This window comes from Nocardia pseudobrasiliensis NBRC 108224, assembly GCF_001613105.1.
Taxonomy (GTDB): Bacteria; Actinomycetota; Actinomycetes; order Mycobacteriales; family Mycobacteriaceae; genus Nocardia; species Nocardia pseudobrasiliensis.
Genome location: NZ_BDBS01000030.1, coordinates 1 through 57,671 on the forward strand (window position 1 = coordinate 1; position 57,671 = coordinate 57,671).

Annotated in this window: 51 protein-coding genes, 1 pseudogene and 1 riboswitch (1 of these 53 running past the window's edge); of the genes and pseudogenes, 27 read left to right on the forward strand and 25 right to left on the reverse strand. The window is 68.5% G+C overall.

From position 1 onward, the window contains the following. The 6 genes from NP4_RS22715 to NP4_RS22740 form a co-directional block, all read right to left on the reverse strand. A partial coding sequence (locus NP4_RS22715; protein WP_082876136.1) for a non-ribosomal peptide synthetase occupies window positions 1-9,584 on the reverse strand: 9,584 nt, incomplete at its 3' end. 362 nt (window positions 9,585-9,946) lie between these two features. Further along, complete coding sequence (gene lnt, locus NP4_RS22720; protein ID WP_068001296.1) at window positions 9,947-11,554, reverse strand: apolipoprotein N-acyltransferase; 1,608 nt, start codon at window positions 11,552-11,554, stop codon at window positions 9,947-9,949. A gap of 60 nt (window positions 11,555-11,614) precedes the next feature. Beyond that, window positions 11,615-13,231 (reverse strand): amidohydrolase, encoded by a 1,617-nt coding sequence (locus NP4_RS22725; protein WP_068001300.1) that lies wholly within the window; start codon window positions 13,229-13,231, stop codon window positions 11,615-11,617. A gap of 102 nt (window positions 13,232-13,333) precedes the next feature. Beyond that, window positions 13,334-13,816 carry an FxsA family protein gene (locus tag NP4_RS22730; protein WP_068001302.1) on the reverse strand — a complete coding sequence of 161 codons (483 nt, stop codon included), beginning with the start codon at window positions 13,814-13,816 and terminating at the stop codon, window positions 13,334-13,336. Between the two features lie 85 nt (window positions 13,817-13,901). Further along, window positions 13,902-14,561 carry a response regulator gene (locus tag NP4_RS22735; protein ID WP_062512132.1) on the reverse strand — a complete coding sequence of 220 codons (660 nt, stop codon included), beginning with the start codon at window positions 14,559-14,561 and terminating at the stop codon, window positions 13,902-13,904. Between the two features lie 46 nt (window positions 14,562-14,607). Beyond that, window positions 14,608-15,789, reverse strand: coding sequence for a sensor histidine kinase (locus NP4_RS22740; protein WP_068001304.1), 1,182 nt, complete (start codon window positions 15,787-15,789; stop codon window positions 14,608-14,610). An 82-nt stretch (window positions 15,790-15,871) separates the two neighbouring features. Here NP4_RS22740 and NP4_RS22745 point away from each other — a divergent pair, with 82 nt between their 5' ends. After that, the gene (locus NP4_RS22745) at window positions 15,872-16,639 is read left to right on the forward strand and encodes a TSUP family transporter (RefSeq protein ID WP_068001307.1); all 768 of its coding nucleotides are present in this window, start codon (window positions 15,872-15,874) and stop codon (window positions 16,637-16,639) included. Here the strand turns inward: NP4_RS22745 and NP4_RS22750 are convergent, their stop codons facing one another. Next, entirely contained in the window at window positions 16,640-17,314 is a 675-nt protein-coding gene (locus tag NP4_RS22750; RefSeq protein ID WP_245997412.1) for a TetR/AcrR family transcriptional regulator, read from the reverse strand. A gap of 209 nt (window positions 17,315-17,523) precedes the next feature. Between NP4_RS22750 and NP4_RS22755 the strand changes: the two genes are divergently transcribed. The 3 genes from NP4_RS22755 to NP4_RS22765 all read left to right on the forward strand — a co-directional run bounded on the left by NP4_RS22755 (window position 17,524) and on the right by NP4_RS22765 (window position 20,874). Further along, a complete protein-coding gene (locus tag NP4_RS22755; protein WP_373863859.1) occupies window positions 17,524-19,047 on the forward strand; it encodes a TldD/PmbA family protein in 1,524 nt (507 codons plus the stop codon). A gap of 76 nt (window positions 19,048-19,123) precedes the next feature. Continuing rightward, window positions 19,124-20,506 (forward strand): TldD/PmbA family protein, encoded by a 1,383-nt coding sequence (locus tag NP4_RS22760; RefSeq protein WP_068001615.1) that lies wholly within the window; start codon window positions 19,124-19,126, stop codon window positions 20,504-20,506. A 134-nt stretch (window positions 20,507-20,640) separates the two neighbouring features. After that, the gene (locus NP4_RS22765) at window positions 20,641-20,874 is read left to right on the forward strand and encodes a hypothetical protein (protein WP_068001312.1); all 234 of its coding nucleotides are present in this window, start codon (window positions 20,641-20,643) and stop codon (window positions 20,872-20,874) included. On the opposite strand, the gene NP4_RS22770 is transcribed toward NP4_RS22765, so the two are convergent. Next, window positions 20,871-21,956: an IS630 family transposase gene (locus tag NP4_RS22770; RefSeq protein WP_068001618.1), complete on the reverse strand. Its 1,086-nt coding sequence runs from the start codon at window positions 21,954-21,956 to the stop codon at window positions 20,871-20,873. The genes NP4_RS22765 and NP4_RS22770 overlap by 4 nt on opposite strands. Window positions 21,957-21,998: 42 nt before the next feature. Next, complete coding sequence (locus tag NP4_RS22775) at window positions 21,999-22,469, reverse strand: nitroreductase/quinone reductase family protein (protein ID WP_082876138.1); 471 nt, start codon at window positions 22,467-22,469, stop codon at window positions 21,999-22,001. Between the two features lie 92 nt (window positions 22,470-22,561). Between NP4_RS22775 and NP4_RS22780 the strand changes: the two genes are divergently transcribed. Both NP4_RS22780 and NP4_RS22785 read left to right on the forward strand, forming a co-directional pair. Then, a complete protein-coding gene (locus tag NP4_RS22780; RefSeq protein WP_211335833.1) occupies window positions 22,562-23,161 on the forward strand; it encodes a TetR/AcrR family transcriptional regulator in 600 nt (199 codons plus the stop codon). A gap of 233 nt (window positions 23,162-23,394) precedes the next feature. Then, entirely contained in the window at window positions 23,395-23,805 is a 411-nt protein-coding gene (locus NP4_RS22785; protein WP_068001318.1) for a hypothetical protein, read from the forward strand. Window positions 23,806-23,963: 158 nt separating this feature from the next. On the opposite strand, the gene NP4_RS22790 is transcribed toward NP4_RS22785, so the two are convergent. Next, complete coding sequence (locus tag NP4_RS22790) at window positions 23,964-24,251, reverse strand: hypothetical protein (RefSeq protein ID WP_068001322.1); 288 nt, start codon at window positions 24,249-24,251, stop codon at window positions 23,964-23,966. A gap of 1,848 nt (window positions 24,252-26,099) precedes the next feature. Between NP4_RS22790 and NP4_RS22805 the strand changes: the two genes are divergently transcribed. Both NP4_RS22805 and NP4_RS22810 read left to right on the forward strand, forming a co-directional pair. Further along, entirely contained in the window at window positions 26,100-26,393 is a 294-nt protein-coding gene (locus NP4_RS22805) for a hypothetical protein (protein ID WP_147287897.1), read from the forward strand. A gap of 3 nt (window positions 26,394-26,396) precedes the next feature. Continuing rightward, window positions 26,397-27,206, forward strand: a complete 810-nt coding sequence (locus tag NP4_RS22810) for an ESX secretion-associated protein EspG (protein ID WP_068001332.1) — start codon at window positions 26,397-26,399, stop codon at window positions 27,204-27,206. Window positions 27,207-27,220: 14 nt separating this feature from the next. On the opposite strand, the gene NP4_RS22815 is transcribed toward NP4_RS22810, so the two are convergent. After that, a complete protein-coding gene (locus tag NP4_RS22815; protein ID WP_068001334.1) occupies window positions 27,221-27,757 on the reverse strand; it encodes a hypothetical protein in 537 nt (178 codons plus the stop codon). Window positions 27,758-27,809: 52 nt separating this feature from the next. Next, window positions 27,810-28,508 carry an FCD domain-containing protein gene (locus tag NP4_RS22820; RefSeq protein WP_114755563.1) on the reverse strand — a complete coding sequence of 233 codons (699 nt, stop codon included), beginning with the start codon at window positions 28,506-28,508 and terminating at the stop codon, window positions 27,810-27,812. A gap of 140 nt (window positions 28,509-28,648) precedes the next feature. On the opposite strand from NP4_RS22820, the gene NP4_RS22825 reads away from it, so the two are divergent. From NP4_RS22825 to NP4_RS22840, 4 genes are all read left to right on the forward strand, one after another. Further along, the gene (locus tag NP4_RS22825) at window positions 28,649-29,764 is read left to right on the forward strand and encodes a mandelate racemase/muconate lactonizing enzyme family protein (protein ID WP_068001339.1); all 1,116 of its coding nucleotides are present in this window, start codon (window positions 28,649-28,651) and stop codon (window positions 29,762-29,764) included. A gap of 12 nt (window positions 29,765-29,776) precedes the next feature. Continuing rightward, on the forward strand, window positions 29,777-31,138 hold the full coding sequence (locus NP4_RS22830) for a cation:dicarboxylate symporter family transporter (protein ID WP_082876140.1): 1,362 nt from the start codon (window positions 29,777-29,779) through the stop codon (window positions 31,136-31,138). An 11-nt stretch (window positions 31,139-31,149) separates the two neighbouring features. After that, a complete protein-coding gene (locus NP4_RS22835; RefSeq protein ID WP_281277652.1) occupies window positions 31,150-32,322 on the forward strand; it encodes a mandelate racemase/muconate lactonizing enzyme family protein in 1,173 nt (390 codons plus the stop codon). A gap of 161 nt (window positions 32,323-32,483) precedes the next feature. Then, window positions 32,484-33,416, forward strand: coding sequence for a S1C family serine protease (locus NP4_RS22840; protein ID WP_068001633.1), 933 nt, complete (start codon window positions 32,484-32,486; stop codon window positions 33,414-33,416). Between the two features lie 2 nt (window positions 33,417-33,418). On the opposite strand, the gene NP4_RS22845 is transcribed toward NP4_RS22840, so the two are convergent. Next, window positions 33,419-33,682 carry a helix-turn-helix transcriptional regulator gene (locus NP4_RS22845; RefSeq protein ID WP_068001342.1) on the reverse strand — a complete coding sequence of 88 codons (264 nt, stop codon included), beginning with the start codon at window positions 33,680-33,682 and terminating at the stop codon, window positions 33,419-33,421. A gap of 77 nt (window positions 33,683-33,759) precedes the next feature. Between NP4_RS22845 and map the strand changes: the two genes are divergently transcribed. Beyond that, the gene (gene map, locus NP4_RS22850; RefSeq protein WP_068001636.1) at window positions 33,760-34,527 is read left to right on the forward strand and encodes a type I methionyl aminopeptidase; all 768 of its coding nucleotides are present in this window, start codon (window positions 33,760-33,762) and stop codon (window positions 34,525-34,527) included. Window positions 34,528-34,647: 120 nt separating this feature from the next. On the opposite strand, the gene NP4_RS22855 is transcribed toward map, so the two are convergent. Further along, the gene (locus NP4_RS22855; protein ID WP_245997414.1) at window positions 34,648-35,514 is read right to left on the reverse strand and encodes an alpha/beta fold hydrolase; all 867 of its coding nucleotides are present in this window, start codon (window positions 35,512-35,514) and stop codon (window positions 34,648-34,650) included. 75 nt (window positions 35,515-35,589) lie between these two features. Between NP4_RS22855 and NP4_RS22860 the strand changes: the two genes are divergently transcribed. Next, window positions 35,590-35,955 carry a winged helix-turn-helix transcriptional regulator gene (locus tag NP4_RS22860; RefSeq protein WP_068001344.1) on the forward strand — a complete coding sequence of 122 codons (366 nt, stop codon included), beginning with the start codon at window positions 35,590-35,592 and terminating at the stop codon, window positions 35,953-35,955. Between the two features lie 34 nt (window positions 35,956-35,989). Here NP4_RS22860 and NP4_RS22865 read toward each other — a convergent pair whose 3' ends face one another. Then, window positions 35,990-36,703, reverse strand: coding sequence for a DUF8817 family protein (locus NP4_RS22865; RefSeq protein ID WP_068001348.1), 714 nt, complete (start codon window positions 36,701-36,703; stop codon window positions 35,990-35,992). A 106-nt stretch (window positions 36,704-36,809) separates the two neighbouring features. Between NP4_RS22865 and NP4_RS22870 the strand changes: the two genes are divergently transcribed. Both NP4_RS22870 and NP4_RS22875 read left to right on the forward strand, forming a co-directional pair. Further along, on the forward strand, window positions 36,810-37,379 hold the full coding sequence (locus NP4_RS22870; RefSeq protein ID WP_068001352.1) for a PadR family transcriptional regulator: 570 nt from the start codon (window positions 36,810-36,812) through the stop codon (window positions 37,377-37,379). A gap of 9 nt (window positions 37,380-37,388) precedes the next feature. Further along, a complete protein-coding gene (locus NP4_RS22875; RefSeq protein ID WP_068001355.1) occupies window positions 37,389-37,769 on the forward strand; it encodes a PPOX class F420-dependent oxidoreductase in 381 nt (126 codons plus the stop codon). A gap of 15 nt (window positions 37,770-37,784) precedes the next feature. On the opposite strand, the gene NP4_RS42720 is transcribed toward NP4_RS22875, so the two are convergent. The 5 genes and pseudogenes from NP4_RS42720 to cobN all read right to left on the reverse strand — a co-directional run bounded on the left by NP4_RS42720 (window position 37,785) and on the right by cobN (window position 45,563). Then, window positions 37,785-38,603, reverse strand: a complete 819-nt coding sequence (locus tag NP4_RS42720; protein WP_245997622.1) for an MSCRAMM family protein — start codon at window positions 38,601-38,603, stop codon at window positions 37,785-37,787. 126 nt (window positions 38,604-38,729) lie between these two features. Beyond that, a pseudogene (locus tag NP4_RS42725) lies at window positions 38,730-40,433 on the reverse strand (MFS transporter); the annotation flags it as partial. Continuing rightward, on the reverse strand, window positions 40,399-40,890 hold the full coding sequence (locus tag NP4_RS22885) for a MarR family winged helix-turn-helix transcriptional regulator (RefSeq protein WP_068001358.1): 492 nt from the start codon (window positions 40,888-40,890) through the stop codon (window positions 40,399-40,401). The pseudogene NP4_RS42725 and the gene NP4_RS22885, both read right to left, overlap by 35 nt. 245 nt (window positions 40,891-41,135) lie before the next feature. Further along, window positions 41,136-41,666 (reverse strand): DUF8020 domain-containing protein, encoded by a 531-nt coding sequence (locus NP4_RS22890; RefSeq protein ID WP_068001360.1) that lies wholly within the window; start codon window positions 41,664-41,666, stop codon window positions 41,136-41,138. 216 nt (window positions 41,667-41,882) lie between these two features. After that, window positions 41,883-45,563: a cobaltochelatase subunit CobN gene (gene cobN, locus NP4_RS22895; protein WP_068001364.1), complete on the reverse strand. Its 3,681-nt coding sequence runs from the start codon at window positions 45,561-45,563 to the stop codon at window positions 41,883-41,885. 45 nt (window positions 45,564-45,608) lie between these two features. Further along, window positions 45,609-45,681: riboswitch (adenosylcobalamin-variant (AdoCbl-variant) riboswitch) on the reverse strand. A 269-nt stretch (window positions 45,682-45,950) separates the two neighbouring features. Between cobN and NP4_RS22900 the strand changes: the two genes are divergently transcribed. The 5 genes from NP4_RS22900 to NP4_RS22920 all read left to right on the forward strand — a co-directional run bounded on the left by NP4_RS22900 (window position 45,951) and on the right by NP4_RS22920 (window position 48,932). Beyond that, entirely contained in the window at window positions 45,951-46,217 is a 267-nt protein-coding gene (locus NP4_RS22900; RefSeq protein WP_068001368.1) for a hypothetical protein, read from the forward strand. Between the two features lie 40 nt (window positions 46,218-46,257). Then, on the forward strand, window positions 46,258-46,539 hold the full coding sequence (locus NP4_RS22905; protein ID WP_147287898.1) for a hypothetical protein: 282 nt from the start codon (window positions 46,258-46,260) through the stop codon (window positions 46,537-46,539). Between the two features lie 31 nt (window positions 46,540-46,570). Next, window positions 46,571-47,758 carry a precorrin-3B synthase gene (gene cobG / locus NP4_RS22910; protein ID WP_068001372.1) on the forward strand — a complete coding sequence of 396 codons (1,188 nt, stop codon included), beginning with the start codon at window positions 46,571-46,573 and terminating at the stop codon, window positions 47,756-47,758. A 174-nt stretch (window positions 47,759-47,932) separates the two neighbouring features. Beyond that, window positions 47,933-48,337: a GNAT family N-acetyltransferase gene (locus NP4_RS22915; protein ID WP_068001375.1), complete on the forward strand. Its 405-nt coding sequence runs from the start codon at window positions 47,933-47,935 to the stop codon at window positions 48,335-48,337. A gap of 4 nt (window positions 48,338-48,341) precedes the next feature. Beyond that, window positions 48,342-48,932 carry a hypothetical protein gene (locus NP4_RS22920; protein ID WP_068001642.1) on the forward strand — a complete coding sequence of 197 codons (591 nt, stop codon included), beginning with the start codon at window positions 48,342-48,344 and terminating at the stop codon, window positions 48,930-48,932. Here the strand turns inward: NP4_RS22920 and ddaH are convergent. Continuing rightward, window positions 48,901-49,782 carry a dimethylargininase gene (gene ddaH / locus NP4_RS22925; protein ID WP_245997419.1) on the reverse strand — a complete coding sequence of 294 codons (882 nt, stop codon included), beginning with the start codon at window positions 49,780-49,782 and terminating at the stop codon, window positions 48,901-48,903. The genes NP4_RS22920 and ddaH overlap by 32 nt on opposite strands. A gap of 154 nt (window positions 49,783-49,936) precedes the next feature. Here ddaH and NP4_RS22930 point away from each other — a divergent pair, with 154 nt between their 5' ends. The 4 genes from NP4_RS22930 (at window position 49,937) to NP4_RS22945 (ending at window position 53,271) form a co-directional block, all read left to right on the forward strand. Then, window positions 49,937-50,374: an Lrp/AsnC family transcriptional regulator gene (locus tag NP4_RS22930; protein ID WP_068001381.1), complete on the forward strand. Its 438-nt coding sequence runs from the start codon at window positions 49,937-49,939 to the stop codon at window positions 50,372-50,374. A 50-nt stretch (window positions 50,375-50,424) separates the two neighbouring features. Continuing rightward, on the forward strand, window positions 50,425-51,060 hold the full coding sequence (locus NP4_RS22935; protein ID WP_068001384.1) for a precorrin-8X methylmutase: 636 nt from the start codon (window positions 50,425-50,427) through the stop codon (window positions 51,058-51,060). Then, entirely contained in the window at window positions 51,057-52,619 is a 1,563-nt protein-coding gene (gene cobJ / locus NP4_RS22940; RefSeq protein ID WP_068001386.1) for a precorrin-3B C(17)-methyltransferase, read from the forward strand. The genes NP4_RS22935 and cobJ overlap by 4 nt, the downstream gene beginning before the upstream one ends. A gap of 106 nt (window positions 52,620-52,725) precedes the next feature. After that, on the forward strand, window positions 52,726-53,271 hold the full coding sequence (locus NP4_RS22945) for a PadR family transcriptional regulator (protein ID WP_068001389.1): 546 nt from the start codon (window positions 52,726-52,728) through the stop codon (window positions 53,269-53,271). Between the two features lie 8 nt (window positions 53,272-53,279). Here the strand turns inward: NP4_RS22945 and NP4_RS22950 are convergent, their stop codons facing one another. The 4 genes from NP4_RS22950 to dprE2 all read right to left on the reverse strand — a co-directional run bounded on the left by NP4_RS22950 (window position 53,280) and on the right by dprE2 (window position 56,707). After that, the gene (locus tag NP4_RS22950) at window positions 53,280-54,014 is read right to left on the reverse strand and encodes a cobalt-precorrin-6A reductase (protein ID WP_068001645.1); all 735 of its coding nucleotides are present in this window, start codon (window positions 54,012-54,014) and stop codon (window positions 53,280-53,282) included. Next, window positions 54,011-54,613 (reverse strand): DUF8020 domain-containing protein, encoded by a 603-nt coding sequence (locus NP4_RS22955; RefSeq protein ID WP_068001391.1) that lies wholly within the window; start codon window positions 54,611-54,613, stop codon window positions 54,011-54,013. The genes NP4_RS22950 and NP4_RS22955 overlap by 4 nt, the downstream gene beginning before the upstream one ends. A 103-nt stretch (window positions 54,614-54,716) precedes the next feature. Beyond that, the gene (locus tag NP4_RS22960) at window positions 54,717-55,949 is read right to left on the reverse strand and encodes a bifunctional cobalt-precorrin-7 (C(5))-methyltransferase/cobalt-precorrin-6B (C(15))-methyltransferase (RefSeq protein ID WP_068001393.1); all 1,233 of its coding nucleotides are present in this window, start codon (window positions 55,947-55,949) and stop codon (window positions 54,717-54,719) included. Beyond that, window positions 55,946-56,707, reverse strand: a complete 762-nt coding sequence (dprE2, locus tag NP4_RS22965; RefSeq protein WP_068001396.1) for a decaprenylphospho-beta-D-erythro-pentofuranosid-2-ulose 2-reductase — start codon at window positions 56,705-56,707, stop codon at window positions 55,946-55,948. The genes NP4_RS22960 and dprE2 overlap by 4 nt, the downstream gene beginning before the upstream one ends. A 38-nt stretch (window positions 56,708-56,745) precedes the next feature. On the opposite strand from dprE2, the gene NP4_RS22970 reads away from it, so the two are divergent. Then, complete coding sequence (locus NP4_RS22970) at window positions 56,746-57,150, forward strand: PPOX class F420-dependent oxidoreductase (RefSeq protein WP_068001398.1); 405 nt, start codon at window positions 56,746-56,748, stop codon at window positions 57,148-57,150. Between the two features lie 69 nt (window positions 57,151-57,219). Next, window positions 57,220-57,671, forward strand: the 5' portion of a protein-coding gene (locus tag NP4_RS22975) for a hypothetical protein (protein ID WP_068001648.1). Its footprint extends 226 nt past the window's final position; 452 of the gene's 678 nt are visible here — the first part of the coding sequence; the start codon lies at window positions 57,220-57,222; its stop codon lies off the right edge, out of view.

Here is a 57,671-nt window from a genome sequence, read left to right on the forward strand (position 1 = left end):
CGCAGCCGCGGCGTGGTGTCGGCCCCGCCACCCGCCTCGAGCAGGGTGGCCAGTTCGGCGACCGTCGGCGCGGCGAAGACCGTCCGCACCTCGAGCCGCACCCCGGTCGCACCCGCCAGCCGGGCCACCAATTGCGTTGCCAGCAGCGAATTTCCGCCGACATCGAAGAAGCTGTCGTCCGCGCCGACGGCCTCGGCGCCGACCAGCTCGCCCATCACCCGCGCCACCAGCCGCTCGGCCTCGGACTCGGGTTCGCGGGCGGCCGGCGTGGTCAGCTGCGGTTGGGGCAGGGCCGCGCGGTCGAGTTTGCCTACCGGGGTCAGCGGAATGCGTTCCAGCGTCGTGATACTCGCGGGCACCATATGCGCGGGCAGTTGCTGCGCGACATGGGCGCGGATCTGCTCGACGTCGATTCCGGCGCGAGCGTCGGCGGGCAGCACATAGGACACCAGCCGCTTCGCCCCGGCGATCTCACGAACCTCGGTGTGCGCGAAGCGGATCGCGGGATGGGTGGCCAGCACCTCGGTGATCTCGCCCAGCTCGATCCGGAACCCGCGCACCTTCACCTGATGGTCACTGCGGCCCAGGTACACGATTTCGCGGTGCTCGTTCCAGCGCACCACATCGCCGGTGCGATACATCCGGGTGCCCTCGGGCCCGTACGGATCGGCGACGAAACGCGTCGCGCTGAGTCCGGGCCGATGCAGATAGCCGCGCGCCAGCGCCTGCCCGCCCAGATACAGCTCACCCGGAACCCCGACCGGCACCGGCCGCAGCCGCTCGTCGAGGACCAGCGCACGCGCGCCGCGGGCCAGGGTGCCGATGGTGACCGGTTCGCCCGCGACCAGCGGGGCCGACAGCGTGATCACCACGGTCGCCTCGGTCGGGCCGTAGGCGTTGAGCATCAACCGGTTCGGCGCCCAGCGTGCCACCAGCTCCGCGCCCAGCGCCTCGCCGCCGACCGCGAGCGATTTCAGATGCGGCAGCGGCCAGCGGTCGTGATCAATGGTCGCCAGCGCGGCCGGGGTCATGAAGGTGTGGCTGACCCGTTCGCGATCCATGAGCGCGGCCAGTTCGTCGCCGCCGTAGACATCGGTCGGGCAGATCACCATGGTCGCGCCCGCGCCGACGGCCAGCAGCAGATCGAAGATCGCCGCGTCGAAACTCGGCGTCGCGAAGTGCAGCGTGCGCGCCTCCCGGTCGACCCGCATGCGGTCGCGGATCTCGTCGGCGAAATTGGACAGGCCGCCGTGGGTCACGGCCACGCCCTTGGGTTTTCCGGTCGAACCGGAGGTGTAGATGACATACGCCAGATCCGAGGTCCACATGGTGCACACCCGGTCGGCGTCGGTGACCGTCGCCTCGTCGAGCCCCTCGATCTCGGCCATGAGCTCCGGATCGTCGAGCAGCAGCCATTCGGTATCGCGGCCGCCGACCGCGGCCTCACGCAGCGCGACCACATGCGCCGACAGCGTGACACCGGCCTGACAGCCGGAATCGGTGAGCATATGGCGCACCCGGTCGGTCGGATAGTTCGGATCGACCGGTACGAACGCCGCGCCCGCCTTGGCGATCGCGAGCATGGTGACGACCGATTCGACCGAGCGGGTCAACCCCATTGCCACCCGGTCGCCCGGGCCCAGTCCGCGCCGAATCAGCGCCCGCGCCAAGCGATTCGAATAGCCGTCGATCTCGCCGTAGCTCAATTCGACATCGCCGGACCGGATGGCGGTGCGTTCGGCGTGCAGATGCGCGGTGACGGTGAAGTAGTTCGCCAGGCTGCACTGCGGGGTCGGCACCGGACCGTAGGCCGGGGCGAGCAGACCGCGCTCGACCTCGGTGCGCGCGTCGATATCGCGCACCCTGATCTGCGGATCGGCGGTCACCGTCTCGAGCACGGTGTGCAGCCGATCGGCCAGCGTGCACACCGTCTCGTGGTCGAAAAGCTCACCGGCGTAGACGAATTCGAAGCAGCCGCCCGCGGCCGGGACGCGCAGTTCGAGATCGAATTTGGCGGCGGCGATATCGAGTTCGTCGGCGGTCAGCCGCAATCCGGGCAGTTCGAGCACCGGAGCCGGGCCGTCCTGCACGGTCAGGGCCACCTGCACCAGCGGATCGCCGCTGGATCGGCCGAGTTCCTCCACGATCCGGTCGAACGGCAGATCGGCGTGCGCCATGGCGGCCAGCTCACTGTCGCGATCGACCTGCAGCTGTTCGGCGAAGCTGCGATCCGGATCGACCAGCGAACGCAACACCAGGGTGTTGACGAACATGCCGACCAGCTCGTCCAAGCGGGTGTCGGTACGTCCGGCGATCGGGGTGCCGATCACCACGTCGTGGCCGCCGGTCACGATGCGCAACAACACCGCCAGCGCCGACCGCAGCACCATGAACCGGCTCACGCCCTGGGCGCGGGCCAATTCCTCGAGGCGATGCTCGAGCGCTTCGGACACCGCCACCGAGACCGTGCCCGCCCGTTGGGTCGGTTCGGTCGGGCGGGCACGGTCGTAGGGCAGCGGCATGCGCTGCGGCAGCTCGGCCAGCGTCTCGCGCCAGAATTCGAGCTGGGTCGCGGCCGGGCTGGCCGCATCGCCGGTATCGCCGAGGCAATCACGTTGCCACAGCGCGTAATCGGCGTACTGCACCGGCAGCGGCGCCCAGGCTGGGGCGACTCCGCCGCGGCGGGCGGTGTAGGCCAGGGCCAGATCGTGGGTCAGCGGGCCCAGCGACCAGCCGTCGGCGGCGATGTGATGGATCACGACCGCCAACCGGTAGGACCCGGAGTCGGTGCGCAGCAACAACGTTCGCAGCGGAGCCTGCTCCGACAGATCGAAGCCGCGGCGCGCGAACTCGCCGACCAGCCGATCGGCCTCGTCCTCCTCGACGAGCACCGGTTCCAGCGCGGGCACGCACGCCTCGAGGTCGAGTACGTGCTGATAGGCCCCGCCGACCTCGATGTCCTCGGGGAATACCGTGCGCAGTACCTCGTGCCGATGGATGACATCGGTCAGCGCGGCCCGCAACGCCGCCACATCCAACTCGCCGTCGATGCCGATCACGAAAGCGATGTTGTAGTTGCTGGATTCGGGGGTGTAGCGGTTGAGGAACCACAGCCGCTGCTGCGGCAGCGACAGCGGCACCCGCACCGGACGCGGATCGTGACGGCCCAGCGCCAGCCGCGGCGCGCGCGGCGCGTCGGCCAGCCGGGCGGCAACACCGGCCACCGTCGGCGCCTCGAAGATCACCCGCACCGGCAGGTCCACCCCGACCTCGTCGTGCAGGGCCGAGGTGAGCCGGGTGGCCAGCAGGGAATTGCCGCCGATATCGAAGAAGCTGTCCTCCGCGCCCGGCACCGGATGCCCGAGTACGGTTTCGAAGACCCGCGCGACCCGCTGTTCGAGGTCGGTCTCCGGCGGCCGCGACGGGCCGCTCGCGCCGAACTGCGGCTGCGGCAACGCCTTTCGGTCCAGTTTGCCCGACGGGGTGACCGGCACCTGGTCCAGGACGGCGATCGCCGCGGGCACCATGTAGCCGGGCAGCTGTTTGCGGGCGGTGGCCAGCACCGCGGCGGGATCGATATCGTCGTCGGCGGTGATGTAGGAGGCCAGCCGGGTGCTGCCGTAATCGCCGGTGTGCACGACGGTCACCGCGAACCGCACACCCGGATGGGCGCGCAGCACATGGTCTATCTCACGCAGTTCTATGCGGAAGCCGCGGATCTTCACCTGATCGTCGGCGCGGCCGAGGAAGCGCAGCTGTCCGGTCGTGTCGGCGACCACGAGATCGCCGGTGCGGTACATGCGTTCGCCGCGACGGCCGTGCGGATTGGCCGGGAAGCGTGAGGCGGTCAGGCCGCGCCGACCCAGATAGCCGCGCGCCAGACCGGGCCCGGACAGATACAGCTCACCCGGCACACCCGGCGGCACCGGGTGCAGGCGGGAGTCGAGGACGAACAGCCGCATCCCGCGCACCGGCAAGCCGATCGGCACGGGCCGGCCCGCGACCATCGGACCGGTCGCGGTCGCGGCGACCGTCGCCTCGGACGGGCCGTACATATTGTGCATGCGATGTCCGGCGGTCCAGGTCTGCACCAATTCCTCGGGGCAGGCGTCACCGCCGACGATCACGGCCTCGAGTGCGTCCAGCCCCTCGTGTGGCACGGTGGCCAGCGCGGCGGGGGTGATGAAGGCGTGGGTGACCCGCTCCTCGGCGAGCAGCGCCGCCAGTTCCGCGCCGCCGTACAGACCCGCCGGGGCGACCACGATGGTGGCCCCGGCCGCGAAGCCCAGCAGCAGCTCGAGCACCGACGCGTCGAACGACGGCGACGAGAAGTGCAGTGTGCGTGCCGAATCGGTGACGCCGAACAGATGCATCTGCTCGTGCGCCAGCGAGGCCAGCCCGGCGTGGGTGACCACGACGGCCTTGGGCATACCGGTGGAACCGGAGGTGTAGATCAGATACGCCGGATGCGCGATGCGCAGCGGGTGGTGACGTTCGGTCTCGGCGATCGGGTTGGTGGAATACCGCGACAGCTCGGCCGCCAGCTGCGCCGAACCCATGATCATCCAGTCCACATAGGACTTGCGGTGCCGCCCGCGCCGACCCGGCCAATCCGGCATGGCCGCATGGCATTTCGCGTTCGTCAGGCCGAGCAGCGCACCGGAGTCGGTCAGCATGTGCTCGATCCGCTCGCTCGGATAGTCCGGGTCGACGGGCACATAGGCCGCACCGGTCTTGGCGACGGCCCAGACCGCGAGGATGGACTCCAGGCTGCGCGGCAGCGCGATCGCCACCACCACCTCCGGCCCGGCCCCGTGCTCGATCAGCACGCGCGCCAACCGGTTCGAGCGTTCGTCGAGTTCGCGGTAGGTGGTGTCGCGGCCCAGATGCCGCACCGCGACCGCGTCGGGCAGGCGTTCGGCGGTCTCGCTGAGCAGCCGGGCCAGGGTGAGCTGCGGTTCACCGGGCGCGCCGGTGATGGGCACCAGTTTGCCGGTCTCACGGGCGTCGAGAATGCTCAGATCGCCTACCGGCACGCTCGGCGCGGCGACGGCGGCGGCGAGCAGCTGGACGAACCGCCGCGCGATCGCCTCCACCGAGGCGGCATCGAAAACATCGGTCGCATAACCGAATTCGGCCGTGAGCGGACCGTCCTCGGCGGTGGAGATCTCCGCGGCGGCGCTGTCGTGCACGGTGAGCTGCAGATCGAATTTGGTGACTCCGACCTCCATCGGCAGCACGCGCGCGGCCACCTCGGGCAGATCGATCCGCAGATCCGGAGTGCTCTCGTAGGACAGCATCACCTGAAACAGCGGATGACGGCCCGCGTCGCGCGCCGGGTTCACGACCTCCACCAGCCGCTCGAACGGCACATCGGAATTGGCGAAGGCGTCCAGATCGGTTTCGCGGACCCGATCGAGCATGCGATCGAATCCGGCGGCCGGATCGACCCGGGTTCGCAGCACCAGGGTGTTGACGAACATGCCGACCAGATCGTCGAGCGCGGGATCGGAGCGACCCGCGATCGGGGTGCCGATCGCGATATCGGACGTATTGCACAGGCGCGCAAGCAGTGTCGCCAGGGCGGCGTGCAGCACCATGAAGGTGGACACGCCGCGGTCGGCGGCCAACGCGGCGACCGCGCGGCGGGTGGCCGCGGGAATGGTGAACCGCACCCGTGCGCCCTCGCCGGTGCGCCGCAGCGGGCGCGGCCGGTCCAGCGGCAGGTCGAGCTGATCGGGCAGATCGGCCAGCGCGGCCCGCCAGTAGGCGAGCTGCCGCGACAGCGCGCTCGCGGGATCGGTTTCGTCGCCGAGCAGTTCGCGCTGCCACAGCGCGAAATCGGCGTACTGCACCGGCAGCGGCGTCCATTCGGGAACCTGTCCGCCCGCACGGGCCGCGACCGCGGTCATCAGATCACGGGCCAGCGGAGCCACCGACCAGCCGTCGCCGCAGATGTGATGCAGCACAACGAGGAAGACGTAGCTGTCCGGTCCGGTCGCGTACAGCGCCACCCGGATCGGGGCCTGACTGCGCAGATCGAAGCCGTACCCGGCGTATTCGGTGGCCAGGGCCAGCGCGTCGGCGCCGGTGGCATCGATCGGCTCGAGGGTGAGCGGAATCTCCGCGGCCGGATGCACGACCTGCACCGGCCCGTCCGGGGAGTCGGGGAAGGTGGTGCGCAGGCTCTCGTGCCGCTCGAGCACATCGATCAGCCCGGCGCGCAGGGCTTCCGGATCCAGCGGCCCGGTCAGCTCCACCGCCAGCGGCATGTTGTAGGCCGAGGCGTGTTCGGCGAAGCGATTGAGAATCCACAGCCGCTGCTGAGCCAGCGACAGCGGAACCTGTTCCGGCCGTGGGCGAGCCGCCAGCATCGGCGAGGAGGTGTCGGGGTTGTGGCTGTCCAGGCGGGCGGCCAGGCCCGCGATGGTATTGGATTCGAACAGGTCCCGAATGGTCAGCCCGGCGCTCAGCGCGGCATTGATCCGGGCCACGGCCCGCGCCGCGGACAGCGAATTGCCGCCGAGGTCGAAGAAGCTGTCGGCGACATCGATGTCATCGATACCGAGCACCTCGGCGAAGACCGCGGCCAGCCGCCGCTCCACCTCGGTGCGCGGTCCGGCCGCGGCGCGCGCCACGCGGCGCGGCCCGAGTTCCGGTGCGGGCAGGGCCTTGCGGTCGACCTTGCCGTTGGGATTGAGCGGTAGTTCGTCGAGCGCCAGCAGATGGGCGGGCACCATGTAGCCGGGCAAGCGCCGCCGCAGATCCCCGGTCAGCTCGGTGGTGTCGAGTGTCGCGCCGGGCGTGGCGACGATATAGGCGACGAGTTCCTCGCCACCCGGGGCCGTATGCGCGACGCAGACCGCGCGCGCGATCCGCGCATCGGCCAGCAGCGCCGCCTCCACCTCCCCCAACTCGATCCGCAGTCCGCGAATCTTGACCTGGAAGTCACTGCGCCCCAAATACTCCAGCGCCCCGGCGGAGCCGTCGTCGACCCGCCACCGCACCAGGTCGCCGGTCCGATACAGACGGGTGCCGTGACGGTCCTCGAAGGGGTTGGCCACGAAGCGTTCCGCGCTCAGGCCCGGCCGCCCCAGATAGCCGCGGGCCAATTGGATTCCCGCGAGGTACAGCTCACCCACGACACCCGGCGGCACCGGGCGCAGGCGCTCGTCGAGCACGTACACCTGGGTGTTCCAGACCGGCGCGCCGATCGGCACGCTGTCCTGACCCGGCTCGCACGGCCAGTAGGTGACGTCCACGGCCGCCTCGGTCGGGCCGTAGAGGTTGTGCAGTTCGACGGCGCAATCGCCCAGCGCCGCATAGAAATCCCGCACGGTCGCGGCGGGCAGGGCCTCGCCGCTGCAGAACACCCGGCGCAACCCGGTGCAGCCGCGCACATCGGTATCGGTGACGAAGACCGACAGCATCGACGGTACGAAATGCGCCGTGGTCACACCCTTGTCGGCGATGAGCGTGGCCAGATACGCCGGATCGCGATGTCCGTCGGGGGCCGCGATCACCAGTCGCGCGCCGATCTGCAGGGGCCAGAAGAACTCCCATACCGACACGTCGAAGGTCGCGGGCGTCTTCTGCAGCACCACATCGCTGCCGTCCAGCGGATATTCGTGCTGCATCCAGCGCAGCCTGTTCACGATCGCGGCATGGGACACCCCCACGCCCTTGGGCTTTCCGGTGGAACCGGAGGTGAAGATCACGTAGGCCAGGTGTTCGGGCCGCAGCGCGGCCCGGCGGTCCCGATCGCTGATCGGATCGGCGGCGAAGGCCGACAGGTCGGCGGTGTCGACGTCCAGCCGCGGGATCGACGCCGGGACGGTGAACCCGTCCCGCGCCGCGGTCAGCAGGCACAGCGGCCGCGCGGCATCGAGAATATGCCCGATGCGCTCGGCGGGATGGTCCGGATCGATCGGCAGATACGCCGCGCCCGCCTGGGTGATGGCGTACATGCCGACCACCAGGTCCAGACTGCGCCGAATCGCCAGGCCCACCACCGAATCCGGCCGCGCGCCCCGCGCGATCAGCGCCCGCGCCAATCGGTTGGCGCGCTCGGCGAGCTGTCCGTAGGTGAGGGTCCGCTCGCCGAATTCCAGCGCGACGGCGTCCGGGCAGGCCGCCACGCGCTCGGCGAACAGTCCGGCCAGGGTGCCCTCCTGGCGCGGCACGGCCGTCGAATTCCACTGCCGCAGGACCAGATCGCGTTCCTCGGCGGTGATGACCGGGATGGAGACGACCGCGGTATCGGGGTCCGCGGCCAGGATCCGATCCAGGAAGTCCAGGAAACGCCCGTGGTGGGCGGCCAATTCGGCGGCGCCGTAGAGCTGCGGATTGGCCTCGAAGTCGACGTGGATGCGGTTGCCCGCGCCGTTGTAGAGGTTGATCGACAGATCCTCGACCGGCCCGGTGGCCAGCACATTGAGGGATCCGAGCAGGCTGCCGAAGCGCAATTCGCTGTGGAACAGCATGATGTTGACCATCGGCCCGAAGAAGCCGCGGGCGTCGCGGGAGTAGCCGCAGTCGCGTCTGATGTCGTCATGGCGATACCGCTGATGCCGCAGCGCGCCGGTGATCTGCAGTTCCGCGGCCCGAAGCACCTCGCGCAGGGTGGTCGTCTCGTCGAAGCGCAGCCGGATCGGCACCACATTGGACACCACACCCGCCGAGCGGCGCAGCGCGACGGTCGTGCGCGCGGAGACCGGCAGGCTCAACACCACATCCGGACTGCCGGTGGCCGCGCGGACGTAGCAGGCCAGTGCCGCCACGAACAGCGCCGAGTTCTGGGTGCCGAACGCGGTTGCGGCCGTCTCCAGTTCGGCCTCCACCCGCCGGTCCAGGACCGCGGCGGCCAGGCGACGGCCCGCGTCGGGCGCGGCGGTCGCGACACCGGATCCGGACAGGCTCATCGGCGCGCCGACCCCGGCCAGTTGCTCGAGCCAGTATTCGCGGTCGGAGCGGAAGCGGCTGGTGTCGCGGTAATTCGACTCCTCGGCGTAGATCTCGGCCAGCGGGGTCGCGCGCGAGGCGACCGGCTCGGTGCGATTCTCCAGGGCCGTATATATCTCGGCCGTGCGCAGCGAGGCGTTCATCGCCCCATAGCCGTCGATGACGATGTGATGGGCCTTGGAGTACCAGATGTAGTCGCGGTCGCCGACGCGCAGCACCACATTGGCGGTGAGCGGGTCGCGTTCCAGGTCCATGGGCGCGCTGGCATGATCGTTCATCCAGCGCAGCGCCGCCCCGCGCGGATCGGCCTCGTGCCGCAGATCGATGCGCGCCCAGCCGGGCCGGCGCGCCGGATCTATGACCTGATGCGGGATTCCGTCGATCTCGAGCAGCCGCACCTGTCCCACTTGGGATTCTGCACCAAACCGCTCGATCGCGTACAGCAACCTGCCCACATCGAGATCACCATGGATCTCCACGTATTGGGCGATGGTGAGCGGAACGTCGGGCCGGATCCGCTGGGCGTACCAGAGGGCGGTCTGTGCGGGCGACAGGGCGAAGGGCTGCGCTGAGAATTCGCCGGAGGAACATTGGTCGACACGATCGGTGGCCAATGAACTCATCAATCACTCCGTTCTGCCGCTGTTGACGCAACTCCCCGAGTACCGCCGCGGTCGCCACGCACGCGCCGACCGTAGGACGCGATTCACGCCCTATGATTCGGAGCATCGACACGGCCGGATCGGTAACGTGCTCGAGTTGTTTCATTTCGAACGACGTTGGCGGAGAGCAGATTTAGCTCGCTACCTCACCGCAAACGTTGTGACTCACACAAAATACCTGAGCAATGAGCTTCGGCAGGGAGTCTGGCAGAAGACTTTAACGATTCAGCAATGTTGTGGCGAACAGCACATGACGACAGCGACCGACACGCGTGCGCCGCGCCGATCCGGGGTGTCCGAAATGTGTGCTTGCCGGGGAGTTTTCACGCGCGCGGCTGGACGCGCACCCGGCCACCGATGGTGCCCTCATTCGCCGGATGGGTCGGAGGCGAGGTTCGCCGCCGAATAGCCGCACCTACAACAACGATCGCGGCCACGATACACAACAACCTCTCAGGGAGCGGTCCGAATCGCGTGGCGAGTGTCGTGTTGTGGCGTAGCGGCAGCGAGGCCTCCAGCGCGGCGGGAACGAACTGCGAGGTCTGATTCACGACACGGCCGTCGGCGGTGATGATCGCGCTCACTCCGGTTGTAGCCGAAACCACCAGCGCCCGCCCGTGTTCGACGGCCCGCACGCGCGACATGGCCAGCTGCTGATAGGTCATCTCGCTGCGGCCGAAGGTGGCGTTGTTGGTGGGTACGGTCAGCAGCTGAGCCCCCGCGCGCAGCGAGTCCTCGAAGGCGCGATCGAAGGCGACCTCGTAACAGGTGGCCACGCCGATCGCGACCGGTGCGCCGCCCCGCGCGGGCCGGACGTGTACGACGCCGTCACCGTGTCCCGGGACGAAATAACCCGCCCGATCGGCGTATTGGGAGAAATGCCGGAAGAATCCGCGCAGCGGCAGATACTCGCCGAACGGCTGGATGATCTTCTTGTCGTGCCGCTCCCCCACCCGATCGCCGTCCCACACGAGGACGGAATTGGTGGTGGTGTCGTCGGCGTTGACCAAGACCGCGCCGACCAGGATGGGCGCGTGGACGAGCTGGGAGGTCCGGGTGATCTCGGACGAGGCGTCCGAATTGCGCAAAGGGTCGATATCGGACGAATTCTCCGGCCAGATCACCACATCCGGCTGCGGGGCCTGTCCGGCGGCGATGGCGCGGGCCAGTTCCTCGGTGCGGCGCACATGGTTGTCCAGGACCGCGCGGCGTTGTGCGTTGAAGTCCAGGCCCAGGCGCGGCACGCTGCCCTGGATGGCGGCGACCGTGATCGACCGGTCACCGGCGTCCGGGGCGGGCAGCGCGGCCCGGAGGATCACTCCGGTACCAAGAATGATAGCCACAAGTGTTGCGAGAGAGGTAATTCCGATCCACTGTCCAGGCACGTCACGATGACGAAGACGAATAGCCAAGGCCGCCAACAGGGTTCCGGTCAGCGCGACGGCGAAGCTCACGCCGGGCGCGCCCGCGACCATCGCCATCGGCAGATACCACCCGTCGGCCTGGCCGAATGCCAGCCTGCCCCACGGGAATCCGCCGAAGGGGAAGACCGAACGAAACCATTCGGTCAACGTCCACACCATGGCCACCCACAGCGGCCAGCCCGGCAGTGCGCTCACCGAGCGCGCCAGCAGACCGAACAGTCCCACGAATACCGCGCACGCGGTCGACAACCCCAGCCACGGCACCGGCCCGACGTAGATCCCCGTCCACGGCAGCAGCGGCACGAAGAACGCCAGACCCGCGAGCATGCCGTATCCGAACCCGCCGCGCGGCTTGCCGTTTCCCCGTACCGCGAGGGTCAGCAGCGCGATCCCGAGCGGCGCGAGGTACCAGCAGGTGCGTGGCGGGAAGCTGGCGAAGATCAGCAATCCGGCCACCACGGCGGTCAGGGAACGTCCGATCACCAGCGGCGGGATCTGCCTCAGCACAGCTAGATGCTACGGTCCGCCGGGACGGCTGTCCCACTCGGGTGGTATGTCCCGTGCGGATCAGACCTGGTGGATCACCGTGCCGCGATGGACCGTGCGCAGGCAGGCCGGAGCGGGCGTACCGGGATCCAGACGCGGCAGTCCGGGGACGCGCGAGCGCGGATCGGTGGACCAGCGCTGCACCGAATCCGAGGCGGCGGCCACCACCAATTCGGTTGCGTCCCAGATGGCGTAGGACGCGGGCGCGCCGGGGACCAGGGTGCCCGCGATGCCGTCGCGGACCCCACCCGCGCGCCACGCGCCGCGGGTGGCGGCGGAGAAGGCCGCGCGCGGGGAGATCTGATGGCCGGGGGTGCGATGGTGCGCGGCCGCGCGCACGGCCTCCCACGGATTCAGCGCGGTGACAGGGGCGTCCGAGCCGATGGCCAGGGCCACGCCCGCGGCGGCCATGGCGGCGAAGGGATTCAGCGCGGCGGCGCGTTCGACGCCCAGACGCCGGGCGTACATGCCGTCGGATCCGCCCCACGCGGCATCGAAGCCGGGCTGCACGCTGGCGATGACGCCGTATTCGGCGAGTTTGGCGATATGGGTGGCGTCGAGCAGTTCGGCGTGTTCGAGGCGGTGGCCGCGGGCGGCCAGGGCGGGCGCGCCGACCTCGGCGGCCACGCGGGAAAAGCCTTGGACCACAGCGTCGATCGCACCGTCGCCGATGGCGTGGAAACCGGCCTGCACGCCCGCCTCGGTGCAGGCGCGCACATGGGCTGCGATCGCGTCGGCGTCGAGGTAGCTCACGCCGGTGGTGCCGCGACCCTCGTAGGGCGCGCGCAGCCAGGCGGTGTGCGAACCGATCGAGCCGTCGACGAACAGATCTCCGGCCAGGCCGTGCGCGCCGAGCTCCTTCATCAGCGCCGTGGCCTCCTCGGCGCTGCGCACGGCCTCACCCCAGTAGGCACGCACCTCGACGCCGTGCTCGAATTCGAGCAGTTCGGTGATATCGGTGCGTCCGGAGATCTCCGGCCCGGCGCATTCGTGCACCGACACCACGCCGTGCGCGGCAGCGTGATCGAGGGCCGCGCGGCGGGCGCGATCGCGCTGGGTGCGATCGAGGCGCTCGATCATGGCCTGGCGCACCAGATGGTGGGCCGCCGCGCGCAGCGGCTCCCCCGCGGTGTAACCGGCGGCGTCTCGCGCCCGCGGCACTGCCGCCAGCATCGGGGTCGACACGACCGCCGAATGTGCGTCCACTCGAACCAGATACGCCATCCGTCCCGGTCCGACCGCCGCGTCGACCTCCGCGAGCGTCGGCGGCCGCTGCTCGGGCCAGCCGGTCTCGTCCCAGCCCTGTCCGGTCAGCACCACATCGTCATGGGCGGCCGCGTACTCGCGAATCAATTCCAGGCAGTGCGCGAGGGATCGGGCCCGCGCCAGATCCAGCCCGATCAACTGCAACCCGAGCCCCGTCACGTGCACATGCGGATCGACGAATCCGGGGGCCACGAACGCCCCGTCCAATTCGACGACCTCGGCGTCGGGATACAACGCCCGCCCCGGCCGATCGGCCCCGACCCACACCACCATCCCGTCGGTGACCGCCATCGCGGTCGCGTCCAGAGAACTGGAACTGTAGATCCGACCACCGATCAGCAACTGGGTACTCACGGCTGTCGAGTGTGCCATGTCCGCGCGAGCGGGCGTCGCGGGCGGCTATTCCTATATATATGTCGCCATCGTGCGATCCGCCACGTGAGTACGCACTTCTCGCACTCGCGCGGGCCGCGGTCAGCGCTGGTCGAGGATGCGGTGGGCGCCGCCCTGGCCGTCGTCGTAGTACTGCTGGACCACGACACCGTCGACGACGTCGCCCGAGGGGTCGACCACGACGCCCTGATAGCGGGCGGCGGTGGCCAGGCGACCGACGCGACGGGCGGCGAAGGCGGTGAGGACCGGGCGCAGCAGCGCTCGGGTGGGCAGCAGGAACAGCAGGCCCACCACCGAGGTCAGTAGGCCGGGGACGAACATCAGGACCGCGCCCGCGGCGACCAGCGCGCCGTCGGCGACGGCCGTACCCGGGGCGATCTCGCCGCGGCTCGCGCGACGGAACTGGTCGAAGACCTTGCGGCCTTGGGCCCGGACCAGGATCAAACCGAGCGCGGAACCGGCGATGAGCAGCAGAATCGTCGGCACGACGCCCAGGAAATGGCCGACCACGACCAGGGTGGCGACCTCGGCGACCAGATAGAGGGCGAACAGCAGGGCGGGCATGACGGTCCTTTCGGCGACTCTCTACCCCGTCCAACGCCCGAGTGTCCGATTTTTCTCCCGACCCGGCTGAGGCGTCGCTGAGAATTCAGGCGCCGGGCCGCACCAGCCCGGTTTCGTAGGCCAGCACCACGGCCTGCACCCGGTCGCGCAGGCCCAGTTTGGTGAGCACCCGGCCCACATGGGTCTTCACCGTGGCCTCGGACAGATACAGCTCTGCGGCGATCTCGGCATTGGACCGCCCCGCGGCGATCTGCTCGAGCACCTCCCGCTCGCGAGCGGTCAGCACATCGAGCACCGATGGATCGCGCATACCCGCCGGATCGTCGACGATCAGCCGATCCAGCAGCCGCTTGGTCACCTTCGGCGACACCACCGCGTCCCCGGCGGCCACGCTGCGAATGGCCGAGATCAGATCCTCCGGCGGGGTGTCCTTGAGCAGGAATCCGCTGGCCCCGGCGCGCAGCGCGCCCAGCGCGTGCTCGTCGAGATCGAAGGTGGTCATCACCAGAACGCGGCTGCCACAGCCGGATTCGAGGATCTGCGCGGTCGCGGTCACCCCGTCCACCACGGGCATCCGCACATCCATGAGTACGACATCGGGCACCAACTCGCGCGCCCGCTGCACCGCCGCGGCCCCGGTGTCGGCCTCACCGACGACCTCCACATCGGGATGCGCGCCGAGGACCATCTTCAGCCCGGCCCGCATCAGCTCCTGGTCGTCGACAACGAGAACGGTGATCGGCACGCTCATCAATCTAACGGGGCCGCCGACTCGCTCGCGCGCCCCGGGTTCACTCGGCCCCGTCGCGGGCCAGCGGTATGGTCGCGCACACCCGCCAGCCGCCCTCCGGCCGCCGGCCCGCCTCCATCGTGCCGCCGAGTACCGCGACGCGTTCGCGCATACCCACCAATCCCAGTCCGCTGCCGGTGATTCCGCTGCGCGTGCCCACCTCGGGGCCCCCACCCGGCGGCCCGGAATCGACGACCTCGATCAGCACATCGTCCTCGCGGCGGCGCACCTTCACCCACGCCTTCGGATCGGATCCGGCGTGACGGAAGGTGTTGGTCAACGATTCCTGCACGATCCGGTGCACGCCGAGGCTGACTTCCGGTGTCACCTCATCGAGTTCACCGGTCAGCTCGAGTTCCACGACCAGCCCGGCATTGCGCATCATCTCCACGACCTTGGCGAGTCCGGCCGTTCCGTGCTGCGGCAGCTGTTCGGGCGCGTGTTCGGTGCGCAGCAGCGCGACCGTGCGGCGCAGTTCACGCAGCGCCTCGCGGCCCGTGCTCGCGATGGTGCCCAACGCCTGTTCGGCGGTGTCCGGATCCCGGCGCAGCGCGTATTTGGCGCCGTCGGCCTGGACGATGATCACGCTCACCGCGTGCGCGATCACATCGTGCAGTTCGCGCGCGATGCGGGTGCGCTCGGCCGAAACCGCCTCGTGCGCACTGCGTTCGCGGTCGTAGTCGGCGACGGCCAGGCGGGCGGCGACCTCCTGGTCGTAGGCGTGGCGCGCGCCGAGGAATTCGGCGAGCGTCCAGCACAGCGCGTAGTAGAGGGTCAGCAGCGCCGCGGTGGAGGCGAACGGCTGATGCACCAGCGTCACCGACAGCATCGCGTCGCCGACCAGACCGGCCAGATAGACCAGCCCGTCGCGGCGTCCGACGTAGGCCACCAGCGTGTACAGCATGATGCCCAGGGCCAGCAGCGCTGGATAGTCCGGCTCGCGCCCGACCGCGTAGCTCACCACGGTCGCGGTCAGCGACAGCGCCAGCAGCGCCGCCGCGGCCGCGCGGGTGTACATCCGCCGGAACACCAGCGGCAGCGGAATCACCGCGGCCATCACCACATCGGCGATCATCTGGTCGCTGTTCCGCACCGACAGCACGTCGAGCACCAGCAGCGCGAAGGCCAGGATCGAGTCGGAGACTACGGGTTTGCCGCGGAGCCAGAGACTGAATCGACGCACCCGACCAGCCTAAACGGCCCGCGCGCCGACGGGTGTCACCCCCGATTTGCCGGATTCATCCGATGTCTGATTGTCTCGGCCCGTGGATATCGCTGATTGGGCCGCGCTGATCTCGGCGGCGACCGCGGCCGGCTGGGTCGACGCGGTCGTCGGTGGCGGTGGGCTGATCATCCTGCCCACCCTGTTCCTGGTCGCGCCGACCATCGCGCCGCAGACGGCGTTGGGCACCAACAAGATCGCCGCGTTCTGCGGCACCAGCGCCGCGACGATCACCTTCGCCCGCAAGGTTCCGATGAACTGGCGACTGCTGCTGCCCGGCGCCGCGCTCTCGGCGATCACCGCGGCCGCCGGATCGGCCGCGGTCGGCTTGATCGATCGCCGCTTCTTCATCCCCATCGTGATGGTGGTGCTGGTCGGCGTCGCGATCTTCGTGACGCTGCGGCCCTCGATCGGCGTCACCATGGCCACCCATCGGCCGACGCGACGCAAGACGATCCTGGTGGTGGCGCTCGCGGCCGGTTTGATCGGCACCTACGACGGATTGCTCGGGCCCGGCACCGGCACCTTCCTCATCATCACCTTCGCGACCCTGCTCGGCACGGAATTCGTGCGCGCGGCCGCGATGGCCAAGGCGATCAACTGCGGATCCAATCTCGGTTCGCTGATCTTCCTCGGCGCCACCGGTCACGTGCTCTGGGGCCTGGGTCTGGCCATGGCCGTGGGCAATATCGCCGGTGCGATCGTCGGCTCGCGCATGGCGCTGGCCCGCGGCGCGGGTTTCGTGCGGGTGGTGCTGCTGGTTGTGGTGGTGGCCATGGTGATTCGGCTGGGCTGGCAGCAGTTCGGCTGATCAGTAGCGGACGTCGGCGGGCTGCCGGACGGGACGATTGTCCTTGGCGGGCGGCTCGGCGAGCCAGGGGGCGAGCACGCGCGAGGTGGTCTCGCGAATCTTGTGGTGCAGCCGGTCACCGTCCTCGAGGGCGTGGCGGCCGGAGAACAGCACCGTGAGAGCGCCCGACACCGCCCCGACGACCGCGCCGACCAGTGCGGCCGCGCCGACGTCGTCGAGCTCGTCGGGAAAGGCGACCCGCAGTTGCCGGGCGATCTCCTGCTGGGCGGCCAGCTGCGCGTGCGCGGCCCGGCCGCTCACCGCGGGCACCGTGCGCGAAACCTGGCCGCGCAATACGGCGATGCGGGCGGCCAGATCGTCGCCGATATGATCGCCGGGATTGTCACCGGCCGCGCGCAGCGCGCGCAACAGCACCTCGACCGGGCGTTCGTCCGGCCTGCGGGTGGCGATGGCGTGCACAGCGGCCCGGACCCGATCGTCGGGTTCGGGAAAGAGCAACTCCTCTTTGCTCTCGAAGTAGTTGAAGAACGTCCGCGTGCCCACCTCGGCCGTCGCGGCGATGTCGGCGACGGTGGTCGCCTCGTAGCCACGAGTTTCGAACAGTTCTACGGCGGCCTCGAGGATGGCTCGGCGGGTGCGTTCTCGCTTGCGATCACGAAGTGCGGATGGCGGCACGCGGGCAGACAGTACGGCATTGATCAACAAACACGCGGTAGGCAGCGTGTCCCGCGCGCGTTTCATGCTGTGCCGATCCGCATTTCGTGCATGTTTGCACCCGATGCAGGTTTGCACGGCGTGTCGCGAACGAGGTTTTCCAAATCTTGTTCCGGCCGGAATCTCCACCCTGTTGATCTAAGTATTCACCAGCAATTAGCGTGTTCGAGGTGAGCCTCGCTACCCGGGACGTGGACGAACAGTTCCGCGCGCTTCCGCTGGCCGAACTGGCCGACGCCGCGCTCACCGCGGCGCGCGCCGCCGGCGCCCAGTATGCCGATCTGCGCGTGCACCGGCTGGTCACCCAGTCGATCCGGCTGCGCGACGGGCGTGTCGAATCCGTCCGCGACGCCACCGATCTCGGCTTCGCGGTCCGCGTGATCGTGGACGGCACCTGGGGTTTCGCCTCCCACGCCGATCTGTCCCCCGCCACCGCCGCCGAGGTGGCCCGGCGCGCTGTGACGGTCGCGACCACGCTGCGCGCGCTCAATCGGGAGCGAGTGGAACTGGCCGACGAGCCGGTCTACGCCGACGCGCACTGGGTCTCGGCCTACGCGGTCGATCCGTTCACCGTGCCCACGCCGGAGAAAGTGGCGCTGCTGCAGGACTATTCGGAGCGTCTGTCGGCCGCGGACGGCGTCGACCACGTCACCGCCTCGGTGCTGCAGGTCAAGGAGCAGGTCTACTACGCCGACACCGCGGGTTCGGCGATCACCCAGCAGCGGGTGCGGCTGCATCCGCAGCTCGAGGCCGTCACCGTCGACCCGTCGGCCGGCGCCTTCGAGACCATGCGCACCCTGGCCGCCCCGGCCGGTCGCGGATGGGAGTACGTCACCGGCGCCGACGGAATCTGGGATTGGGCGGGCGAACTCGCGCGGATTCCGGAATGGCTGGCCGAGAAGGTCAAGGCCCCCACGGTCGCCCCCGGCCCCGCCGATCTGGTCATCGACCCGAGCAATCTGTGGCTGACCATTCACGAATCCATCGGCCACGCCACCGAATACGACCGGGCCATCGGCTACGAATCCGCCTACGCCGGAACCTCCTTCGCCACCCCCGACCAACTCGGCACGCTGCGCTACGGCACGCCGATCATGCACGTCACCGGCGACCGCACCCAGGAATTCGGCCTGGCCACCGTCGGCTACGACGACGAGGGCGTGGCCGGGCAGCGCTGGGATCTGATCCGCGACGGCGTCCTGGTCGGCTATCAGCTCGATCGCGCGTTCGCGCCGCGGCTGGGGCTGGATCGTTCCAACGGCTGCTCCTACGCCGACTCCGCCCACCACGTGCCCATCCAGCGCATGGCCAATGTCTCGCTGCAGCCGGATCCGCACGTCGATACCAGCACCGCCGAACTCATCTCCCGGGTCGAGGACGGCATCTACATCGTCGGCGACAAGTCCTGGTCGATTGATATGCAGCGCTACAACTTCCAGTTCACCGGACAGCGCTTCTTCCGCATCCGCCATGGCGAACTGGCCGGGCAGTTGCGCGACGTCGCCTATCAGGCCACCACCACCGATTTCTGGGGTTCGATGGAGGCCGTGGGCGGCCCGTCGACCTGGGTGCTCGGTGGTGCGTTCAATTGCGGTAAGGCGCAACCGGGCCAGGTCGCCGCGGTCAGCCACGGCTGTCCGTCGGTGCTGGTGCGCGGGGTCAACATTCTCAACACCCGTTTGGAGGCACGGTGAGCTACCGAAGCGCGGCGTCTCGCGGGGCTGACCAGGTGCGGGTGTCCCGCGGAACACAGGAGGCGGGACGGTGACGGTGCTGCACGGCGGCGAGGTCGTGGAACGGGCGCTGGCCGCCTCGCGGGCGGACGAGGCGATCGTGATCGTCACCGACGCGCACGAGGCGTCGCTGCGCTGGGCCGGAAACTCCATGACCACCAACGGATCCTCGATTTCTCGGGACTGGGCGGTCGTCTCGGTGTTCCGCGAGGGGCCGGACAAGGCCCGGATCGGCAGCGTGAGTTCGACGAGTGTGGAATCCGGCGAGATCGAGGCCGTGGTGCGCGCCAGCGAACGGGCCGCCGGTGACGCCGCGCCCGCGCGCGACGCGATGCCGCTGCTGGACGCCTCGTCGAGCCCGGCCGCGTCCGACTGGTCCGATGAGCCCGCCGCGACGGGCATCGAGGTCTTCACCGATCTCGCCCGCGATCTGGCCGTGGGATTCGACAGCGCGGATCGGCTCTACGGCTTCGCCCATCACCAACTGCACACCACGTGGCTGGGCACCTCGACCGGTATCCGCCGCCGCTGGACCCAGCCGACCGGTTCGATCGAAATCAACGGCAAGCGTGGCGAATCCGCTTCCGCGGCCAGCGCCTGGGTCGGCGCGGGCACGGTCGATTTCGGCGATGTCGATGTGCCGGGACTGCTGAGCGAACTGAATCGCCGCCTGGATTGGTGCAAGCGGCGTGTCGAACTGCCCGCCGGGCGGTACGAGACGCTGCTGCCGCCGTCGGCCGTCGCGGATCTGATGATCTACATGGCCTGGGAGATGGAGGGACGCGGCGCACAGGAGGGGCATAACGCGTTCTCCCGCGCGGGCGGCACGCGAATCGGCGAGCGGCTCACCGATATTCCGCTCACCCTGTACTCCGATCCGACCGCGCCCGGCCTCGAATACCGCCCGTTCGTCGCGACCTCGGCCTCCTCCGAACAGCTGTCGGTCTTCGACAACGGGCTGTCCGCGCGGCGGGTCGACTGGATTCGCGAGGGCGTGATCGAATCGCTGGTCTATCCGCGCGCCACCGCCGCCGAATACGACGCTCCGGTGACCCCGCCGGGCGGCAATCTGCTCATGTCGGGCGGATCGGACGCCTCGCTCGACGAACTGGTCGCCCGCACCGAACGTGGTCTGCTGCTGACCTGTCTGTGGTACATCCGCGAGGTCGATCCGGCCACGCTGCTGCTCACCGGACTCACCCGCGACGGGGTGTATCTGGTCGAGGACGGTCGGGTGACCGCGGCGGTCAACAACTTCCGCTTCAACGAGAGTCCGGTCGATCTGCTGCGCCGGGTCACCGAGGCGGGCGCGACCGAGGTGACCCTACCGAGGGAGTGGAAGGACTGGTTCACGCGAACGGCCATGCCGCCGTTGCGCATTCCCGACTTCCACATGTCCTCGGTCAGCCGAGCCACCTAGGTGACCGAAAGTGCGCTGACCGGTAACTCCCCTGGCGTATCCGGGCCAAACGGCACCGGGGCCGCGGGCCGCGCAGATAGGATTCCCATCGTGTGCCCGACCGCAGGCCAGGCCCGCTCCGGGACGGGCCCGCGGTGACTTCGCCACCGCCACCGGAACCGGATCACTCCCACGAACCCGAGTCGATCCGGCAGTGGTTGTGCGCCATCGAATCCGAGGCGGGGCCCGGATGGCGGGTCCGGCGCGAATCGCGTCCGCCCTACGGCTGGAATCTGTTGGACGATACCGACGCGGTGGTGTGCAGCGGAAGTCTGGACAAGATCGAGCTGTGGCTGCGGGCCCGTAAGGAGCGCGCCGAGGATCACTAGTGTCGTGAGTCGTTAATTCGCTGGCAGTAGCGGGCGATGGATTCGAGGATCTGGTCGGCGGTCTTGGTCCAGACGTAGGGGCGGGGGTCCTCGTTCCAGGTTTCGATCCATGCGCGGATGTCGGCGTTGAGCTGGCGGACGCTGGTGTGGGTGGAGCGGCGCAGTTTTTTGGTGGTGAGCTCAGCGAACCAGCGTTCGACCAGGTTCAGCCACGAGCTGCTGGTCGGGGTGAAGTGCAGCACGAACCTGGGATGTGCTGCGAGCCAGCGCTTCACCGCCGGGGTCTTGTGAGTGGAGGCGTTGTCCAGGACCAGGTGCACCTCCAGCTCGGCGGGGACCCGATCCTCGATCGTGCGCAGAAAGGCCAGGAACTCGGCGGCACGGTGGCGGGAGTGCAGTGCGCCGATGACCTTGCCGCTGGTCAGGTCCAGTGCGGCGTAGAGGCTGGAGGTGCCGTGGCGGACGTAGTCGTGGCTGGCGCGCGCCGGGACGCCGGGCAGCATCGGGAACACCGGCTGGGTACGGTCGAGGGCCTGGATCTGGGTTTTCTCGTCCACGCACAGCACCAGCGCCCGCTCGGGCGGGTTCAGATACAACCCGACCACGTCGCGGACCTTGTCGACGAACAACGGGTCTTTGGACAGTTTCCACGAATCCTGTTTGTGCGGAGCCAGTCCGAACGCGCGCCAGATCCGCGACACCGCACTCTGGGTCAGGCCCACCTCGGCGGCCATCGATCGCGTCGACCAGTGCGTCGCGTCCTTGGGTGCGGTTTCCAGCGTCCGGGTGATCACTTCTTCGACCCGGGTGTCGGCGATGGTGCGCGGCCGCCCCGGCCGCGGTTCGTCGAGCAGCCCGTCGAGCCGATCGGTGGCGAACCGGTTACGCCAGCGCGTCACCGACGCCCGAGATACCCCCAGCTCCCGCGCAATCGCCGTATTACTCGAATCCCCTTCACACGCAAGGACAATCCGCGCGCGTAGTGCCAACGCCTGTGCGGTGGTGCGACGGCGCGCCCACGCCTGCAACTGGGCACGCTCGTCATCGGTCAACGTCACATCCACCGCAACCGGGCTCGGCACCGCCACAGCCTACAACTGACTGCGAATTAACGACTCAGAACACTAGATCCGCGGACGCAGGCGCACCACGACCGTTCCACGCTCGACCGCGCGACGCAACTGCTCGCGAATCACCCGGCCGTCGGAGTCCAATGCGATGCCCGCGAACCGGCCGTGGGTCGGGTTGTGGCTCAAGATGATCCGATACGGCTCGACCAGCCGCTCCTCCCCGGAGATCACCTCCCAGTCCGCGTCCACGCTGCGCCCGCGCCAGATGATGCGCACCGGTTCGCCGTCGCGCAGATTGCGCCGCCATCCGGCGGCCGTGCCGATCAGTAGCTGTCCGTCGTGTTCGGCGTAGCCGACCGGATTGACGTACTCCCGCCCGGATTTGCGGCCGATCACGGTGATGATCAGCAGTTTGGCGCTCAACAGCCGATGCAGCAGCGGGGTCCGCAACAGCGTCCGCATCACCGCGTCCACGAGGGATTGTGCCCGCAGCCGCGAGGGCGGTGCGGTGATCGAATCAGTCATGGGAGGCACCCTTCTTAATTACTGAGTTGGTACTCAGAAAATACGACCCGGTGCGGCATACTGCAAGGATCCGTTGAATATCAGGAGGCGATGTGGCGGCCGAGGGACGCGCACGGGGCAGGCCGCGCACGGGTGTGCGCGAGGCGGTGATCGAGAGTGCTCAGCGGTTGCTGACCGAATCGGGCGTGGCGCGATTGTCGACCAGGGAGGTCGCGGCGCGCGCGGGCGTCGCCGAATCGAGCATCTTCTATCACTTCGGCGATCGAATGGGACTGCTGGACGCGGTGATTCAGCATCATCTGCGGCCGCTGAAGGATATGCTCGCCGATCGGCCCGGCCGAGCGGCGGAGTTGCGCGATGATCTGCTGGCACTGATCGCGACGCTGGAGGAGTTCTTCCTCGTCGCGATTCCGGTGATGGCGGCCATCCTGTCCGATGCGGAACTGCGCGCGACCTATTCCGCACGCAGTCGCGATCTGGATCTGGGCCCGCATCGGGCGGTCGAGGCGGTGCTGACGCAGTTGGGCCCGGACCGCGAGACGTTGCGTCCGGCGGCATTGCTGCTGGTCGGGGCCGCGCATCAACGCGCGCTGCAGCGGCATCTCAGCCCGCCCGCGGCGCTGTCGGCGCTGCCGTCCGCCGAGGCGATCGCCGAGGCCGCGCTGCCGCTGTTCACGACCGAACCGCGCTGACCGCCGCGCCGGGCGATCGATGCCCGCATCGGCTGTCGCGACCGCCGCCCGTATGACAGAATCGCCCCACCGGTTCGAACACGACGCCGTCCGCGCCGCCGATACCCTCCGGATGCTGTGCGTGAATACATTGGCGCACAAGAGGTTTCAAGTCATTCGGGATCGACGGGAACCGTGTGCGCCGCGGACGCGTCCAAGCGATCACACGAACATACAGTCGAGGCGGGGACAGCATGGAACAGAATGGCGGATTCGGTCCATTGATCGAACAGGCCAGGGCGGGGGCGGTTTCGCTGCAGGTGGATCCGCAGACGTTCCTGGCTCTCGACCAGGCCATGCGCAAACGCAAAGCCGATATCGAGGCCATCGTGCGACTCACCGGCACGGTATCGGGCCACGAATCGTGGGGCCTGGGTGAACAGGCCGCCATTCTCACCTCGGCTCAGACGATGGTGCGGCGTTTCCGGGAGAAGGCCGCGGGCGACCAGGCCAGCGCCGAGGCGATTCTGCGGCAGCATTGGCAGGTAGCCGACGATTTGCAGACCCTATTCCGCACGATCGGTGAACGCCTACGCGAAACCGACAGCGAATTCGCCGCCCGCCTGCGCGATGTGCAGGCCCAACAGCCCGGAGAAGCGGTATGACCGGCTACGACCAGCCCGCGATCACCGATCCGGAGAATGTCGACGCGCTGACCCATCGCCAGATCTACGACGCGTTCCAGACTGTCGGCGATCTCAGTTCCGATGTGGTCACCGCGTGGGGTCAGGCCCATACGCAATGGCGCGATTCCACCGACGAGCTACTGCGCGCGGTGCGCACCGCCGTCGACGGTCACTGGACCGGCGCCGCCGCCGACACGGCGGTCAGTACCCTCACCGCCTACACCGACCACGCCGCCGAACTCGGTGAATTGTTCCAGCAGACCGGCCAGGCCGTCGCCGACACCGCTCAGGCCGCGCTCACCACCAAGTCCTACATCCCGGAACCGGTCAGCCCCACCGCCGATCCCAAACAGGACCCCACCGGCTACGACACCCAATCCCGGGCAGCCCGACAGGCCCAGGACGACGCCCGCCAGATCATGCACCAGCGCTACGTGATTCCCTTCACCAACCAGTCGGCCAAACTCCCCACCTTCCCCCCGCCGCTGTCCGCCGCCGAATCCGGTTCCGCCACAACACCGGTTGCCCGCAACGGATCAACCGACGCCCCCCGGATCGAGCCGGTGGCAACCACACGACCGAACCACCCCGGCGACCTCATCAGCACCCTGTTCCGTCCCAACGACGACCAGCTTCTCAGCGACGACCCGGCCGCCCCCCAACCGGACCGCCCCGCTCCCCAGCACCCGATCTTCGCTCCGGTCTCCGACCTGCACCCCACAGTGCCCCAAGGCGATCCGACCACCCCCACCCTCCGCACCGACACTCCTCTCACCGGTGCACCGCCCCACAGCGGCCCCACCCCACCGCAGCACAGCGACAACCTCTGGTCACCCCCATCACCCGATACCCAGATCCCCCTTCCGGACGACACCACCCCCAAACCCACACTCCCCACCTCAACCCACCCCACGGACCCCACCCTCCCCCAGCCCATCCCGGGCTCCACCTCCCAAATCCCCCACCCTCAGCTCGAAACACCCAGCAGCACGGACTATCTCGCATCACACTCCGAAATCCCCGCGACCATCCCAACCTCCGCCTCCACCCCCATCTTCACCACCCCCGAACACGCCCTCCCCCCAACCCACACCCCCGACCTCTCCCAGCCCCAACTCAACACGCCCCTCTCGAACTCAACCCCACCCTCTCCAACACCCCCACACACCGGCACCCCAGGAACCACCACACCAACCCCCAACCCCAGCACGCAGCCCCCACAACCGATCCCAGCCACCCCACACACCGGCACCCCCATCCCATCCACCACCACACCAACCCCCAACCCCAGCGCGCAGCCCCCACAACCCATTCCGGCCACCCCACACACCGGCGCACCAAACCCACCCATCGCAGCGACACCGGGCACCACCACACCAACTCCTTACCCGGGCACGTACACCCCACAACCGATTCCGGGCACCACCACGCCGGGCCCATACCCGAGCGCCCAGTCCCCCCAGCCGATTCCGGGCACACCGGTGAATCCTCATACCGGCACGCCGAACCTCCCGGCCGCCGGGACAGCCCCGAATGTCGGCGGACCCGCATCGTCCGGTCCGATTTCTCCGCAACCTGTTCCAGGTAGCCCGAATCTGCCGCCCACCTCGTCCGGCAGCACTCCGTCGATGCCCAATGCGCCTCAGCCGCAGTCGAATACACCGCTGCCGTCCGGCTCGACGCCCGGAGCGAGCGCACCCGTCGTCTCGGGCGGTACCGGAGCCGATGCGACAGTCGGCGGTCAGTCGCCCGGGGCGACGTCGAGCTCCGGTGGGGCGCAGTCCAGTTCGTCGTTGGGCGGGGCTCCCGCGCCGACGAATGCGCCCACCGAGGGGGGCGGTTCGGGATCCGGGCAGGTGGTGGATTCGCCTCGGGCTCAGACGAACAGCCCGCAAGCACCCAGTTCAGCGGGAACCGATGCGGGTCGGCCGTCCGCGCCCGCGCCGAGTGCTCCGAATTTCCAATCGACGAGTGGTGTTGTGCCGCATGTCCCGCCGGCGCCCCCGGCACCCGGGCCGTCCGCCCCCATACCCGCCGCGCCCCCGGCATCGGCCGCGCCGTCCGTGCCCGCACCGCCACCCGCGTCTGCTGGGACCGCAGTGCCAGCCGCACCATCCGAGCCCGCGGCGCCAGCCGCACCGCCAGCGGTCGCGGCACCGGGATCCACTCCGCCTCCCGCGACATCGAATCCTCCAACACCACAGCCACATTCACCATCGGTCACCGCACCCCCCAGCGCGGGCCCAGGACAACCCGGCACCCCACAATCCCCGATGCCGAAACCCGGCATGCCGCCAGCACCACTCCACCCGCAAACCGACACCGACGTCCCCGACATCATGCCCGAGGCGGGCCCCGCCGCCGCGGGCGTGGTCGGCGCGGCCGCCGCGCATCTGTCCCACGACGGATCCATCCCCCAACATCCCGATCAGCACCGACTGCCGCGAATCAGATTGCGGTTCCAGGGCGATCGGGATCGACGCGGTAAGAAGGTGCGGATGCAGAACGAGTCGCAGGGGGCGGAGACGGGTAAGGAACCGATCGTCCCGCCCACGATCGGCGAGTAGCCGATGGCGACCTGGTCGTTCGATTCGGAGGAGTTCGCGGCGCTCTGGTACGGACCGGCGAACGATCGGATGCTCTATCCGCTCGACTATCTGTCCAGGTTCAGCCATATCAACGAACGCGACCGGTTCTGGGCCGAGGTCCGTCACCAGTACTCCGAACACGGCCGGTTGAGTTGGAACGAGGCGGATCTGCTGCGGCGAGCCTTCACGGTGCTCACCGAACCGGAGGTGTGGGCCGAAATCCACGGCGTCTCCGACGATTCCGGGCCGGTGCGGGTGGCCGCCGCCCGGCACGATCGACATGCCGCGCTGGCCGTGCAGTTCATCCGACAGACCCGCATCGAACTGAGCATCCTCCCCACCGACCAACTACCCACCCGCCTGCTCGCCCTGCTCCCGGAATGCCCGCCGGGCGACCAGCCCGCCGAGGCCTTCGGCGCGGCCGACCTCTACCTCGAGAACCAACCCGCCCTCCGCTACACCGGCGAATCGACTCCCCTGCAACGCTATCGCCGCCTCGTGCGCCGCCCGGCCACCGGCGCGGGCGTCCTCACCGTCTTCCGCGGCCCCCGCAACCTCGGCAATCGCCGACCACGCAAGGTCGGCACGATCCGCTGGTACGACATCGAATCCGACGGCCGCTACCTGGAAACCGGCACACGCACCCTCACCGTCCGCCCCGCCGAGCCCCGCGCTCTGCAAGCGGCCCTCACCCGCCTACTCGACCACGCCTTGGTCGAATACCGCGAATACCTCGAAGACGCCGCCGATTTCCCACAGACCGCCCCCGCTCCCGTCATCCGCCGGAACTAGCACCCGCGCACGAATCAGGCCGAGCCCGATTCGCCGAGATATGCCGTCTCGGCGTCGAATCCGAGGTCCACGCGCATGAGCGCGCGAAGCCGCCGGTAATTGTCCTGGCAGACGCGCCAGTCGAGGCGCGACTGCTCGGCATCGACGGCATCGTCGAGTGGCGCGGCGGCGAAACGCATGCGCGGAACCGTGACGTCGGCGATCAGTGCGCGGAACCGTTCCGGGGCGACCAGAACCACCAGTCCCAGCGTCCGGGTCGTCGCTTCGGCGGCCTCTCGAAGCCGTGTCTGCGCCGCCGCACCGACCCCCGCATTCGCGATCCGCGCCTGCCAGATCGGATGCAACGTGGCGTCCCAATATTCGACAGCGCCCAGACGCTGGGCGTGTGCGTCCTGCCGTGCCTGATAGCGCCGATCGTCGTCATGGCGCTCGCGATCTCGCCGCCGACGCCGATCCTCACGCCACGATCCGACGAACTGCGCACCCAGTACCCCGGCAAAGCCCATGCCCGCCACCACGATCGGAACCCACACCGACACCTCGCCCGCCATGGCCACAGCCTACGAGCATTCCCGGCGGCCGCGTGCGTCGTTCGAACCGGCCCTACTCTCCGGCCGCGGCGAGCATGCGCTGCTTGCCGGACAGAATGTGTTCCTCCATCAACCGGGCCGTCGCCGCGATATCGCCCGCCGCCAGCGCCTCGATGATCGCGGCGTGCTGACCGTTCGAAACCTCCCGCGCCGCCGTCGTTTCCAGACCGTGCCGCCGGAACAGATGCAGTTCCTTGGAGACACTGTCGTACAGCTCGGCCAGCCTCGGATTTTCGGCGAGGGCCACCAGCGCGCGATGCAGATCGACATTGCCCGGGTAGTAGTCGTCCACATCGGGGACGGCCGCCGCCAGTTGTGCGACGCGAGAACGTAATTCGTCGATTCGATCGGCGCTCGCCCGCTCGGCCGCGAGGCGACCGGCCGTGCGGAACAGCCCGGCCCGCACGTCGTAGAGCGCCGCGGCCTCCGATAGCGAGATCTCCCGCACGAACATGCCGCGATTGGTGCGGAATTCGACCAGCCGATCCCGCTCGAGCTGACGGCAGGCCTCCCGAATAGGACCCCGGCTGACCCCGAGCCGCAGCGCGAGCGCCGATTCGTTGATGCGGTCCCCGCCGCTCAGCGCACCCGTGATGATCATGCGTTCGAGTTCACCCACGATCAGCTGCGGCAGCGAGGTCGCCTGTCGCTCGGCGACCTTGCGCTGCAGCGCGTTGATCACCGCGTCGTCGCGCTCATCCGACAGCGTCATGACCCCTCTTCACATCGACGGCACGGGCGATTCGCGCAGTGAACCACAGCGGCAGGCAAATTGCAAATCGTTGACAGTTGACGATTGGTGCGCGCACACTCGGAGCCCTGATGAAGGCCCGAGCCGGTGGAGGCTGTCGGATGAGGATCAAAGACATTCGCGCGAGTGTGCACACCATGTCGATCGAGGTGCCACTACTGGACGAACGGGTCAGCGGCTACGGCCGCGAGGAACAGAAGGAGTTCGTGTTCTGCGAGGTGGAGACCGATGAGGGACTCACCGGCGTCGCGGTCACCGGGCATTTCCTGGCCCGCGCCGTCGTGGCCGCCCTCGAACAACATTTCCTCCCCGCCGTACTCGACCTCGACCCCCTCGAACTCGAGGCGATCCATCAGCGAATCTGGCGTCGCCTGAACCCGCGCGCGATGACCGGTGTGGTCTCGAGCGCGCTGTCGCTGCTCGATATCGCGCTGTGGGACATCATCGGCAAGCAGGCGGGCCGGTCGGTCGCGAGCCTGCTCGGCGGGGCGCGCGCGAGCGTGCCGGTATACGTGACGTTCGGCTTCCCGCAGTACGACCGCGAGCTGCTCGCGGCCGCGGCCCGGTTGCAAGTCGAACACGGCTTCACCGCATTGAAAATGGTTGTGGCCGTGGATGATCGAGGCTGGCGCGAGGACGCCGTGCGAATTCGCGCGGTCCGCGCGGAGGTCGGCGACGACATCGACCTGATGATCGATGCGAACTACCTGTTCACCCCCACCGAGGCGGCCTTGCTCGCCCGCGCGGTCGAGGATGTGAACCTCACCTGGTTCGAGGAACCGTTGCAGCAGAACGACGCTCGCGCACTGGCCGATCTGCGCGCGAACACCCGCGTCCCGATCGCGGCCGGGCAGATGGAAGGGCATCGCTGGCGGCTCCGCGAATTGGTCGACCACCGAGGCGTCGACATCCTGCAGCCCAATGTCTGCTACTGCGGCGGTTTCACCGAGGCGCGCAAGGCCGCGCATCTGGCCCAGATCTACAACCTGCCGCTGGCACACGGCGGCGGCTGGCCGCTGTTCAACCTGCACACCCTGGCCGGTCTGATGAACGGCTGGCTGCTGGAGTGGCATGTGGGCATGGCCCAGGTCGGCCAACTGCTGTTTCCCGACTCGCCCCGACCGGCCGCCGGTCGCATCACGGTTCCCGACCGGCCCGGCCTCGGCCTCACCGTCGACCGCGACGCCCTGCGCGCGACGCTGGTCCCGGAGCGGTGAACGAGGTGCGTCATGTCGCTCACGCAATCCAAATCCCTTGCCGAGGAAGATGATTCGACTGTACCGCCGCGTTGGCGACGGCTGGTCGGCAGTACCAGTCTGCAGGTCCTCGTCGCGGTGATCGCCGCCGCGATATTCGGGTCGACGGCCCCGCGCCAGGCCACCGCGACGCAGCCGCTCGCGACGGTATTCATCGATCTGATCCAGATCGCCATCGCGCCGATCGTCTTCCTGGTCACGGTCACCGGCATCGTCACCACCGGCGGTTTGAAGGCGGTCGGCCGCATCGCGGTGAAGGCGCTGATCTACTTCGAGATCGTCAGCACCGTGGGCATGCTGCTCGGACTGGCCGCGGTCGACCTGCTGCGGCCCGGAGCGGGCGTGCACCGGCCGGAGCACGCGTCGGATCAACTCTCCACCTATGTGCCCAATGCCGGGCGCGACACCTCCTTCGGCGCGTTTCTGTCGAAAATGGTGCCCGACAATATCGTCGGCGCGTTCGCCACCGGCGGGGTGATCCAGGTCCTGGTCGTGGCGGTGCTGTTCGCTCTGGCCGTCGTGGCGCTGCCCGAGCCGGTGTCGGCGCCGGTGGTGCGCGGGTGCGCGACGCTCTCGGAGGTCTTCTTCCGGTTGATCCGGCTGGTCATGCTGCTCGCGCCGATCGGCGCCTTCGGCGCGGTGGCCGCGACGGTGGGCCGATACGGACCGCAGACCCTGACCGCGTTGATGAAGCTGGTCGGGGTGTCGGTTCTCGCCATGGTCGTCTTCATCGTGGTGATTCTCGGCGTGATCGCCCGCGTCGCGGGATTCTCGCTGTGGCGGCTGATCCGGCATCTGCGGCGCGAACTGCTGGTCGTCCTCGGCACCTCATCCTCGGAAGCCGTTCTGCCGCAACTGATGCAGCGGCTCGAGGAGGTGGGATGCCGACGGGCAGTGGTGGGTCTGGTGGTGCCGTCGGGCTATTCGTTCAATCTGGACGGCGTGGCGGTGGTGGTGCCGATCTGCGTGGTCTTCATCGCCCAGGTGTACGGAGTGCCGCTGACCTTCGGGGATCAGTTGACACTGTTTCTGATCTTCCTGGTGCTGTCCAAAGGAACTGCGGGAGTGAGCGGTTCGGCATTCGTCACCCTTGCCAACACCGTCGCCGCGACCGCGCTGGTCCCGGTGGCCGGACTGGCGCTGGTGCTGTCGGTGGATCGGTTCCTGTCCATGGCGCGTGCGCTCACCAATGTGCTGGGCAATGCGGTCGCGGCCGTGGTGGTCGCCCGCTACGAGCCCGGCGGGCTGGATCGAGATCTGGTCGCCGCCACGATCGGGTCCCGCAACCACTCGATCGAGCCCGAAACCACTGAGCCCCTGTCGAATACACCCTGAGGAGGAATACCGTGCCCCGAATCGTCGCAATTCACGAAGGCACCGTGGCGATCAGCTCCGCGATGAGCAACGCCTTCATCGACTTCAGCGCCATGGACTGTTCGATCGTGGCGGTGGTCAGCGATGTCGTGCGCGACGGGCAGCCCGTCGTCGGCTACGGCTTCAACTCCAACGGCCGCTACAGCGCGGGAGAAATACTGCGCCGCAGGATCATTCCGCGCTTGCTGGCCGCGCCGCCGGACGAATTGCTGACCGATGACGAAGCGGCGATCGATCCGGTGCGCGCGTGGGATGTCATGATGCGCAACGAGAAACCCGGCGGGCACGGTGAGCGTTCGGTGGCCGTCGGCGTGATCGATATGGCGCTGTTCGATCTGGCCGCCAAGCTGGCCGAGCAGCCGCTGCATCGTTGGCTGGCAAAGCATTTCGAGCTCGGCGAACCGGATGAGGATGTATTCGTCTACGCCGCGGGCGGCTACTACGCGCCGGGCAAGGATCTCGCGCGGCTGCGGGACGAGATCGCCGAATTCCTCGGACAGGGCTACGACGTCGTCAAGATCAAAATCGGTGGCGCGCCGCTGGCCGAGGATTTGAAGCGGATCGAGGCCGTGCTCGAGGTCCTCGGCGGCGACGGCAATCGGCTGGCGGTCGACGCGAACGGTCGTTTCGATCTCGCGACGGCGCTGGATTACGGCCGGGCCCTGGAACCCTACGGCCTGCGCTGGTACGAGGAGCCGGGCGATCCCCTGGACTTCGCGCTCAATGCCACACTCGCCGAACACTATTCGTTACCGCTGGCGACCGGGGAGAATCTGTTCTCCACCACCGATGCCCGCAATCTGATCCGATACGGCGGCCTGCGCCCGGATCGCGACATCCTGCAATTCGATCCGGTGCTCGGCTACGGGTTGGTCGAATATCTGCGCACCCAGGACATGCTGCGCCGCCACGGCTGGTCGTCGCGGCGCTGTATTCCGCACGGCGGACATCAGTTCGCCTGCCATATCGCCGCGGCCGCCCACCTCGGCGGCAACGAGTCCTATCCCGGGGAATTCCAGCCGACCGGCGGCTTCGCCGATTCGGCGATCATCGAGCGCGGGCGGCTGCGGCTGGGCGAGACGCCGGGAATCGGGTTCGAGGACAAGGCGAATCTGTATCGGGCGTTCCGGGCCCTGCACGATTGAAACGACGCGCGGGATTTGCGCTGCGGGCGAACACGGGTGGCGGGTGGGGTCGTGCCGTGGATCCTGGAGGAGAGCAACACTGTAATCGTGTAATAGAGGTGGTGGTCGCCGTGGCCGAGGATGCGATCGCGGGCGCCGCGAACGATTCGACGAGCGATGAGCTGCTCGGCGGATCCACCGACGCGGCGGCATTGGATGCCTATTCCAGGACGGTCGTCTCGGTCGCCCGCGCGGTGACACCGCATGTCGCGAGCGTGCAGACCCGGCGCGGGGGCGGGTCAGCGGTGGTGTTCACCGATGACGGGTTCCTGCTGACCAATGCGCATGTCGTGGGTTCGGCGAATACGGGGACGTTGGTGTTCGCCGACGGGGCCGAGGGGCGCTTCGATGTGGTGGGCGTCGATCAGCTGTCGGATCTGGCGGTATTGCGGGCCCGTGGCGGCGCGCCGGATGCGGTGCCGCTCGCAGATGCCGACAGTTTGGTGGTCGGGCAGTTGGTTGTCGCGGTGGGCAGTCCGCTCGGGCTGGCCGGATCGGTGACCGCCGGGGTGGTGAGCGCGCTCGGCCGTTCCGTGCCGGTGGGGACCCGTCGCACGACGCGGATCATCGAGGATGTGATCCAAACCGATGCCGCGCTCAATCCGGGCAATTCCGGTGGCGCGCTGTCGGATTCGGCAGGGCGGGTGGTCGGGGTCAATACCGCCGTCGCAGGAATCGGTCTGGGCCTGGCGATTCCGATCAACAGCACCACCCGGCGAATCATCACCACACTGCGCACCGAGGGGCGGGTGCGCCGCGGCTACCTCGGCATCGTCGGCGTTCCCGCGCCCGTGCCCGCCGCGGTCGCCGCGCGCATCGGTCAGCAGACCGCGCTACGCATTGTCGAGGTCGTCCGCAATGCGCCCGCCGACCGCGCCGGGCTGCGCACGGGCGACCTCATCCTGAGCATCGCCCGCACCGATGTCCACAACGCTCAGGGACTGCAGCGCCATCTGCTGGCCGACACGATCGCCCGGCCGCTGCCGCTGACGGTTCTGCGCAACGGGGCCATGGTCGACGTGATCGCGGTGCCCACCGAGCTCACCGCGGAGTGATGTCAAGCCGATTCGGCCAGCGCGGCCGACTGCCACACCTCGGCCAACTCCTGCAGCGGAATATCCAGCGCCCGGCTCAGACCGACGACCGTGCCGAAGGCCGGGCTGGGCAGGCGGCCCGATTCGATCTTGCGCAGGGTCTCCGGGGAGATGCCCGCGACCCGCGCGACCTCGGCCGGATCGCGTTCGGCGCGGGCGGCCCGCAGATAGGAGCCGAGTCGGCGACCGGCCGCCACCTGGGCCGGAGTGAGCGGGAGGCGAACCATGCCCTCAGACTACGGGTTGGTATTCAAATACCGCAAGCGCTATGGTCGGTATTTAAATACCGATACTGGAGGTGAACGTGGTCGAGTTGAAGACGGCCCGGGAGATCGAGCGCATGCGGGTGACGGGACGGTTCGTCGCCGAGGTCCTGGGCGAGCTGCGCGAGCGGGCGCAGGTGGGGGTGAATCTGCTCGAGTTGGAACAGCATGTGCGCCAACGGATCCGCGCGCGCGGCGCGACCTCGTGCTACTGGGACTACGCACCCTCGTTCGGGCGCGGCCCATTCCGCAATACCATCTGCCTGTCGGTGAACGACGCTGTGCTGCACGGACTTCCGTTCGACTACCGCCTGCGCGACGGCGATGTGCTGACCATGGATCTGGCCGTCGGCATCGACGGCTGGGTGGCCGACGCGGCGATCACGGTCATCGTCGGCACCGCCGCCGAGGAGGACCTCCGCCTGGTCCGCGCTACCGAGGAGGCCCTCGCGGCCGGCATCGCCGCCGCTGTCCCCGGCAACCGAATCGGCGACATCTCCGCCGCCATAGCCGCCGTCGCCCACGCCCACGGCTACCCCATCAACACCGAGTTCGGCGGCCACGGTCTGGGTCGCACCATGCACGAGGACCCCCACATCGCCAACAACGGCGCCCCCGGCCGCGGCTACCGCCTCCTCCCCGGCCTGACCATCGCCCTGGAACCCTGGTTCGCCGCCACCACCGACCGCATAATCACCGACCCCGACGGCTGGACCCTCCGCTCCGCCGACGGCTCCCGCACCGCCCACTCCGAACACACCATCGCCATCACGGAAAACGGTCCGACAGTACTGACCCTCGCCGCCTGAATGTCGACCGCACCGGCGAATCCACCACCAGCATGCGCCATGGAACCGAACCGATACCCGTCGAGGAGTATCGGCAGACAGGTACCCGGTGGAGCTGCCCGGAACGTTGACGGCACGGGATCACCGGGGTGTCAGGAAGTCGGTGAGCAGTGGCAGCAGCGCCGGAAGCCCGTCGATGGGAACGATGTGGCCGCAGTCGGGGATCACGACCTCCGTCAGATCGTCGGTGCGGGAACGCAACTGGCGGGCGAGGGCATCGCCGACCGGATGCGCTCCGACGGCCAGCGTCGGCATTCGCAATCGGGTTGCGGTCGTGGCGTTCTCGATCTGGCGGGCGCTCTCGGGCAGTGCGCGGTAGTGGGCGAAGGCGGCGCGCAGCGCGTCGCGGCCGGTGTAGGCGGCGACGAACGCGGCGCGCAGTTGCGCGGGGACACCGCGGCCACGCGTGCCCGCGGTCAGAAACCAATCGATATAGGAGTCCTCATGCCCGATGAGCACCGATTCGGCCAGGCCCGGGACGGCGTGGAAGCCGAACCACCAGGGCGGTCCGTCGCGCAGGAAATCCTCGGCTCCGGGTAACCGGCCCAAAATCGCCTCCATCAGCACCAGGCGGCGAACTCGATCCGGGTGCTGCCTCGCGGTCAGGAACGCCGGAGCAGCACCCAAATCGAACCCCACTACATCCGCGCGGGTCTCGCCCAGGGCATCCAGCACGGCAATCGCGTCCGCGGCCAAATTTCCGGCGTCGTAACCGCTTTCCGGACGGGTGGTCGCACCCAGTCCGCGCAGGTCGGGCGCGATCACCCGATGCGTGCTCGCGAGTCTGTCCAGCACGCCCCGCCACACCTGCCAGGTGTGTGGAAACCCGTGCAGGAGCAGGATCGCGGAACCCGCCCCGGCGACGGCGACATTCATGTCGATCCCGTTCGCCGTGACCCTGTGCAGTGCGATACCGGTGCTCATCTCCACCTCGAAACTGGTAACCATCGGTGACCACATCACGGTAGGTAACCTGGTTGGATCGGCCAAGACGGCACTTTCGACTCAGGTGGTGAGCTCCAGGTGACTACCCAGCGCGGCGATCTGTTCGATCCCGCCTGTCCGACCAGGCAACTGCTGGACAGGATCGGCTCCAAATGGGTCTCGATGGTGGTGAAAATCCTCGCGGCGGCCAATCCGTCCGAGGTGCGCTTCGCCGAACTGCGCCGCCGCATCCCGGGCATCTCCCAGAAGATGCTGTCGGTCACCCTCGGGCAACTGGTGCGCGACGGCCTCGTCGCCCGCCGCGTCGAACCCACCGTCCCACCCCAGGTCCACTATCGCCTCACCGAACTCGGTATGTCCCTGGAGGTTCCGCTCGCCGCGCTACGACAATGGGCCGAGCAGCACATGTCGGCCATCGACGACCGATCCCCGGCCGACCGGTGATCTCCGGACCGTCCGCGCCCGACCTCCGTCACGATCACTCCCGCAACCACGTCTCGAGGTCATCGACCTCGCGCAGGTCGGCGGCGATTGTGGCGCGGTCCTCGGCAGTCAGGTCGAGAGTGGAGATTTCGCGACGGAGTTCGGACGCTCGGGTGAGATCGGCTGTGGCGATGGCGATTTCGGCGAGAATGGCCAGGGCTCGGGCTCGGTTCGAAGTGGAGGATTGCGTGCCGTGGCGGCGGAGGCCCGTTTCCAGAACTCGGGCCGCGGCTCGGTCGTCGTTCTTGAAATCTCGCAGGTTGCGGGCGTTGTCGATGGCTCGGGACAGGCCCGTCAGGGATTTCGCGCCGCCGTGTTCGAAGTCGGGTTCGCCGCGGCGGATGTAGATGATCGAGTTGCCGACCGGGTCGACGACGGTGAAGCGGGTCTGTCCGGGGCGGAATCTGGTGATACGCGGGATACCTCGCGAGGGGACCTTCCCGTAGCGCGCTCGCAGTGCGGCGGAGAATTCGGCGTGTAGATCCTCCACCTCGTCGACTATTACCAGGCAGCCGACATAGGCCACGGCCCCGGGATCGATCGGGCGTGGCGACGGGCCGAAATGCACATCGCATCCGTCGCGGGTGACAGCGCCGTAATGGTAGGGACGGGTCTGTTCGGCGGTCACGATGTAGCCGAGGGCCCGATAGAAATCCAGCGTTTGCGGGAGATCCCCGCTCCAGAGGATTGGAACCGAGGTGGCGACCAATTCGCCCTCCTGTCGAGCTAGCCAAATTTGTCTACCCGAGGTTAGGGCCGCAAGCGGTGGAAGTCAAATTTGATTAGTATGCGTATTCGATCGAGAGGAGTGGCATATGTCGGCAGTCCGACTGCTGGTACTGGGCGTGATCCGCCTGCGTCAACCCACCTACGGCTACGCGGTCCGGCAGGAACTGCTGTCGTGGCGCGCCGAGGAATGGACCAATGTGAAGCCCGGCTCGATCCACCACGCGCTCAAACAGCTCACTCGTGAGGGCCGACTGCGCGCACTCGGCACCGAGGCCAGCGATCTGGGACCCGGCCGCACCTTGTTCGAGCTGACCCCGCACGGGGAGCAGGAATTCTTCCGCCTGCTCGAAAACGCCCTCGGCAGTGTGGATATGGAGGAGCTCGGCGCGGGCATCGCCTTGATGGACGCGCTGCCACGGGCCCGGGTGATCGAATTGCTGACCGCTCAACGTCGCCGCACAGCGGAGATCCGCGACGGTCTGCTGGCGATGATGCCCGAATTCCCGGGCCGCTACGAGGCCCCGCACTCCCCCGATCTGCTCGAGCTGTGGAGCGGTGTATTCGCCGGATTCACCGATTGGACGGGACGGCTTGTCGAGCGGCTCGAGGCGGGCGAATACCGCATGGCCGACGACGATCCGGCGACCTCGGGTTAGGCTGCCCGGGTGGACAACCCCTTCGGTGGCGTCGGCACCGCGAACTACGTATTGCTCGCCACGTTTCGCAAGAACGGCAGCCCGGTGGCGACCCCGGTGTGGGCGGTGCTCGACGGCGACAAACTCTACATCTGGACCGTGACCGACAGCGGGAAGGTCAAGCGGCTGCGCAACAACCAGGCCGTCACTCTGCAACCGTGCTCGGTCACCGGCAAACCGCGGGGCCAGGTCGTGCGCGGCACCGCGCGCCTGCTCGACGACGCGGGCAGTCAGCGAGTGCGCCGGCTGGTCAAGCGCAAGTACGTGATCCAGGGCTGGCTCACCGTGACCGGTAGCCTCGTACGTCGCGGCAAGAACGGAACGATAGGCATCGAGGTCACCGCCGATTGAATCGGCCGCGTCGCGCTACCGGGGATGACCGAGTTGTAGGTCGAGAATCGGATTCCCCGCGCCATTGACCGTAATGCGCGCCGAGACCGGCGGATATCCGCTCACCTGAAGCAGATACGCGCCGGGCGGCACGTCGTCGAGTACATAGCTCCCGTCCTCGGCGGTCGCCGTCGCCGTAATCGCACTGCCCGCATCGGTCAGCAGCGTGACCCGCGCGTCGGGAATGGGCCGATCGGTGCGATCGTGGCGCACGGTTCCCACGATCCTGGCGGATGCCGTCAACACCAGATCACAGCGCGGCTCCGCGGCGCCGCCGAATTCCGCCGGTACGGCCGCCGGAAGATATCCCCGAGCGCTGGCCGCGATCGTGAACAGCCCCGAAAACAGCCCCGGCAGTACATATTCCCCGTCGACTCCCGTCACCGCCGCGGCGACGACCTCCCCGCGCGCATCGGTCACCACGACGGTGGCGTCCGCGACCGGCCCGCCATTGCGATCGAGGACATACCCCAGCGTGCCCCCCGCACTGGTCAGCACGAAATCATGCGTCACCGCCGAATCCCCCACGCGCACACCGGCAGCATCGGGCCGGTACCCGTCAGCGGCCACAACCACCACATACCGCCCCGCCTTCGGAACGCTCAACTCATACGCTCCGTCGGCCCGCGACCGCGCCCGCCCCCGCTGATGCCCCGCATGATCAATGAGCGTCAACGGCGCCCGTGCCACCGGCTGCCCCGCCGGTGCCCGCACCCACCCCCGAACAGCCACAAACGATTCCGCACCCTCACCCGCCTCCGACACACCCGCCGCACCACCCGACACTCCCTGCATCGCAGCCCTCTGCCCGATCAGACCCGACTCCCCGTCCGGCACAGGAGCCTCCGAGACCGCCAACGCCGGATCCCCCGGAACGGACGCCGCCGAACCCGCGGTCGCCGCTTCCGATGACAGTACCCGGCCGCGAATCAGTGATGCGATCGCCGCGATCAGGGATAGCGCGATGGCCATCGAGAACACCACGACCAAACCGTCGTGGAACGGCTGGGAGACCAGGTCCGGGAAGAATTGTCGGCCGGTCAATCTCGCGGCATTGTCCGGTGGCAGGTCCGCCAGAATGCCGGGGCCGAGAAGATGTTCGATCGGGTTGTAGCCGAGGAAGGCGGCGAACAGCACACCCACCGGCGGCAGGGCCGAGACCGGCTGCGCGGCTGCGGCGGGCACGCCCTGGGCGGTCAGCCCGTCGAACAGGGTGTGCGGCATCGAGCCCGCGAGCCCGGCGATCATGAGCGAGAAGAACACGCCCATCGACAACACCATCCCCGCGTTCTGGAAGGTGGCCCGCATCCCCGAGGCCGCACCGCGATCACCCGCGGGCACACTCGACATGATGATCGAGGTATTGGGCGCGGCGAACAGTCCGCCGCCCAGGCCGTTGACGAAGATCAGCAACGCGAACACCGAATAGTCGAAATCGGTCGGCAGCACCAGCAGTCCCGCGAACGAGGCGGCCATCACCACGAACCCACCGGCGGCGAACAGCCGCGCGCCGAAACGATCCGACAGATATCCGGCGATGGGCCCGGCCGCGAGGAACCCGATCGTCAACGGCAGCAGATAGATTCCCGCCCACAGCGGCGTATCGGCGTAATCGAACCCGTGCAGCGGCAGCCAGATTCCCTGCAACCAGATGATCAGCATGAACTGCAACCCACCCCGCGCGATCGCACCCAGCAGCGTGGCCACATTGCCACCCGCGAAGACCGCATCGCGGAACAGTCGCAGCGGGAACATCGGTTCGGCGACTTCGACTTCCACCACGCAGAACACAGCCAAAAGCGCCACCCCGCCGATCAACCCGGCCAGCACCCACGGATTGGTCCACCCCATCACATGCCCGCCGTAGGGTTGGATGCCGTAGGTGATGGCGGCCAGCAACGCGGTCAACCCCAGAGCGAAGGTGATATTTCCCCACCAATCCATTCGCCCGGGAGCGCGCACCCCGGTCTCGTGCAGCGATCGATAGGCCCAAATCGTGCCGAGGATGCCGATCGGCACATTCACCCAGAACACCGATCGCCAATCCCATTCCACCAGCGCCCCGCCCAGAATCAGGCCGATGAACGACCCCGCGATCCCGGAAACCATATTGACGCCCAACGCCATTCCGCGCTGCTGCTGTGGAAAGGCATCGGTGAGAATCGCCGCCGAATTGGCCATCAGCATCGATCCACCGACGGCCTGGGCGACCCGCCAGCCGATCAGCCACAGCGCCCCGGCCCCGCCGTGCAGCGGATCCAGCGACAGGATCACCGAGGTGATGGTGAAGATGAGGAATCCGGCGTTGTAGATGCGCACCCGCCCCCACATATCGCCGAGTCTGCCCAGCGCGACCACCAGCACGGCCGTCACGAGCATGTAGCCCATCAGCACCCAGAGCAGATAACTGACATTGCCGGGTTGCAGCGGATCGAGCCGAATCCCGTTGAAGATTCCCGGTAGTGAGATGAGCACGATCGACGCGTTGATGGTCGCGACGAGCACGCCGAGTGTGGTGTTGGTCAGGGCCACCCACTTGTAGTGGGGGTGGTCGGCGCCGATCCAGGTTTTGCGCCCTTGCGAGCGGGGGCTACCGGCCTGCCGTGTCACTTCCTCGATAGCCATCAGGCACTTCCTCGAAATGTGGAATCATCTTGCGCACGATCGGCGTGGCTACGCGCAGCGCCGAACCGAGCGCCTCGCGTTCCGCGGCGGGCAGATTCGCCACCAGTCCGGTCAGCCAGATATCGCGGGAGCGCCGATGTTCGGCCAGCAGCCGCTGTCCGGTATCGGTGACCGCGATCAGACAGGCCCGACCGTCCTCGGGATCGCGCACCCGCTCGACCAATCCGCGCTGTTGCAATCGCTGGATCAGCTGCGTCATCGATGGCTGCGCAACGCCTTCGGCGGCCGCCAACGCGGTCAGCCGTGCCGGACCTTCTCGTTCCAAGCGCCCCAGAGTGGTCAGCGTCGTGAGACTGACGCCTTGGCGCTGTGGCAGATGGCGCACCAGCGTCGCGGCCACCTCGACCAGTGCCGCCGCGACTTCGCCGAGGTCCTCCCCAGGCGCCGTCCCGCTCATATTGTCGGTTGTATCACACACCTATATAGGGTGCCTATACATTGGACCGATCCGCGGGTTGGAGCCGAATATCGCTCAGCCGAGCGACTTTCGAGCGAAACCATGGTCTCTCGCGGACCGGCTGCGCGTCACGGCCGAGGGGTGCCGTCGCGCAGCCGGATCCGGCAAGTAGGTGGATCGCCGACCGGTCCGGTCGGCGATCCCGTTCCCGCGACCTGTGGGGCAGGGTCGCGGGGTCTAAGGCGTCACGGCTGGTTGGCTCCGGCGATACCGCCGATGATGCCGCCGATGACGCAGCCCGGAACGGCGCCGATGATCGCGAAGATGAGCCCGATCAGGAAGCCGATCGCGCAGCCGATCAGCACGCCCGCGACCGTGGTGCCCGCATCGCCGATGAATTGCGGCGCGCCGGGTTCGGGTGCGGCCGCGCCGATCGGGTTCAGCGTCAATGTGGTTGCCGCGGCGTCGATCTCGGGAGCCACCCGGACCTGCTGACCGGAGACCGTCTGCACAGTGGTCGGCACGGTCGTGATCAGCGAACCATCGGGCGCTTGCACGGAGATGCCCGCCGGTGTCATCACGAACTTGCCGGCCGCGAGGGTGACGGTTGCGCTGGAACGATCGGGCGCCACCGCGGCCGTGTATTCCACGCCGTGGTCGACACTGCTCACCACGGGCACCGTGGCGACGCTCGCCTCGCCGTGGGCGGTCGCGGCGGCAATTCCCAGCGCGGCCGTCGAGAGTACCGCCGCGGCGGCAACTTTCGCGATTCTCATACCTGTCACCTGCAATCGAGAAGCCGGCTCACCCCGCCACATCGCCACGCGACCCGGCCGCCAGGCGAACCGGGAAACGGAACCAACTGTCCAGTCCCCGAAGGGGTTTCCACATCCCGGGCGGTATTTCGAACCTGCCGCCCGGATGTTTCCCATGCTCCTCGCGTTCCCCGACGCGCCAAAGACGGTGCTTCGAGGGGCAGGCGAGCGGAACGACTACTCCAATTCGCCTTCGGTTTCCAGATAGACCTGACGCAATTGCCGCAGCGTCTGCGCCTCCGGATGCTCCCACAGCCCGCGCTCGGCGGCTTCGAGGAGCCGTTCGGCGATTCCGTGCAAGGCCCACGGATTCGACTGCTCCATGAACTTGCGATTCACCTCGTCGAATACGTAGCTCTCGGAGAGCTTTTCATACATCCAGTCGGCGACCACATTGGTGGTGGCGTCGTAGCCGAACAGATAGTCGACGGTGGCCGCCATTTCGAAGGCACCCTTGTAACCGTGCCGACGCATCGCCTCGAGCCAGCGCGGATTGACCACGCGGGCGCGGAACACGCGGGTGGTCTCCTCCGACAGGGTTCGGGTGCGCACGGCATCGGGACGGGTGCTGTCGCCGATATAGGCCTCGGGGTTCTTCCCGGTCAGCGCGCGCACCGCGGCGACCATACCGCCGTGGTACTGGAAGTAGTCGTCGGAGTCGGCGATATCGTGCTCGCGGGTGTCGGTGTTCTTGGCGGCCACCGCGATTCGACGATAGGCGCTGCGCATATCGTCGGCGGCTGGAGCGCCGTCGAGGTCGCGGCCGTAGGCGAAACCGCCCCACGCGGTGTACACCTGGGCCAGATCGTCGTCGGTACGCCAGCTCTTGGAGTCGATCAGCTGTAGCAGGCCCGCGCCGTAGGTGCCCGGCTTGGAGCCGAAGATGCGGGTGGTGGCCCGGCGCGCGTCACCGTGCTGCGCCAGGTCCGCCTGTGCGTGGGCGCGAACGTAATTCGACTCGGCGGGCTCGTCGAGGTCGGCGACCAGCCGCACCGCATCGTCGAGCAGCGTCACCACATGGGGGAACGCGTCGCGGAAGAAGCCGGAGATGCGGACGGTCACATCGACACGCGGACGGGCCAATTCGGCGAGCGGGATCACCTCGAGGGTGGTGACGCGGCGGCTGGCCTCGTCCCATACCGGCCGCACGCCCAGCAGCGCGAACACCTCGGCGATATCGTCACCGGAGGTCCGCATGGCCGAGGTGCCCCAGACCGACAGGCCGACCGAGCGCGGATACTCCCCGTGGTCGGCGAGATAGCGCTGCAGCAGCGAATCCGCCATGGCCTGACCGGTTTCCCACGCCAGTCGCGACGGCACGGCCTTGGGATCCACCGAGTAGAAGTTGCGTCCGGTCGGCAGCACATTGATCAGCCCGCGCAGCGGCGATCCGCTCGGCCCGGCCGGAATGAAACCGCCGTCGAGCGCGTGCAGGATCCGGTCGATCTCGATTCCGGTCTGCCGCAATCGCGGGACCACCTCGGTGGCGGCGAAGCGCAGCACCTGCCGCAGGGTGTCCAACCGCCGCTGCGGGATCACGATCGCGGTCGGGCCGCCGTCCCGACCGTGCTCGGACAGCGAATCATCTTGCGCCCCAGCGGATTCGGTGGTCACCACCAGCCGCGAGAGCACATCGTCCACCGCATCGACCGACCAGTCCGCGGCCTGCAGGGCACCCAACAGCGCCCGCGCCTGCGTTTCGACGGTATCCACCCGATCGCGCGATTCGGTACCGGATTCGTCGAGCCCCAACGCCTCTCGCAGACCGGGCACCGCGATCTCGCCGCCCCACAGCTGCCGGGCGCGCAGCATGGCCAGCACCAGATCCAATTCGCCCTCGCCGACCGGCGCCTGGCCCAGCACATGCAGGCCGTCGCGGATCTGCACATCCTTGATCTCGCACAGCCAGCCGTCGACGTGCAGCAGCATATCGTCGAACGATTCCTCGTCGGGCCGTTCGGCCAGGCCCAGATCGTGGTCCATCTTGGCCGCGCGCATGAGCGTCCAGATCTGCTGGCGGATGGCGGGCAGTTTCGCCGGATCCAGCGCCGAGATATTGGCATGCTCGTCGAGCAGCTGTTCGAGGCGCGAGATATCTCCGTAGGTTTCGGCGCGCGCCATCGGCGGGATGAGGTGGTCGACCAGGGTGGCGTGGGCGCGCCGCTTGGCCTGGGTGCCCTCGCCCGGATCGTTGACCAGGAACGGGTAGATCAGCGGCAGATCACCCAGCGCCGCATCGGTTCCGCACGCCGCGGACATGCCGAGGGTCTTACCGGGCAGCCACTCGAGATTACCGTGCTTGCCCAGATGCACCATGGCGTCGGCGCCGAAACCCTCCGGATCGGAGATCCAGCGGTAGGCGGCCAGATAGTGGTGGCTCGGCGGGAGATCCGGATCGTGGTAGATCGCGACCGGATTCTCACCGAAGCCGCGCGGCGGCTGCACCATCAGCACCACATTGCCGAATCGCAGTGCGGCGATGACGATTTCGCCCTCCGGATCGGCCGAGCGGTCGACATACAGCTCACCCGGGGGCGGGCCCCAGGCCTCGATCACGGCCTCGCGCAACTGATCGGGCAGGGTGTCGAACCACGCCCGGTAGCGGCGGGCGGCGATGCGAATCGGATTGCCCTCCAACTGTTCTGCGGTGAGCCAGTCCGGATCCTGTCCGCCCGCGGCGATGATCGCGTGGATCAGCGCATCGCCGTCACGCTCGGCCAATCCGGGCACCTCACCCGGCGCGCCGAGATCGTAACCGGCCGTTTGCATCTCGGTGAGCAGTCGAATGGCGCTGGCCGGGGTGTCCAGGCCCACGGCATTGCCGATGCGGGCGTGCTTGGTCGGATAGGCCGACCACACCAGCGCCACCCGGCGACGCTCCACCGGAATGTGGCGCAGCCGGGCATGCCGCACCGCGATGCCCGCCACCCGCGCCGCCCGCTCGGCGTCGGGGACATAGGTCGAGAGCCCGTCGGCGTCGAATTCCTTGAAGGAGAAGGGAACCGTGATGATGCGCCCGTCGAATTCGGGCACCGCGACCTGGGTGGCGACATCCAGCGGGGACAGTCCGTCGTCGTTGTCCTCCCACTGGGCGCGGCCGCTGGTCAGGCACAGTGCCTGGAGGATCGGCACATCCAGGTCGGCCAGTTCGCCGATATCCCACGCGGCGTCGTCACCGCCCGCCGCGGCCGTCGCGGGCTTGCTGCCGCCCGCGGCGAGCACCGTCACCACCAGGGCGTCGGCGGTGCGCAGCGTCGCGATCAGCTCCGGCTCGCCGGTGCGCAGCGAGGCGCAGTACAGCGGAAGCGGTCGGGCCCCGGCATTCTCGATGGCCGTGCACAGCGCATCGATATAGGCGGTGTTCCCGGCCAGGTGCTGGGCACGGTAGTACAGCACGGCCACGGTCGGCGCCGCGGCCTCGACGGTGCGGGCGGCGCGCTCCAATTCGCCCCAGCTCGGCAGCTGTACCGGTGGCTCGAAGCCGTGCCCGGTCAGCAGCACGGTATCGGACAGGAAGTTGTGCAGCTGGCGCAGATTGGCCGGGCCGCCCGCGGCCAGATAGTTGTGCGCGTCGGCGGCCACACCGCCGGGCACGGTGGAACATTCCATCAGCTCGGCGTCGGGAGCCATCTCACCGCCGACCGCCACCACCGGAATACCGCTGGCGCGCAAGGTCTCCAGGCCCTCCTCCCAGGCCCGGCGGCCGCCCAGGATGCGCACGACCACCAGATCCGCGCCGTCGAGCAGCGCGGGCAGATCCTCGACCAGCAGCCGAGCCGGGTTGCCGAGCCGGAACTCGGCGCCACTGGCGCGCGCGGACAACAGATCTGTGTCGGAGGTGGACAGCAGCAGGATCACGGTTCGGCCTTCCCTCGGGGTGACGCGCCCAGCACGGATGTCGCGCTCGCCGAGAGGGTCTGACTTTCACAGTGGCGCGACCGCACCGGAATTGCACCGGTTTCCTCTTTGTGACGAGCCCCCGGATGCTACATCGCCCCGGGTGGGCTTCGACCGTCGGCCGCGCCCGTATCGACACAGTGCCCGTGAACGCACCCGCTGCGCAACGCCTTGCGCCACATCCGCACCCTTTATGACATCAACGCTGGTCACAGCGGTAAGAAAAATACGAATCACTGACGTTTTCTGATATCGGACCGACCGGTCGGGGCGTACGCTGTGCGTATGCCGAACTCACCTGGGTGGGCCAGGCGGAACCGATTCGCCGCCTGGTCGGGAATTGTTTGCATGATGGTTGCCGTGGCATTGCTGGCCATGGCACTCGCGGCTGCTGCGGGACATCGCAGCGGATTGGCCATCGGCGCCGCCGGAGTGTGTGCGGTGGTGGCGATCACGGGGCTGCTGGTATTCGAATCGACTGTGCGCCGCGACCGGGTCGACCGCCACGAGACACCGCATCTGTTGTCCGACAGCTACGTTCCCGAACCGCCGTGGAAGGGGCACGAGCCCGGACGTGAGGGATTCGAGGAGCAGCCCGGGCGGGGTTGGTACTGAGATGGCGGCGACTCCGAGATGGGTTCGTCGCAATCGGTTCGTGGCCTGGGTCAGCTACTTCTGCGTGCTGATCGGATTCGCGACGCTGGCACTGGCGCTCACCGCCGCGGGGACGGGCCATACCCGCTGGGCGGTCGTGGCGGGCGGGATCTGCGCGACCGCATTCGTCCTCGGCTTCACGTCGATCGGTACGACCGTGCACCGTGATCACGTCGACCATCACGCCACGCCCAATCTGCTGGCCGACCCATGGCAGCGCACTCCGCCCTTCGCCGCGCGCCGCGAACCTGCTCGCCGCGAGCATCCACACCGGAACGGCTGATCCGCGCACTGGTCCGTAGGCTGAAGGCGTCATGACTCGCCCCGAACCCGATTCCTGCCCCGGCGTACTGCGCCTGCATCAGGCCGCCGACGGCCCGCTGGCGCGAATTCGCCTGCCGGGCGGGCTGCTCGAACCCGTTCAGGTGCAGGCACTGGCCGAGGCCGCGCGGGATCTGGCCGACGGCGCGATCGAGCTCACCTCGCGCGGCAATGTGCAATTGCGCCGGGTTCGGGATGCGAATGCGCTGGCCGCGCGGCTCGCCGCGGTGGATCTGCTGCCGAGTCCCACCCATGAGCGGGTGCGCAATATCGTCGCCTCGCCGCTGTCGGGCCGGGTCGGCGGCTGGACCGATGTCCAGGCGCTGGTGCCCGCGCTGGACGCGCAGTTACGCGCCGCGCCCCGGCTGGCGGAGCTGCCGGGACGGGTGCTGTTCACCCTCGACGACGGGCGCGGCGATGTGAGCGGCCTCGGCGGTGATCTCGGTGTACACGCCACGGACACCGACGAATTCGCGCTGCTGCTGGGCGGGCGCGACAGCGGTATCCGGCTCGGGCGTGCCCAGATCGTGCCGATACTCGTCGAAGCCGCGCATTATTTCCAGGATCTGCGCGGCGATCACTGGCGGCTGCACGAGATTCCGCACGGCCCCGCCCGAATCACCGCCGCCCTGGGCCTCGCCCCCGTGGCCGAACCGCTGGAACCGCCCACCCCCCAAGCAGTTCCGGTCGGCTGGTTCACTCAGGCCGACGATCGCGTGGCGCTCGGCGCGGGCGTGGCGCTGGGCAGCCTGCCCGCCCGGACCGCCGAATTCCTTGCGGCCGTGGATCGTCCACTGATCGTGACGCCCTGGCGCAGTTTGATCGTCCCCGATCTGGACGAATGGGTGGCCGAACAGGTGGTCCGCGTACTGGCCCCGATGGGCCTGATCTTCGACGCCGACTCCCCCTGGCTACTGGTCAGCGCCTGCGCCGGACAGCCCGGGTGCGCCAAATCCCATACCGACGTTCGCGCCGACGCCGCGGCCGCGGTCACCTCCGGCCGCGCCGCCCACGACACCACCACCCCCGCAGCGAACGTCCCCGCGGACCTCGTAACGACCACGGGCCGCCAACACTGGTCCGGCTGCGACCGTCGCTGCGGCCGCCCTCGCGGCCCCGTCACCGACATAGTCGCCACACCGACCGGCTACCGCGTCACCCCACCCGACGAAACCGCCTGACCGGCCGCAACCGCGCCGACCGCCGATTGCCGCAAGCCCACCACCGTTCCGGCCAGGTCGCCGCGCCTCCCGGAAGCACGTGAGCGAGTGCGACCGGGCGTCACTCCGACAGAACCCGCTTGATGATCGAAAAGGATTGGATCGCGGCGATATACGCCGGGTCTGACGGTCGGCATGGACATTGATTACCGGTGGCGGGCCGAGGTTGTCGAAGCCGAGTTGGCGGCGCTGACTCGGGCGCACGGTGGGGTGGCGGAGGTCGGATGGTGGGATCGGGTGCGGCCGCACAGTCTCGGCTGGGTGACCGGACGGGTGGGCAACGGTGAGTTGGTCGGGTTCGCCGATGTGGCGTGGGATGGCGGTGATCATGCTTTTCTGCTCGATCCCGAGGTGCGTCCGGATCGGCCGCGGCGTGGTGTCGGCACCGAGCTCGTGCGTCGAGCGGCCGACGCCGCCGCGCGGGCGGGGTGTACGTGGCTGCACGTCGACTTCGAGCCGCGGTTGCGGCCGTTCTATTTCGAGGCGTGCGGTTTCCGGTCGACCGATGCGGGACTCATCCCGCTACAGGGTGCACTATGAAACCATGGTTCGCCCTGCTGAGGAGGATCGGACGCCCCGGGCCGCGACGACGGCTGTCCTGAGTGATGCCGAGATCGCGGCCCTGTCGGATTTTCAGCGGCGCGATCTCATCCGGCGGCTGCAGGATCCGATTCATGTGCTGTTGCCGCGCCCGGAGGTGGCGCGGCTGCATCGGCGGGTGCGGTTGACGCTGATGGTCGGCGGAACGATCGCGATGATCCCGTGGCTGGTGTATCTGGGATTGACGCTGCCCGCCGAATATCACGCCCGCAACTGGTCGCTGGCCTGGATCGGATTCGACATTCTGCTGGTGTTGATGATGGCGACGACCGCGTATCTGGGCTGGCGCCGGCGGGTGCTGTTGATCCTGCCGGCGTTCGGCACCGGATTACTGCTGCTGATCGACGCCTGGTTCGACATCGTGACCGCCGAACCGGGCGATGTGTGGGTGTCGGTGGGTACGGCGTTGCTCGCGGAGGTGCCATTGGCGATCCTGCAGCTCAGCGGGGCGCTGCTGCTGTTCCGGTTCGTCGTGCTGGCACATCCGCTGCATGATCGGTCGATCAGCCCATGGCGGGCGCCACTGCCGTTCTGATTCGGGCGGCGTGCATTTCGAGCGTGCAGCACTTCACGCTGCCACCGGCCTTCAACAGTTCGGACAGGTCGATACCGACCGGTTCGAATCCGCGATCGCGCAGCTGCTCCGACAGCGCTACCGCGCGATCGCTGAGGAAGACATGCTTGCCGTCGCACACCCCGTTGAGGCCCAGCACCACCGCGTCGGCCTCGGTGGCGATGATCGCGTCGGGATACAGCCGCGCCAGCAGCGCCGCGCTGGCCGAGCTGAATGCGGCCGGGTAGTAGGCGATCGTGTCGGCGAGGGCCATGACCGCGGTGTCGAGGTGATAGAAGCGGGGGTCGACCAGTTCGAGGGTGATCACCGGCAGACCGAAGAACCGCTCGACCTCGCGATGGGCGGCCGGTGAGCTGCGGAATCCGGTCCCGGCCAGGATCCGCTCGCCCACGACCGTGAAATCGCCCTCGCCCTCGTTGGTTTCGGCCGCGGCGAGCACCTCGACCAAACCCCGACCCGCCAGCCACGCGTGATACGCCGGACCCTCCGCCACGCGTTCGGCATTGGCGAAACGGGCCGACAGCGCCCGATCCCCGATCACCAGGCCGCCGTTGGCGGCGAAGACCATATCCGGCAGACCGGGCTCACCGGCGATGACCTCCACGCTGTGGCCGTGGCGTTCGAAGGTGGCGCGCAGGTTCTCCCACTGCGCCAGCGCGAGGGCGCGATCGACCGGGGTGGTGACATCCATCCAGGGGTTGATCGCGTAGTAGACGTCGAAATGATCGGGGCGGCACATGAGATAGCGACGCGGCGTGGGCTGACGAACACCGGCCGGTTCGGGTGCGGGCAGCGTGGCAACGGAGGTCAACGGGGCTCCCAGGTTCGGCGCATACAGGTCTAGACACGAAGGTAAATGGCGTAGTGTTGCACCAGGAACAACGATTCGTTGCGCAGATGGGATTCGGAGCATCGATTCGTTGCGTGACCGGCGAAGATTTCGATCTACCTGTGAGGTGCGCGACATGGATGAGCTCGACCGGCGAATTCTCGCCCATCTGCTGCGTCAGGCGAGAGCCTCGTTTCAGGAGATCGGCGCGGGGGTCGGACTGTCGGCGCCCGCGGTGAAGCGGCGGGTCGACAAGATGGTCGCGGGCGGCCAGATCACCGGCTTCACCGCACAGGTGAATCCGACGGCACTGGGCTGGCGCACCGAGGCTTATGTCGAGGTCTACTACCGCGACAACATCTCCCCCGCCGAACTGCGCCGCACCCTCGAACCGATCCCGCAGGTGGTCGGTGTGTGGACGATCGCGGGCGAGGCCGACGCGCTGGTACATGTAATGGCTACCGATATGGCCGAGATCGAATCGACCGTCGAGCGAATCCGCGAGAACGTTCGTGTCGGGCGAACTCGCAGCAGCATTGTCATGTCCCGACTGCTGGAGCGCCCGCGAACCTGATTGCGAGCCCGCCGAGTTCACCCCGCGCCCACACTTCTAGGGTGGACGCCATGTCCGACGTGCGCACCAGCTACCTCACCGACGGGGCCGAGATCTACCGGCGCTCGTTCGCGACCATCCGGTCCGAGGCCGATCTGACCCGCTTCCCGGACGATGTCGCGCGGGTCGCGGTCCGGATGATCCACGCCTGCGGCCAGGTCGATCTCGCCGCCGATATCGGCTTCAGCGCCGATGTGGTGGCGCGCGCCCGCGCGGCGCTGCGCGCGGGCGCGCCGATTCTGTGCGATGCCAATATGGTCGCCGCCGGAGTCACTCGCACCCGGCTGCCCGCGGACAACGAAGTGCTCTGTCTACTCGCCGATCCGCGCGTGCCCGAGCTGGCGCGCGAGCTGAACAACACCAGATCGGCCGCGGCCCTGGAACTTTGGCGCGACCGCCTCGACGGCGCGGTGGTGGCGATCGGCAATGCGCCGACGGCGCTGTTCCATCTGCTCGATATGCTCGACGCCGGTGCGCCCCGGCCCGCCGCGGTGCTCGGCATTCCGGTCGGCTTCGTCGGCGCGGTCGAATCCAAACAGGCCCTGGCCGAATACGGTGGCATCGACTACCTGACCGTGCACGGGCGTCGCGGCGGCAGCGCCATCACCGCCGCCGCATTGAATGCGATTGCGAGCGAACAGGAATGAGCGGCAAACTCTGGGGAATCGGCCTGGGCCCGGGTGATCCGGAGCTGGTGACGGTGAAGGCCGCCCGCCTCATCGCCGCCGCCGATGTCATCGCCTTCCACAGCGCGCGACACGGACGCAGCATCTCTCGCGCGATCGCCGCGCCCTATATGCGGGCGGGTCAGCTCGAGGAGCATCTGATCTACCCGGTCACCACCGAGACCACCGATCATCCCGGCGGCTATCAGGGCGCGATGGAGGAGTTCTACGAGCAGGCCGCGCGGCGTCTCGCCGTCCATCTGGAGGCCGGGCGCTCGGTGGCGCTGCTGGCCGCGGGCGATCCGCTGTTCTACAGCTCCTACATGCATATGCACCGACGCCTCGCCGACCGCTTCGAGGCCGAGATCATCCCCGGCATCACCTCGGTCAGCGCCGCCGCGGCCGCGCTGGGCACGCCGCTGGTCGAGGGCGATCAGGTACTCACGATCCTGCCCGGCACGCTGCCCGCCGAGGAGCTGACCCGACGCCTGGCCGATACCGGCGCGGCCGCGGTCATGAAACTCGGCCGCACCTATCCCGGTGTGCGACAGGCGCTTTCGAATTCTGGCCGGATCGACGACGCGTACTACATCGAACGCGCGAGCACCGACCGCCAACGGGTGCTGCGCGCCGACGACGTCGATGACGAAGGCGTGCCCTACTTTTCGATCACGCTGGTCCCCGGCCCACAACCGACCACCGAGATCCCGCTGTCCGCCACCGGGACCGCCACCGCAGCAGCGAAACATGCCGAACCGCAGCGAATTTCGCCCACCGACGACGAAGCAGACCGCGGAGGCGAAGTGGTCGTGGTCGGACTCGGCCCCGGCTCGACGGAATGGACCACCCCCGAGGCCTCGAAGGCATTGGCCGAGGCCACCGATATCGTCGGCTACACCACCTATGTGAACCGGGTCCCGCGCCGCCCCGGCCAGCGGCTGCACGCCAGCGACAATCGCGTGGAATCCGAGCGCGCCGCAATGGCATTGGATCTGGCGAAGCAGGGGGCTCGGGTGGTCGTCGTATCGTCCGGCGATCCGGGCGTTTTCGCGATGGCCGCGGCGGTCGTGGAGGAATCGGCGGATCCGCAGTGGCGCGAGGTGCCGGTGCGGGTGCTGCCGGGGGTCACCGCCGCGAGTGCCGTCGCCGCGCGGATCGGCGCGCCGCTGGGACACGATTTCGCGATGATCTCGCTATCGGATCGACTCAAGCCCTGGGAGGCGGTGGCCGAGCGGCTGGCCGCGGTCGCGGGCGCGGATATGGCCATCGCCATCTACAACCCGGCGTCATCGCAGCGCACCTGGCAGGTCGCGGCCATGCGTGAGCTGCTGCTCGAATATCGCAAGCCCGATACCCCGGTCGTGCTCGGTCGCGATGTGGGCGGACCCACCGAATCGGTGCGAGCACTCACCCTGGCCGAACTGGATCCGGCCGAAGTCGACATGCGCACGCTGCTGATCATCGGCGCATCCACCACCAGCGCGTTCGAAACACCCAGCGGGCGACGGGTATTCACCTCCCGCCGCTACCAGCCGTCCTGATCGGTCCACCGCGCCCGCGATCGACGACGCGCCGAGGGCCGTGCATAGTTGAACAACGAACTACCTGTAACATCCCATTGTGGAGCATTAAGTGGGAAGGGGTGCGGTGACCGACGGTGTATCCAAGCGGGGGCTGAATTCCACAGCGGCCTCGCTACTGGGCTTTCTGCACGAGGGCCCGGCATCGGGATGGGATCTGGTGAATCTCGCCCAGGAGCGGATCGGGGATTTCTGGACGATCACCCAGAGTCAGGTGTATCGCGAATTGGCGACCATGGACAAGGCGGGGCTGGTCGCCAAGGGTGAGACGGGCGCGCGCGAGCGCACGCCCTATCACATCACCGAGGAGGGCCGAGAGGCGTTCGCGGAGTGGATCGCTCGCGACCCGGGCGCGGAGACCATCCGCGTCCCACTGCTGCTGACGCTGTCGTTCGGGCAGTTCGTGGACCCGGATCGGCTCGATCGCATCATCGGCGCGAACCGGGAGCTGCATCAGGACCGACTCACGCGCTATCTGGCCGAGGAACCCGCCCCGGATTCGCGCTACGAGCGGGCCGCGCTGGACTTCGGCATCCGCTACGAGCGGGCGGTACTGGAGTGGTTCGATCGGCTGCCCGCGCTGCTCGGGCGGCCGATAGCCGACCACGCCTGATCCGCGGCTCAGCCGAGACCGCGCAGCCGCTCCAGGACTTCGGCCACCGAGTCCACCGGCGACGCGCCCGCGGGTAGGGGCGGTCGATCGACGAGGACGACCGGGATGTTCAGATCCCGGGCGGCGGACAGTTTGGCGGTGGTGGGGCCGCCGCTGTCCTTGGTGACGAGTACGTCGATTCGCCGTTCGGCCAGCAGCCGCCGCTCGTCGTCGAATGCGAACGGCCCACGGGCCAGCAGGATTTCATGATTCGGCGGCAGCGGGCCCGTGGGTGGATCGATGGCGCGGATCAGAAACCACGGCCGGGCCGCCCCCGCGAACGCGCCCACACCCTGGCGTCCGATGGTCAGGAAGATGCGAACACCCAGTGCCGCAGCGGTTTCGGCGGCGGTCGCGAGATCGGGAACGCGGGTCCAGTGGTCGCCGGACTGCGCACGATAGCCTGGGCGACGCAGCTGGATCACCGGCACCGCGAGGCTCGACGCGGCCTCGGCCGCATGCTCGGAAATCAATGCCGCGAAGGGATGGGTGGCGTCGACCAGTACGTCGACGTCGTTGTCCGCCAACCACTCCCGCAGGCCATCGACCCCGCCGAAGCCGCCGACCCGCACCTGCCCTATCGGAAGCGCCGGTGCACGAACGCGACCGGCGAGCGAGGAGACGACCTCGAATCCTCGCTCGCCGGTGGCTCGTTCGGCCAGCTCCCGCGCCTCGCGAGTGCCGCCGAGTATCAGGATTTTCAGGGCTGCCCGCTGAAGTAGGCGATACCCGAGTCGATCAGCGGCTGCCCGCCCGCGACCAGCAGGCCGATGACTGCGCCCAGTGCCGCGCCCGGAATCAGCGGGAACACACCGAGAATCAGACCGATCAGACCGCCGATGACCGCGCCGACGGCCGCGCCCAGCGAGGCGCGCTGCAGTTCGGCGAAGAACCACTCCTGGGAGGAGATGTCCTTGGCGGTCACCGTGGCCGCCTTCGGGGCCAGGGTCAGCTGTGAGCCGTCGGCGTCGATCGCGGCGGCGATCTCGACCTTCTCGCCGCTGGGCTGCACGGTCAGCGGGAAGCGGGTCACGACCTGTCCGGCATTGTCGGCCAGGGTGACCGACTTGCCGTCGGTGTCGAGGCTGAACTTGCCGCCGGTCACGGTGGTGACGACCGACTTGCCCGCATCGGCCAGCCGGGAGATGTAGCCGACGCCGTGATCGGCGCCCTGCACCGACGGGACGGCCTCACTCTGCACCGGGGCGGGAGCCGGTACGGGTTCGGCATAGGCCGCGCCGGCGGTGATACCGGTCGCGGCGACGGAGATCAGGGCGGTGGCGGCGAATTTCGAGACGTTCATACGTTCCTCAGGGGTGCCTGCGATAACAATCGAATTACGGCCACCGACCATACCCGGTCGATGTATGCCTGTTTCGCACAGTGTCAGAAATTTGCGGATGAAATCAGTGCGTTTTCACGACAACCCACTGGCAGACCGGTAGCTGCGGCCGCCACGCGGTAAATTTTCCCAGCGGTTCGGCGCGGTGTATCTGGAATCGGCGCAGCGCTCCCCCGTGCTCGGCGGCCCAGCGCACCAGCAGCGCCTCGGATTCGGCGGTGACCGCGTTGGCGACCAACCTGCCGCCGGGACGCAGTCGCTCCCAACAGGTTTCGAACACGCCGGGTTGGGTGAGCCCGCCGCCGAGGAATATCGCATCCGGCGCGCCGAGATCGTCGCGCAATTCCGTGGCCAGCTCGCCCCGAATCTCGATGCCCGGCACGCCCAATGCGACCGTATTGGCGGCGATCTGGCCCCGACGCTGTTCGGAACTCTCGAATGTCGTTGCGCGGCAAGCCGGATGGGTGCGACACCACTCGATGGCGATGGTTCCGGAACCGCCGCCGACGTCCCACAGCAGTTCACCGGGCGTGGGCGCGAGCGCGGCCAGCGACAGTGCCCGCACCTCGGCCTTGGTGAGCTGGCCGTCGCCGCCATAGGACTCGTCCGGCAGGCCGGGCAGCCGGGTCAGGCGCGGCGCGGCGGGGTCGGCCACACATTCGATCGCGACGAGATTGAGGGAATCGCCCGGCGATGCGGACCAGTCGTGCGCGATCCCGGAGACCGCATACTCCTCCGGTCCGCCGAGCTGCTCCAGCACCGTCAGCGTGGAACGCCCGAAGCCGTTGCGCGACAACAATTCCGCGAGCAGCCCCGGCGTCTTCTCGTCCGCGCTGAGCACCAGCAGTCGACGTCGGTCGGCGAGTTCCGGCAGCACGGTCTCGAGCGGCCGTCCCACCGCGCTGACCACGGGCGTCTCGGCCAGCCCCCAGCCCAGCCGCGCACAGGCCAGCGAGGCCGACGACGGCTGCGGCAGCACCCGCAACGACCGCGGCCCGACCAGTTTCGCCAACGTCACCCCGATGCCGTAGAACATCGGATCGCCGCTGGCCAATACGCATATCCGCGAATTCCGGTGCGCCGCCAGCAAATCCGGCAGCGCGGGCACCAACGGCGAGGGCCAGACGATCCGCTCGCCCCGAGCCGCGTCCACCGGCACCAGTTCCAATTGGCGTCGCGACCCCATCAGCACCTCGGCCCCGGCGATCGCGCGCCGAGCGGGCCCCGCCAGCCCGTCCCAGCCGTCGGCCCCGATGCCGACGACCGTCACAACGTTCTCCCCGGCCCCGGAGCTCATCGGGGCATCCGACGCCAAATCGACTGGGGCACAAAGCGAGCCACAAAGAACATCAACCGCAGCACGCCGGGCACCCAGATCCGGTTCGACCGGCGGCGCAAGCCGGTCACGACGGCGTCGGCGACCTGATCGGGCCTGCGGGAAAACACGGCCGGATCCATACCCTCGGTCATCTTGCCGATGACGAATCCGGGGCGCACCAGCAGCAGATGAACACCGCTGCCGTGCAACGCATCCGACAGCCCGCTGGCGAACCCGTCCAGCCCGGCCTTGGCCGCACCGTAGACGTAGTTCGCGCGGCGCACCCGAATCCCCGCGACGGAACTGAACACCACCATCTGCCCGGAACCCTGGGCGCGCAGCAGATTCGCCAGGCCGGTCAGCACGCTGACCTGGGCCACGAAATCGGTCTGCAGCACCGCCACGGCGGCGGCCGAATCCCGTTCGGCACGGGCCTGATCGCCCAGCACGCCGAAGGCCAGCACCGCGACCCCGATCCGGCCGTGCTCGGCGACGACCTTGTCCAGCAGCGGCTGATGGCTCGCCACATCGTCGGCGTCGAATTCCACGCGATGCACGGCCGCGGCCCCCGCGCCCTCGATCCGGGCCCGCTCTGCGTCGAGATCGGTGCTGCGCCGCGCGGCCAGAATAACCACGCGGCCCGGCGCGAGCCGTTGCGCGATCTCGAGACCCATCTCGCTGCGGCCGCCGAACAGCAGGATCGTTCCGGCGTCGACCTCGTGTCCTCGCACACCCATGCGCCACAGTCTGCCATTCGGCTATTACTGTCTCTGGCATGACCGGTACCGCCCCGCTGATCGAACTGCCCGTGCCAGCACTCGAGTTCGTGACCGAGCGGCATCTGGCCACCTTGACCACGCTGCGCGCCGACGGCACGCCGCATGTGGTGGCCGTGGGCTTCACCTGGGATCCGAAGGCCGGGCTGGTTCGCGTGATCACCTCCGCGCATATGGTGAAGGTCCGCAATGTGCGCCGCGGCGGATATGCCGCGGTAAGTCAGCTCGAGGGCCGCCGCTGGCTGACCCTCGAGGGTCCGGCCGAGGTGCTCGACGATCCGGCCGCGGTCGCCGACGCGGAACGCCGTTATGCCGAGCGCTACCGCACGCCGCGGGAGAATCCGCAGCGCGTGGTGATCGCCATCCGCCCCACTCGCCTGCTGTCCAGCAGCACGCTGCGCTGAATCCGCCTGCGGCGGTACGTTTTACGATCCGACTCGGGTCCACCTGCCGCACCGCCTATGGTGGTCGGCATGCGTATCGCGGTGCTGACTGTTCTCGTTCTCCTGGCGGCAGGCTGTTCCCTCACCACCAACGGGAAGCCGCATCCGGTACCCGACGCACTCCCGACGACCACACCCAGCGCGCCGCCCACCACCGCCACCGCCGCGCCACCGGAGCGGGGCGCGCCCTTCGACGATGTCGCCGCCTGGGTGCGCGCCGGAACTCCCGCCGACCCCGCCCGATACGCCACGGCCACCACCGACGACGGTGTGGCCACTCCGCTCAACGGCGATATCGCCTTCACCAGTCCCACCGGAAAGATCAAGTGCATCAGCGCTTTCCAGGACGGACTCGACGGCCTCAGCTGCCTGGTCGAGCTGCGCAATCCACCCGAACGCCCCGCGGGCAGCCCCAATGGCAACTGGGTGCCCAACTGGATCGATTACTCCGGCGGCGCACTGACCGTCGGATCCCTGCACGG

What these genes read in the sequence shown, in the direction of transcription:
- NP4_RS22725 (WP_068001300.1), bottom strand. Translation starts at nt 13,231, where the DNA reads ATGGCACACTCGACAGCCGTGAGTACCCAGTTGCTGATCGGTGGTCGG.
- NP4_RS22730 (WP_068001302.1), bottom strand. Translation starts at nt 13,816, where the DNA reads ATGCCCGCCCTGCTGTTCGCCCTCTATCTGGTCGCCGAGGTCGCCACC.
- NP4_RS22775 (WP_082876138.1), bottom strand. Translation starts at nt 22,469, where the DNA reads ATGACTGATTCGATCACCGCACCGCCCTCGCGGCTGCGGGCACAATCC.
- NP4_RS22785 (WP_068001318.1), top strand. Translation starts at nt 23,395, where the DNA reads ATGGAACAGAATGGCGGATTCGGTCCATTGATCGAACAGGCCAGGGCG.
- NP4_RS22805 (WP_147287897.1), top strand. Translation starts at nt 26,100, where the DNA reads ATGCCGAAACCCGGCATGCCGCCAGCACCACTCCACCCGCAAACCGAC.
- NP4_RS22810 (WP_068001332.1), top strand. Translation starts at nt 26,397, where the DNA reads ATGGCGACCTGGTCGTTCGATTCGGAGGAGTTCGCGGCGCTCTGGTAC.
- NP4_RS22815 (WP_068001334.1), bottom strand. Translation starts at nt 27,757, where the DNA reads ATGGCGGGCGAGGTGTCGGTGTGGGTTCCGATCGTGGTGGCGGGCATG.
- NP4_RS22820 (WP_114755563.1), bottom strand. Translation starts at nt 28,508, where the DNA reads ATGACGCTGTCGGATGAGCGCGACGACGCGGTGATCAACGCGCTGCAG.
- NP4_RS22825 (WP_068001339.1), top strand. Translation starts at nt 28,649, where the DNA reads ATGAGGATCAAAGACATTCGCGCGAGTGTGCACACCATGTCGATCGAG.
- NP4_RS22830 (WP_082876140.1), top strand. Translation starts at nt 29,777, where the DNA reads ATGTCGCTCACGCAATCCAAATCCCTTGCCGAGGAAGATGATTCGACT.
- NP4_RS22845 (WP_068001342.1), bottom strand. Translation starts at nt 33,682, where the DNA reads ATGGTTCGCCTCCCGCTCACTCCGGCCCAGGTGGCGGCCGGTCGCCGA.
- NP4_RS22855 (WP_245997414.1), bottom strand. Translation starts at nt 35,514, where the DNA reads ATGGTTACCAGTTTCGAGGTGGAGATGAGCACCGGTATCGCACTGCAC.
- NP4_RS22870 (WP_068001352.1), top strand. Translation starts at nt 36,810, where the DNA reads ATGTCGGCAGTCCGACTGCTGGTACTGGGCGTGATCCGCCTGCGTCAA.
- NP4_RS42720 (WP_245997622.1), bottom strand. Translation starts at nt 38,603, where the DNA reads ATGCAGGGAGTGTCGGGTGGTGCGGCGGGTGTGTCGGAGGCGGGTGAG.
- NP4_RS22885 (WP_068001358.1), bottom strand. Translation starts at nt 40,890, where the DNA reads ATGAGCGGGACGGCGCCTGGGGAGGACCTCGGCGAAGTCGCGGCGGCA.
- NP4_RS22890 (WP_068001360.1), bottom strand. Translation starts at nt 41,666, where the DNA reads ATGAGAATCGCGAAAGTTGCCGCCGCGGCGGTACTCTCGACGGCCGCG.
- NP4_RS22900 (WP_068001368.1), top strand. Translation starts at nt 45,951, where the DNA reads ATGATGGTTGCCGTGGCATTGCTGGCCATGGCACTCGCGGCTGCTGCG.
- cobG (WP_068001372.1), top strand. Translation starts at nt 46,571, where the DNA reads ATGACTCGCCCCGAACCCGATTCCTGCCCCGGCGTACTGCGCCTGCAT.
- NP4_RS22915 (WP_068001375.1), top strand. Translation starts at nt 47,933, where the DNA reads ATGGACATTGATTACCGGTGGCGGGCCGAGGTTGTCGAAGCCGAGTTG.
- NP4_RS22920 (WP_068001642.1), top strand. Translation starts at nt 48,342, where the DNA reads ATGGTTCGCCCTGCTGAGGAGGATCGGACGCCCCGGGCCGCGACGACG.
- NP4_RS22930 (WP_068001381.1), top strand. Translation starts at nt 49,937, where the DNA reads ATGGATGAGCTCGACCGGCGAATTCTCGCCCATCTGCTGCGTCAGGCG.
- NP4_RS22935 (WP_068001384.1), top strand. Translation starts at nt 50,425, where the DNA reads ATGTCCGACGTGCGCACCAGCTACCTCACCGACGGGGCCGAGATCTAC.
- cobJ (WP_068001386.1), top strand. Translation starts at nt 51,057, where the DNA reads ATGAGCGGCAAACTCTGGGGAATCGGCCTGGGCCCGGGTGATCCGGAG.
- NP4_RS22955 (WP_068001391.1), bottom strand. Translation starts at nt 54,613, where the DNA reads ATGAACGTCTCGAAATTCGCCGCCACCGCCCTGATCTCCGTCGCCGCG.
- NP4_RS22960 (WP_068001393.1), bottom strand. Translation starts at nt 55,949, where the DNA reads ATGAGCTCCGGGGCCGGGGAGAACGTTGTGACGGTCGTCGGCATCGGG.
- dprE2 (WP_068001396.1), bottom strand. Translation starts at nt 56,707, where the DNA reads ATGGGTGTGCGAGGACACGAGGTCGACGCCGGAACGATCCTGCTGTTC.
- NP4_RS22970 (WP_068001398.1), top strand. Translation starts at nt 56,746, where the DNA reads ATGACCGGTACCGCCCCGCTGATCGAACTGCCCGTGCCAGCACTCGAG.